This is a genomic window from Streptomyces sp. NPDC005811 (genome assembly GCF_040630405.1).
Lineage (GTDB): Bacteria > Actinomycetota > Actinomycetes > Streptomycetales > Streptomycetaceae > Streptomyces.
The window spans coordinates 1-56926 of the sequence record NZ_JBEXXK010000045.1; the positions used below are offsets into that span (position 1 = coordinate 1).

General features: G+C 71.4%; 48 protein-coding genes and 1 riboswitch. Of the genes, 13 read left to right on the forward strand and 35 right to left on the reverse strand.

The window, feature by feature from the left end:
- Window positions 1-113: 113 nt before the first annotated feature.
- The gene (locus ABZ490_RS37005; protein WP_359000569.1) at window positions 114-1466 is read right to left on the reverse strand and encodes a class II 3-deoxy-7-phosphoheptulonate synthase; all 1353 of its coding nucleotides are present in this window, start codon (window positions 1464-1466) and stop codon (window positions 114-116) included.
- Between the two features lie 97 nt (window positions 1467-1563).
- Between ABZ490_RS37005 and ABZ490_RS37010 the strand changes: the two genes are divergently transcribed.
- Window positions 1564-1620, forward strand: a complete 57-nt coding sequence (locus ABZ490_RS37010) for a trp operon leader peptide (RefSeq protein WP_359000798.1) — start codon at window positions 1564-1566, stop codon at window positions 1618-1620.
- Window positions 1621-1710: 90 nt separating this feature from the next.
- The gene (locus ABZ490_RS37015; protein WP_359000572.1) at window positions 1711-3564 is read left to right on the forward strand and encodes an anthranilate synthase family protein; all 1854 of its coding nucleotides are present in this window, start codon (window positions 1711-1713) and stop codon (window positions 3562-3564) included.
- Here the strand turns inward: ABZ490_RS37015 and ABZ490_RS37020 are convergent.
- The 4 genes from ABZ490_RS37020 to ABZ490_RS37035 form a co-directional block, all read right to left on the reverse strand.
- Complete coding sequence (locus ABZ490_RS37020) at window positions 3561-4589, reverse strand: 6-phosphofructokinase (protein WP_359000575.1); 1029 nt, start codon at window positions 4587-4589, stop codon at window positions 3561-3563. The genes ABZ490_RS37015 and ABZ490_RS37020 overlap by 4 nt on opposite strands.
- Before the next feature lie 62 nt (window positions 4590-4651).
- A complete protein-coding gene (locus tag ABZ490_RS37025; protein WP_359000578.1) occupies window positions 4652-5314 on the reverse strand; it encodes a response regulator transcription factor in 663 nt (220 codons plus the stop codon).
- Window positions 5311-6537 (reverse strand): DUF5931 domain-containing protein, encoded by a 1227-nt coding sequence (locus tag ABZ490_RS37030; protein ID WP_359000580.1) that lies wholly within the window; start codon window positions 6535-6537, stop codon window positions 5311-5313. The genes ABZ490_RS37025 and ABZ490_RS37030 overlap by 4 nt, the downstream gene beginning before the upstream one ends.
- A gap of 48 nt (window positions 6538-6585) precedes the next feature.
- Window positions 6586-7344 (reverse strand): lysophospholipid acyltransferase family protein, encoded by a 759-nt coding sequence (locus tag ABZ490_RS37035; RefSeq protein WP_359000583.1) that lies wholly within the window; start codon window positions 7342-7344, stop codon window positions 6586-6588.
- Window positions 7345-7502: 158 nt separating this feature from the next.
- Between ABZ490_RS37035 and ABZ490_RS37040 the strand changes: the two genes are divergently transcribed.
- Window positions 7503-8282, forward strand: coding sequence for an alpha/beta fold hydrolase (locus tag ABZ490_RS37040; protein ID WP_359000586.1), 780 nt, complete (start codon window positions 7503-7505; stop codon window positions 8280-8282).
- Window positions 8275-8901 (forward strand): hypothetical protein, encoded by a 627-nt coding sequence (locus tag ABZ490_RS37045; protein WP_359000589.1) that lies wholly within the window; start codon window positions 8275-8277, stop codon window positions 8899-8901. Before ABZ490_RS37040 ends, ABZ490_RS37045 begins: the two co-directional genes overlap by 8 nt.
- Here the strand turns inward: ABZ490_RS37045 and ABZ490_RS37050 are convergent.
- The 6 genes from ABZ490_RS37050 to ABZ490_RS37075 form a co-directional block, all read right to left on the reverse strand.
- Window positions 8898-9656 (reverse strand): endonuclease/exonuclease/phosphatase family protein, encoded by a 759-nt coding sequence (locus tag ABZ490_RS37050; RefSeq protein ID WP_359000592.1) that lies wholly within the window; start codon window positions 9654-9656, stop codon window positions 8898-8900. The two genes, ABZ490_RS37045 and ABZ490_RS37050, sit on opposite strands and share 4 nt — an antisense overlap.
- Before the next feature lie 68 nt (window positions 9657-9724).
- On the reverse strand, window positions 9725-10678 hold the full coding sequence (locus ABZ490_RS37055; RefSeq protein WP_359000595.1) for an ROK family glucokinase: 954 nt from the start codon (window positions 10676-10678) through the stop codon (window positions 9725-9727).
- A gap of 119 nt (window positions 10679-10797) precedes the next feature.
- A complete protein-coding gene (locus ABZ490_RS37060; RefSeq protein WP_359000598.1) occupies window positions 10798-11298 on the reverse strand; it encodes a DUF5304 family protein in 501 nt (166 codons plus the stop codon).
- Window positions 11299-11440: 142 nt separating this feature from the next.
- Complete coding sequence (locus ABZ490_RS37065; protein ID WP_359000601.1) at window positions 11441-12607, reverse strand: ArsA-related P-loop ATPase; 1167 nt, start codon at window positions 12605-12607, stop codon at window positions 11441-11443.
- A 44-nt stretch (window positions 12608-12651) separates the two neighbouring features.
- Entirely contained in the window at window positions 12652-13092 is a 441-nt protein-coding gene (locus ABZ490_RS37070) for an SRPBCC family protein (protein ID WP_055631456.1), read from the reverse strand.
- Window positions 13093-13206: 114 nt separating this feature from the next.
- The gene (locus ABZ490_RS37075; protein ID WP_359000801.1) at window positions 13207-13962 is read right to left on the reverse strand and encodes a metallophosphoesterase; all 756 of its coding nucleotides are present in this window, start codon (window positions 13960-13962) and stop codon (window positions 13207-13209) included.
- A gap of 336 nt (window positions 13963-14298) precedes the next feature.
- Here ABZ490_RS37075 and ABZ490_RS37080 point away from each other — a divergent pair, with 336 nt between their 5' ends.
- Entirely contained in the window at window positions 14299-16095 is a 1797-nt protein-coding gene (locus ABZ490_RS37080) for an AMP-dependent synthetase/ligase (protein WP_359000604.1), read from the forward strand.
- 17 nt (window positions 16096-16112) lie between these two features.
- Here the strand turns inward: ABZ490_RS37080 and ABZ490_RS37085 are convergent, their stop codons facing one another.
- On the reverse strand, window positions 16113-17693 hold the full coding sequence (locus ABZ490_RS37085) for a GMC oxidoreductase (protein WP_359000607.1): 1581 nt from the start codon (window positions 17691-17693) through the stop codon (window positions 16113-16115).
- Window positions 17694-17797: 104 nt separating this feature from the next.
- On the reverse strand, window positions 17798-18940 hold the full coding sequence (locus ABZ490_RS37090; protein ID WP_359000610.1) for a glycosyltransferase family 4 protein: 1143 nt from the start codon (window positions 18938-18940) through the stop codon (window positions 17798-17800).
- 131 nt (window positions 18941-19071) lie between these two features.
- Here ABZ490_RS37090 and ABZ490_RS37095 point away from each other — a divergent pair, with 131 nt between their 5' ends.
- Window positions 19072-20343 carry a glycosyltransferase family 87 protein gene (locus tag ABZ490_RS37095; protein WP_359000613.1) on the forward strand — a complete coding sequence of 424 codons (1272 nt, stop codon included), beginning with the start codon at window positions 19072-19074 and terminating at the stop codon, window positions 20341-20343.
- 21 nt (window positions 20344-20364) lie between these two features.
- Here ABZ490_RS37095 and ABZ490_RS37100 read toward each other — a convergent pair whose 3' ends face one another.
- The 5 genes from ABZ490_RS37100 to ABZ490_RS37120 all read right to left on the reverse strand — a co-directional run bounded on the left by ABZ490_RS37100 (window position 20365) and on the right by ABZ490_RS37120 (window position 25750).
- Window positions 20365-21579: a hypothetical protein gene (locus tag ABZ490_RS37100; RefSeq protein WP_359000616.1), complete on the reverse strand. Its 1215-nt coding sequence runs from the start codon at window positions 21577-21579 to the stop codon at window positions 20365-20367.
- Window positions 21580-21618: 39 nt separating this feature from the next.
- On the reverse strand, window positions 21619-22641 hold the full coding sequence (locus ABZ490_RS37105; RefSeq protein ID WP_359000619.1) for an NlpC/P60 family protein: 1023 nt from the start codon (window positions 22639-22641) through the stop codon (window positions 21619-21621).
- A 235-nt stretch (window positions 22642-22876) separates the two neighbouring features.
- Window positions 22877-23917, reverse strand: coding sequence for an NlpC/P60 family protein (locus ABZ490_RS37110; RefSeq protein ID WP_359000622.1), 1041 nt, complete (start codon window positions 23915-23917; stop codon window positions 22877-22879).
- A 212-nt stretch (window positions 23918-24129) separates the two neighbouring features.
- A complete protein-coding gene (locus tag ABZ490_RS37115) occupies window positions 24130-25473 on the reverse strand; it encodes an NYN domain-containing protein (RefSeq protein WP_359000625.1) in 1344 nt (447 codons plus the stop codon).
- A 37-nt stretch (window positions 25474-25510) separates the two neighbouring features.
- Window positions 25511-25750 (reverse strand): hypothetical protein, encoded by a 240-nt coding sequence (locus tag ABZ490_RS37120; RefSeq protein WP_055541554.1) that lies wholly within the window; start codon window positions 25748-25750, stop codon window positions 25511-25513.
- A gap of 174 nt (window positions 25751-25924) precedes the next feature.
- Between ABZ490_RS37120 and ABZ490_RS37125 the strand changes: the two genes are divergently transcribed.
- Window positions 25925-26659 carry a rhomboid family intramembrane serine protease gene (locus tag ABZ490_RS37125; RefSeq protein WP_359000630.1) on the forward strand — a complete coding sequence of 245 codons (735 nt, stop codon included), beginning with the start codon at window positions 25925-25927 and terminating at the stop codon, window positions 26657-26659.
- A complete protein-coding gene (locus ABZ490_RS37130) occupies window positions 26656-26937 on the forward strand; it encodes an Lrp/AsnC ligand binding domain-containing protein (RefSeq protein ID WP_067245114.1) in 282 nt (93 codons plus the stop codon). The genes ABZ490_RS37125 and ABZ490_RS37130 overlap by 4 nt, the downstream gene beginning before the upstream one ends.
- A gap of 33 nt (window positions 26938-26970) precedes the next feature.
- Here ABZ490_RS37130 and ABZ490_RS37135 read toward each other — a convergent pair whose 3' ends face one another.
- The 6 genes from ABZ490_RS37135 to ABZ490_RS37160 all read right to left on the reverse strand — a co-directional run bounded on the left by ABZ490_RS37135 (window position 26971) and on the right by ABZ490_RS37160 (window position 34066).
- Entirely contained in the window at window positions 26971-28341 is a 1371-nt protein-coding gene (locus ABZ490_RS37135; protein WP_359000634.1) for an aminotransferase class V-fold PLP-dependent enzyme, read from the reverse strand.
- A gap of 165 nt (window positions 28342-28506) precedes the next feature.
- A riboswitch (SAM riboswitch) is annotated at window positions 28507-28623 on the reverse strand.
- Window positions 28624-28700: 77 nt separating this feature from the next.
- On the reverse strand, window positions 28701-29765 hold the full coding sequence (gene trpD, locus ABZ490_RS37140; RefSeq protein WP_359000637.1) for an anthranilate phosphoribosyltransferase: 1065 nt from the start codon (window positions 29763-29765) through the stop codon (window positions 28701-28703).
- A gap of 120 nt (window positions 29766-29885) precedes the next feature.
- A complete protein-coding gene (locus ABZ490_RS37145; protein ID WP_359000640.1) occupies window positions 29886-31523 on the reverse strand; it encodes a cytochrome bc complex cytochrome b subunit in 1638 nt (545 codons plus the stop codon).
- Complete coding sequence (locus tag ABZ490_RS37150) at window positions 31520-32575, reverse strand: Rieske 2Fe-2S domain-containing protein (RefSeq protein WP_359000643.1); 1056 nt, start codon at window positions 32573-32575, stop codon at window positions 31520-31522. The genes ABZ490_RS37145 and ABZ490_RS37150 overlap by 4 nt, the downstream gene beginning before the upstream one ends.
- Entirely contained in the window at window positions 32572-33384 is an 813-nt protein-coding gene (locus ABZ490_RS37155; protein WP_359000646.1) for a c-type cytochrome, read from the reverse strand. The genes ABZ490_RS37150 and ABZ490_RS37155 overlap by 4 nt, the downstream gene beginning before the upstream one ends.
- Window positions 33385-33445: 61 nt before the next feature.
- Entirely contained in the window at window positions 33446-34066 is a 621-nt protein-coding gene (locus ABZ490_RS37160; protein WP_359000649.1) for a heme-copper oxidase subunit III, read from the reverse strand.
- A 178-nt stretch (window positions 34067-34244) separates the two neighbouring features.
- On the opposite strand from ABZ490_RS37160, the gene ABZ490_RS37165 reads away from it, so the two are divergent.
- A complete protein-coding gene (locus ABZ490_RS37165; protein WP_359000652.1) occupies window positions 34245-34646 on the forward strand; it encodes a hypothetical protein in 402 nt (133 codons plus the stop codon).
- Window positions 34647-34752: 106 nt separating this feature from the next.
- On the opposite strand, the gene ABZ490_RS37170 is transcribed toward ABZ490_RS37165, so the two are convergent.
- The 4 genes from ABZ490_RS37170 to coxB form a co-directional block, all read right to left on the reverse strand.
- On the reverse strand, window positions 34753-36015 hold the full coding sequence (locus tag ABZ490_RS37170; protein ID WP_359000655.1) for an Ig-like domain-containing protein: 1263 nt from the start codon (window positions 36013-36015) through the stop codon (window positions 34753-34755).
- A gap of 131 nt (window positions 36016-36146) precedes the next feature.
- Window positions 36147-36545, reverse strand: a complete 399-nt coding sequence (locus tag ABZ490_RS37175; protein ID WP_055631436.1) for a cytochrome c oxidase subunit 4 — start codon at window positions 36543-36545, stop codon at window positions 36147-36149.
- Window positions 36542-38272 (reverse strand): cytochrome c oxidase subunit I, encoded by a 1731-nt coding sequence (gene ctaD / locus ABZ490_RS37180; protein ID WP_359000659.1) that lies wholly within the window; start codon window positions 38270-38272, stop codon window positions 36542-36544. The genes ABZ490_RS37175 and ctaD overlap by 4 nt, the downstream gene beginning before the upstream one ends.
- Complete coding sequence (gene coxB, locus ABZ490_RS37185) at window positions 38269-39228, reverse strand: cytochrome c oxidase subunit II (RefSeq protein ID WP_340380580.1); 960 nt, start codon at window positions 39226-39228, stop codon at window positions 38269-38271. Before coxB ends, ctaD begins: the two co-directional genes overlap by 4 nt.
- A 282-nt stretch (window positions 39229-39510) precedes the next feature.
- On the opposite strand from coxB, the gene ABZ490_RS37190 reads away from it, so the two are divergent.
- On the forward strand, window positions 39511-40869 hold the full coding sequence (locus tag ABZ490_RS37190) for an aminotransferase class V-fold PLP-dependent enzyme (protein ID WP_359000664.1): 1359 nt from the start codon (window positions 39511-39513) through the stop codon (window positions 40867-40869).
- A gap of 89 nt (window positions 40870-40958) precedes the next feature.
- On the opposite strand, the gene ABZ490_RS37195 is transcribed toward ABZ490_RS37190, so the two are convergent.
- Window positions 40959-41933: a carbohydrate kinase family protein gene (locus ABZ490_RS37195; protein WP_359000667.1), complete on the reverse strand. Its 975-nt coding sequence runs from the start codon at window positions 41931-41933 to the stop codon at window positions 40959-40961.
- A 130-nt stretch (window positions 41934-42063) separates the two neighbouring features.
- Here ABZ490_RS37195 and ABZ490_RS37200 point away from each other — a divergent pair, with 130 nt between their 5' ends.
- Both ABZ490_RS37200 and ABZ490_RS37205 read left to right on the forward strand, forming a co-directional pair.
- On the forward strand, window positions 42064-42276 hold the full coding sequence (locus ABZ490_RS37200) for a hypothetical protein (RefSeq protein WP_359000670.1): 213 nt from the start codon (window positions 42064-42066) through the stop codon (window positions 42274-42276).
- A 749-nt stretch (window positions 42277-43025) separates the two neighbouring features.
- The gene (locus tag ABZ490_RS37205) at window positions 43026-44453 is read left to right on the forward strand and encodes a hypothetical protein (RefSeq protein ID WP_359000804.1); all 1428 of its coding nucleotides are present in this window, start codon (window positions 43026-43028) and stop codon (window positions 44451-44453) included.
- A 79-nt stretch (window positions 44454-44532) separates the two neighbouring features.
- Here ABZ490_RS37205 and ABZ490_RS37210 read toward each other — a convergent pair whose 3' ends face one another.
- Window positions 44533-44889 carry an iron-sulfur cluster assembly accessory protein gene (locus ABZ490_RS37210; protein WP_046727393.1) on the reverse strand — a complete coding sequence of 119 codons (357 nt, stop codon included), beginning with the start codon at window positions 44887-44889 and terminating at the stop codon, window positions 44533-44535.
- A gap of 297 nt (window positions 44890-45186) precedes the next feature.
- Here ABZ490_RS37210 and nadA point away from each other — a divergent pair, with 297 nt between their 5' ends.
- Entirely contained in the window at window positions 45187-46371 is a 1185-nt protein-coding gene (gene nadA, locus ABZ490_RS37215; RefSeq protein WP_359000673.1) for a quinolinate synthase NadA, read from the forward strand.
- A gap of 22 nt (window positions 46372-46393) precedes the next feature.
- On the opposite strand, the gene ABZ490_RS37220 is transcribed toward nadA, so the two are convergent.
- From ABZ490_RS37220 to ABZ490_RS37240, 5 genes are all read right to left on the reverse strand, one after another.
- Window positions 46394-49258: a protein kinase gene (locus ABZ490_RS37220; RefSeq protein ID WP_359000676.1), complete on the reverse strand. Its 2865-nt coding sequence runs from the start codon at window positions 49256-49258 to the stop codon at window positions 46394-46396.
- Window positions 49259-49309: 51 nt separating this feature from the next.
- On the reverse strand, window positions 49310-51586 hold the full coding sequence (locus ABZ490_RS37225) for a PQQ-binding-like beta-propeller repeat protein (protein WP_359000679.1): 2277 nt from the start codon (window positions 51584-51586) through the stop codon (window positions 49310-49312).
- 110 nt (window positions 51587-51696) lie between these two features.
- Window positions 51697-54801: an efflux RND transporter permease subunit gene (locus ABZ490_RS37230; protein ID WP_359000682.1), complete on the reverse strand. Its 3105-nt coding sequence runs from the start codon at window positions 54799-54801 to the stop codon at window positions 51697-51699.
- 146 nt (window positions 54802-54947) lie between these two features.
- On the reverse strand, window positions 54948-55628 hold the full coding sequence (locus tag ABZ490_RS37235) for a response regulator transcription factor (protein ID WP_359000685.1): 681 nt from the start codon (window positions 55626-55628) through the stop codon (window positions 54948-54950).
- Window positions 55625-56848 carry a sensor histidine kinase gene (locus ABZ490_RS37240; RefSeq protein ID WP_359000688.1) on the reverse strand — a complete coding sequence of 408 codons (1224 nt, stop codon included), beginning with the start codon at window positions 56846-56848 and terminating at the stop codon, window positions 55625-55627. The genes ABZ490_RS37235 and ABZ490_RS37240 overlap by 4 nt, the downstream gene beginning before the upstream one ends.
- Window positions 56849-56926 lie beyond the last annotated feature (78 nt).

Genomic DNA, 56926 nt, shown 5'->3' on the forward strand with positions numbered 1-56926 from the left:
GCCGCCATGATCCGGCGCTTCGGCGCACTGACCAGGTCCACGCCCTCACTGAGGGCCTACCACCGGGACATGACCGACCGACTGGTCACCGCCCCACTCTCCTGACCGGAGGGTCACTGGTCGCGGTACATCTCCGCGACGAGGAACGCCAGGTCGAGGGACTGGCTGCGGTTCAGCCGCGGGTCGCAGGCCGTCTCGTAGCGCTGGTGCAGGTCGTCGACGAAGATCTCGTCGCCGCCGCCCACGCACTCGGTGACATCGTCACCGGTGAGCTCGACGTGGATGCCGCCCGGGTGGGTGCCGAGGCCCTTGTGGACCTCGAAGAAGCCCTTGACCTCGTCGAGCACGTCGTCGAAGCGGCGGGTCTTGTGGCCGGAGGCCGCCTCGAAGGTGTTGCCGTGCATCGGGTCGGTCACCCAGGCCACCACCGCGCCGGACGCGGTGACCTTCTCGACCAGCTCGGGCAGCTTGTCGCGGACCTTGTCGGCGCCCATGCGGACGATGAAGGTCAGCCGGCCGGGCTCACGGTCGGGGTCGAGGCGCTCGATGTACTGGAGCGCCTCCTCGGCCGTGGTCGTCGGGCCGAGCTTGATGCCGATCGGGTTGCGGATCCGGGAGGCGAACTCGATGTGCGCGTGGTCCAGCTGCCGGGTGCGCTCACCGATCCACACCATGTGCCCGGAGACGTCGTACAGGTGCCCGGTGCGGGAGTCGACCCTGGTCAGGGCCGCCTCGTAGTCCAGCAGCAGGGCCTCGTGCGAGGAGTAGAACTCGACGGTCTTGAACTCCTCCGGGTCGGTCCCGCAGGCCCGCATGAAGTTCAGCGCGCTGTCGATCTCGCGCGCCAGCTGCTCGTAGCGCTGGCCGGAGGGAGAGGACTTCACGAAGTCCTGGTTCCAGGCGTGCACCTGGCGCAGGTCGGCGTAACCGCCGGTGGTGAAGGCGCGCACCAGGTTCAGCGTGGAGGCCGAGGCGTGGTACATGCGCTTCAGCCGCTCGGGGTCCGGGATCCGGGCGGCCTCGTTGAAGTCGAAGCCGTTGACCGAGTCGCCGCGGTACGTCGGCAGGGTCACGCCGTCGCGGGTCTCGGTGCCCTTGGAGCGCGGCTTGGAGTACTGGCCGGCGATCCGGCCCACCTTCACCACGGGGACGGACGCGGCGTACGTCAGCACGGCGCCCATCTGGAGCAGGGTCTTCAGCTTGTTGCGGATGTGGTCGGCCGACACCGCGTCGAAGGCCTCGGCGCAGTCGCCGCCCTGGAGGAGGAACGCCTCTCCCTTGGCGACGGCCGCCATCCGGGCGCGCAGCTGGTCGCACTCGCCCGCGAAGACGAGCGGCGGATACGACTCCAGCTCCGCAACGACTGCGCGCAGAGCCTCGGTGTCGGGGTACTCGGGCTGCTGCGCCGCGGGCAGGTCTCGCCAGGTGTTGCCAGCGCTCGCGCTGGTCTTAGCGTTCACGGTCACGCCCTCAACATTACGGGGTCGTGTCGAGTCCTTTTCGCCCCGGCTCGACAGGTGAGACGCCCCCGCGCTCAGGTGGGCGTGGGGTAGGGTGCGGCTCATGTTCGCGCACTCGACCCGTAACTGGTGGTGGACCGTCCTCCCGGCGGCCCACTGACTGCGCGTACGCACGACGTCGCGAAGGCCGCCCGAGGGGCGGCCTTCGGCGTTTCCGGGGTCCGTTCCTCACCTACCTTGCAGAGGAACCATGGACCTGACACAGCTGTCCCACGACGACCGCCCCTTCGCCCTGCTGCGCCGCCGCACCCCCGGCCACGACGAGCAGACCGTGGAGCTGTTGCTCGGCCCGGTCGCCGCGTACGACCGGCTGGCCGACCTCCCCGACGAGGGCCTCGCGCTGGTCCCCTTCCGCCAGATCCGCGAGCGCGGCTTCGACGTCCGCGACGACGGCACCCCGCTCGCCGTCCTCACCCCCGAGGAGCGGTACGACATCCCGCTCGCCGAGGCGCTCGCCCAGCTCCCCGCGCACGAGGTGCGGGTCGAGGGCGGCGGCTTCGACGTCACCGACGAGGAGTACCGGGGGATCGTCGGGCGGGTGCTGAGGGACGAGATCGGGCGCGGTGAGGGCGCGAACTTCGTGATCCGGCGGACGTACGAGGGGGAGATCCCGGGGTTCTCACGCCGGGACGCCCTCGCGCTGTTCCGGCGGCTGCTGGAGGGCGAGCGGGGCGCGTACTGGACGTTCGTCGTGCACACCGGGGAGCGCACGCTGGTCGGGGCGAGCCCGGAGGTGCATGTGCGGATGTCCGGCGGGACGGTCGTGATGAACCCGATCAGCGGGACGTACCGCTATCCGGCCGAAGGGCCCACCCCGGAGCATCTGCTCGGCTTCCTCGCGGACGGCAAGGAGATCGAGGAGCTGTCGATGGTGGTCGACGAGGAGCTCAAGATGATGTGCACGGTCGGCGACATGGGCGGGGTGGTCGTGGGGCCCCGGCTGAAGGAGATGGCACACCTGGCGCACACCGAGTACGAGCTGCGCGGGAAGTCCTCGCTGGACGTGCGGGACGTGCTGAGGGAGACCATGTTCGCGGCGACGGTCACCGGGTCGCCGGTGCAGAACGCCTGCCGGGTCATCGAGCGGCACGAGGTCGGCGGCCGTGGTTATTACGCGGGGGCGCTGGCGCTGCTGGGCCGGGACTCCGGCGGGGCGCAGACCCTCGACTCCCCCATCCTCATCCGGACCGCCGACATCGACGCGGCCGGGCGGCTGCGGGTGCCGGTCGGCGCCACGCTCGTCCGCGGGTCGGACCCGGCGGGTGAGGTCGCCGAGACGCATGCCAAGGCGGCGGGGGTGCTGGCGGCGCTCGGTGTACGGCCGGGCCGGCCCGCGGAGGAGGGGACGCGTCCCCGGCTCGCGGACGATCCCCGGGTGCGGGCGGCGCTGGACGGGCGGCGCGCGTCGCTGGCGCCGTTCTGGCTGCGGATGCAGGAGCGGACGCCGGACCTCACCGGTCATGCGCTGGTCGTCGACGGGGAGGACACGTTCACGGCGATGCTCGCGCACGTGCTGCGCTCCGGCGGTCTGGAGGTGTCCGTCCGGCGCTACGACGAGCCCGGGCTGCGGGAGACGGTTCTCGCGCACGAGGGCCCGGTGGTGCTGGGCCCCGGTCCCGGTGACCCCGCCGATCTCGGCGACCCGAAGATGCGGTTCCTGCGGGAGCTGACCGCGCGGGTGCTGCGGGAGCACCGGCACGGGGTGCTCGGGGTCTGCCTCGGGCACGAGCTGATCGCGGCGGAGCTGGGGCTGGACATCGTCCGCAAGGAGGTGCCGTACCAGGGGGCGCAGACCGTGGTGGACCTGTTCGGGCGGGAGGAGACCGTCGGGTTCTACAACAGCTTCGTGGCGCGGTGCGACGACGGGACCGCGCAGGAGCTGGCCGGGCACGGCGTCGAGGTGAGCCGGGCCCCGAACGCGGAGGTGCACGCCCTGCGGGGGCCCGGGTTCGCGGGGGTGCAGTTCCACCCGGAGTCGGTGCTGACGGTGAACGGGGCGGTGATCGTGCGGGAGTTGATGAGCGCGTTGCGGCCGGTCGGCTAGCCGAAGAACACGCCCACCTCCGCGTACAGCGCCGGGTCGACGGTCTTCAGCCGGGCCGTCGCCTCCGCGAGCGGTACGCGGACGATGTCCGTGCCGCGCAGGGCGACCATCGTGCCGAAGTCGCCCTCGTGGACGGCGTCGACGGCGTGCAGGCCGAAGCGGGTGGCGAGCCAGCGGTCGAAGGCGCTGGGGGTGCCGCCGCGCTGGACGTGCCCGAGGACGGTGGTGCGGGCCTCCTTGCCGGTGCGCCGCTCGATCTCCTTGGCGAGCCACTCGCCGACACCGGACAGCCGGACGTGCCCGAAGGAGTCCAGCGAGCCGTCCTTGAGGACCAGGTCGCCGTCCCTGGGCAGGGCGCCCTCGGCGACGACCACGATCGGCGCGTACGAGGCCCGGAACCGGGAGGTCACCCAGGCGCACACCTGCTCGACGTCGAAGGGCTGCTCGGGGATGAGGATCACGTTGGCGCCGCCGGCCAGGCCCGAGTGGAGGGCGATCCAGCCCGCGTGACGGCCCATCACCTCGACCACCAGGACCCGCATATGGGACTCGGCGGTGGTGTGCAGCCGGTCGATGGCCTCGGTGGCGATGCCGACGGCGGTGTCGAAGCCGAAGGTGTAGTCGGTGGCGGAGAGGTCGTTGTCGATGGTCTTGGGGACGCCGACGCAGGGGACGCCGTACTCGCCGGAGAGTTTGGCGGCGACACCGAGGGTGTCCTCGCCGCCGATGGTGATCAGGGCCCCGATCCGCTGCCGGGCCAGGGTGTCCTTGATCCGGCGGATGCCGTCCTCCTCCTTCAGCGGGTTGGTGCGGGAGGAGCCGAGGACGGTGCCGCCGCGGGGGAGGATCCCGCGCACGGCCGGGATGTCGAGGCGGACCGACCGCCCTTCCAGGGGGCCGCGCCAGCCGTCCCGGAAGCCGATGAACTCGTGCCCGTACTCCTGGACGCCCTTGCGGACGACGGCCCGGATGACGGCGTTGAGCCCCGGGCAGTCACCGCCTCCGGTCAGTACTCCGACGCGCATGGAAGAAGTCCCTTCGCCGAGAGCCAGTGGCTGTCTGACGAAGAGTCAGTGTCCTGCGGGGCTCACTCGTCGTCGAGACCCCGCTCGATCGCGTAGCGGACCAGCTCCACCCGGTTGTGCAGCTGGAGCTTGCCGAGGGTGTTCTGGACGTGGTTCTGGACCGTGCGGTGGGAGATGACGAGGCGTTCGGCGATCTGCTTGTAGCTGAGCCCCTTGGCGACCAGCCGCAGCACCTCGGTCTCCCGGTCCGTCAGCCGCGGCGCGTCCGGCTCGTTCGGGCCGGACGCGGGGCCGGGGTCGGAGGCCAGCCGCCGGTACTCGCCGAGGACCAGTCCGGCGAGGCCGGGCGTGAACACCGGGTCGCCGACGGCGGTACGGCGCACCGCGTCCAGGAGTTCCTCGGTGGACGCCGACTTCAGGAGATAGCCGGTCGCACCGGACTTGACCGCCTCCAGGACATCGGCGTGCTCACCGCTCGCGGAGAGCACCAGGACGCGCAGCGCGGGGTTCGCGGCGACGACCTCCTTGCACACCTGGACGCCGGGCTTGGCCGGCAGGTTGAGGTCCAGGACGAGGACGTCCGGGACGGCCGCGCGGGCGCGGCGCACCGCCTGCTCGCCGTCGCCCGCGGTGGCGACCACCTCGAAGCCGGACTCGGCGAGGTCCCGGGCGACCGCGTCGCGCCACATCGGATGGTCGTCGACCACCATGACCTTGATGCTCATCGCCTGCTGTCCTTCCCCGCCACGGCCTTCGGCACGGTCAACTCCACTTCGGTGCCCTGTCCGGGCGTCGAGATCAGCTCGGCGCGCCCGCCGAGGTCGCGCAGCCGGCCGCGGATCGACTGGGCGACCCCGAGCCGCCCCTCGCCCTCGGCCTGGGCGAGCCGCCCCTCCGGGATGCCCGGCCCGTCGTCCCGGACGGTGACGATCACCTCGCCGGGTTCGTCCTCCACCAGGATCCAGGCGCGGGCCTCCTCGCCCGCGTGCCGGCGGACGTTGTCCAGGGCGGCGCCCACCGCGGCGGCCAGCTCCCGGGCGGCGGCCGGCTCCAGCAGCACCGGGGCGCCCGGCTCCGCGAGGGCGACCTTCGCGGCGGCGTACGGCGCGAGCAGCGTGCGCAGATCGACCGGGCCGTCGCTCCCCGCCGGCTTCTCGGGCACCTCCACCAGGCGTACGACGGCCCCCTCGGCCAGGTCCTCCGACACCCGGGAGACGGGGACGAGCCCGCCGGAGACCAGGGTGCGCAGCGCGACCTCCTGCTCCCCGGCGAGGCGGCCCAGCTCGGCCGCCTCGCCGCCGAGGACCGCGCCGCGCCGCTGCACCATGGCCAGTACCTGGAGCACACCGTCGTGGATGTCCCGGGCGAGCCGCTCCCGCTCCCGCGTCGTGGCCTCGATCTCCAGGGCGCGGGCGAGGGTGCGCTCGGAGGCGCGGGCGACCTCGACGACGTACCCGATGGCGATGGAGGCGACCCAGACGAGGATCACGTTGTGGACGGTGTCGCGGGCCGGGTGGCCGCGCTCGATCAGGTTGGCGACGGCCACGGGCGTGGAGGCGAACGCGGCCCAGCGCCAGCCGCCCTTGATGGCGAAGGCGAGCACCGAACCCGCCGTCCATATCGAGGGCAGGGTGGGGCCGCCGTCCTGGATGTGCTGGTCGCTGACCACGAACGGGGTGAGGACGATGCCGGTGAGCGCGACGGCGAGGTCGACGGCGAGGAAGCGTTTGGTGCAGGCCGCCGCGTTCTGCACCCGGGGCAGGGTCGCGAGCGTCCAGACGAACAGGACGGCGAAGTAGGCGATGGCGACGCCGGGACGGTCGTAGTCGTCGTAGGCGGTGGCGAACAGGCCGACCGCGTACAGCATCGTCAGGACCCGGTAGCCGGAGAGCGCGCGCCACAGCGGCAGCTCCACCGACATCCTCATGACTCTCTCGCGCCTGGCCATCCGTCCAGTCCCCCCGCCCCCGGAGCGTCCCCTGCTGCTCTTGTTCCGCTACTGCCGCTGTTCCTTCTTGGCCTGGTCCTTCTCGGCCTGCGCGAGCGCCGCCCGCGCGGCCTTCTCCGCTTCCCGGTCGGCCTTGGCCTCCTCCGCGATCTGCCGTTTGGCGGCGGTCGCGTAGATGTCGACGTACTCCTGGCCGGAGAGCTTCATGATCTCGTACATCACCTCGTCCGTCAGTGCCCGCAGCACGAAACGGTCGTGGTCCATGCCCTCGTAGCGGCTGAAGTCCAGCGGCTTGCCGATCCGGATGCCGGGGCGCATCACCTTGGGCATCACCTTGCCCGGCGGCTGGATCTTCTCCGTGTCGATCATGGCGACCGGGATGACGGGCGCGCCGGTGGCGAGCGCCACGCGCGCGAGGCCGCCCGGCTTGCCGCGGTAGAGGCGGCCGTCGGGCGAGCGGGTGCCCTCGGGGTAGATCCCGAACAGCTCACCGCTCTCCAGCACGTCTATGCCGCTCTTGATCGCCGCCTCCCCCGCGCCGCGCGCGCCGGAGCGGTCCACCGGGAGCTGGCCGACCCCCTTGAAGAAGGCGGCCGTGAGCCTGCCCTTGAGGCCGGGCGTGGTGAAGTACTCGGCCTTCGCGATGAACGTGACCTTGCGGTCCAGGACCGCGGGCAGGAAGAACGAGTCCGAGAAGGACAGGTGGTTGCTCGCCAGGATCGCGGGGCCCTCGGCGGGAATGTTCTCGAGGCCTTCCACCCAGGGCCTGAAGGTGACCTTCAGCGGTCCCCCGATAGCGACCTTCATCGCGCCGTACAACAACCCAGTGCCTCCTGTATGTGTCCTCAGACCTTAACCCGGGGCGGCGGCAAAGGCTCCGACGGCCCTGGTCGGTGTCAGTGGGGTCGCGTACCGTGAACCTCACGTCCCTCCCATGCTGAACAGACGAAGACAGGAGACCGAAGGTGCCGGTCCTTCCTGGAGCCGAGCCGTACCGCCACGAGGGCGGGGAGGTCGGGGTCCTCCTCTGCCACGGCTTCACGGGTTCCCCGCAGTCTTTGCGCCCCTGGGCCCGGTATCTGGCCGGCCGGGGTCTCACCGTGTCGGTGCCCCTGCTGCCGGGGCACGGCACCCGCTGGGAGGACATGGCCCTCACCGGCGGCCCCGACTGGTACGCGGAGGTGGACCGCGAGCTGCGCGCCCTGCGCGAGCGGTGCTCCCGGGTGTTCGTGGCCGGGCTGTCCATGGGCGGCGCGCTGGCGCTGCGGCTGGCCGCCAAGCACGGCGCGGGCGTCGAGGGCCTGGTCGTGGTCAACCCGGCGAACAAGGTGCACGGGCTGTCGGCGTACGCCCTCCCGGTGGCCCACCACTTCGTGCGGTCGGCGAAGGGGATCGCGAGCGACATCGCGAAGGAGGGGATCGTCGAGACCGGGTACGACCGGGTGCCGCTGCGCGCGGCGCACGCGCTGCGGAACCTGCTGCGGCAGATCGACGGGGAGCTTCCGCAGGTCACACAGCCGCTGCTGCTCCTGCGCAGCGTCCAGGACCATGTCGTCCCGGCGGCCGACTCGGCCCGGGTCCTGAGCCGGGTCTCGTCCACGGACGTGACCGAGATCCTCCTGGAACAGAGCTACCACGTGGCAACGTTGGACCACGATGCGGACCGGATCTTCGAGGAGAGCTACGCGTTCATCGCCCGGATCGCGCCCAGTGTCGGCAAGGAAGGGACGGCCGTAGGTGGCTGAGCACGACTCCGACCGCGAGGACCGGGAGGACCGGGACGGGCGGGAGGGCCTGGACGGCCAGGACGCCCGTCGGGGCCGGGAGCCGGAGGAGCAGAACGTGCCCTTCGACGAGGATGCCGCGTGGGCGGCGATCGTCGCGGGGTACGGGGACGAACCGCCGGACCCGCCGGGGGCCAAGCCGTTCAAGTCGATCGAGGACCTGGCCCTGCTGGAGACCCGGACGAACGAGGACGAACCCCGTGACTCCGGGGAGGAACAGGAGCCGAAACCGGCCAAGCCGCTCGGCAGCTCCGTCTCGTTCGCGCCCGGTGTGGGCCCGCGCGACCACAGCGCGCCGGAGCCGGCCGAGGAGGACTTCGACGACGAGGACGAGGGGCACTTCGTGCCGCCGGAGCCGCCGCCGCTGCCGGCCGCCGACACCACGGCCAAGTTCGCGTGGCTCGGGGTGGTCGGCGGGCCGCTGCTGCTGTTGCTGGCGGTGCTGCTCGGCTGGGACATGACGTGGTGGCTGACGACGGTCTGTGTCGGCGGCTTCCTCGGCGGCTTCGCCACGCTGGTGGTGCGGATGCGGTCGGACGACGAGGACGACGGGGATCCCGGCCGGGGGGCGGTCGTCTAGCCGACGGCGGGGATACGGAGGGCGGCCAGTACGGGCAGGTGGTCCGTGGCCGCCCTCAGGTCGTTCCCGGTGACGCCGGGGAGGCCGACGGGGACTCCGCAGCCCAGGACTTCGACGCCCTTGGTCGCGAAGACGCCGTCGATACGGCGGTCGGGGGCGGCGGAGGGGAAGGTGTGCTCGGCGCCCCAGGGGGCGGTGGTGCGGCAGTCGCTCAGCGCCTCGGAAAGGCGGGCGAAGGCGGGGCCGTCGGGGCGCTCGTTGAAGTCGCCGCCCGCGATCGCGTGCTCCACGCCCAGGCCTGCGAGGCGGTCGAGGAGCAGGCCTGCCTGCTCGTGGCGCTCGTCCCGGTGGAGGCTGAGGTGGCAGCTGATCACGCCGAGGCGGGCGCCTGCGAAGCGGACGACGGCGGTGGCGAGGCCTCGGCGGTGGTGGCCGGGGGTGAGGGGGAGCAGGACGTCCTCCGTGCGTTCCACGGTGGCGCGGAGGGAGCAGAGGACGGCCGGGCCGGCGGCCGTGCCGCCGCCGGTGAGGATCACCAGGTCGGTGGCCGCGGCCAGGCGGGCGAGTTTCTTGCGCCAGCGGAAGAAGAGGGGGGCTTCCTGGAGGAGGACCAGGTCGGGGGCACAGGCCGTGATGACGCGGGCGAGGGCGTCGGTGTCGTCGCGGAGAGAGCGGATGTTGTAGGAGAGAACCCGGATGACGGCTGAACCGTCCGGTTCGGTAACCGAGTTGGGAAGCACCAGGGTGGTCGCCATACCGGTCAACATACGACGATGCCCGCCGCCCCGACACCGGACACGGCGGGCACTGCCCCACTGCACCGCTACATGATCGGGTCGGGTTCTCTCGCCAGGTCCGCCGCGCCGACCAGGCCCGCCTTGTTGCCCAGCTGGGCGGCGATCACATCGGCGACCGGACGCCAGTTGCCGCCCACCAGCCAGCGCTTGTACGACTTGCGGATCGGGTCGAGGACCAGTTCGCCCTCGTCGGAGAGGCCGCCGCCGACGATGAAGGCGGAGGGGTCGAAGAGGGAGGCGAGGTCGGCGAGGCCGGCGCCGGCCCAGCGGGCCAGTTCGCGGTAGGAGTCGACGGCGACCGGGTCGCCCTGACGGGCGGCCACGGAGATGTGCTTGCCCTCGATGCCCTCGGGGGAGCCGTCGCCGAGGGCGAGCAGGATCTCGGCGTTCTCCGGGGTGGCGTTGGCGCGCTGCTTGGCGTACCGCACGAGGGCGCGGCCGGAGGCGTACTGCTCCCAGCAGCCCTGCGAACCGCAGCCGCACAGCAGGCCGTCCGGGACCATCCGGATGTGGCCGAACTCGGCGGCGACGCCGAAGTGGCCGCGGCGCAGCTTGTTGCCGATGATGATGCCGCCGCCGAGGCCGGTGCCGAGCGTGATGCAGATGACGTTGCGGTGGCCCTTGCCCGCGCCGAACTTGTACTCGCCCCAGGCGGCCGCGTTGGCGTCGTTCTCGACGACGACCGGGAGGCCCACGCGGGCCTCGACGTCGTCCTTGAGCGGTTCCTGGCGCCAGTCGATGTTGGGCGCGAAGTAGACGGTGGAACGCTGCCGGTTGACGTAACCGGCGGCTCCGATGCCCACACCGACGATCTCGTGGCCCGCGCGGGCGCCCTCCACGGCCGAGGCGATGGCGTCCACGATGGCCTCGGGCGTGGTGGGGGTCGGCACCTTGAAGGTCGAGAGGATGTTGCCTTCCTCGTCGACCACGCCGGCCGCGATCTTCGTGCCGCCGATGTCGACGCCGATGGTGAGTCCCATGAATCCCTCAGTTTCGGTCGAGCCCCGCTACGGCCAACGGTACCCGAGCCGGTGTTCCCGGATTCCCGTCGTCCGCCGGGCGGACAGGCGCCCCGGGGCCTCCTGGAGGGTCCGCGCGGTCAGTCGAGGTCGATGCGCTGTCCCGGGCCGGTGCCCTCGCCGTCGTCGCGGGGGTCGTCGCGCGGGTCGTCCTTCAGGTCGCGGTCGGGGCTCGTCCAGCGCTGTTCCTGGTGCTGGACGGCGGAGCGGTAGGCCGCGAGGAGTTCGCCGCCGGCCGCCGCGAGGTGGTCGAAGACATCGGGGTTGCGCTCGATGACGGGTTCGACGGCGGCCTTGGCCTGCTGGACGACCTGGCGGACCACCTGCTGGGCGGCGCCGCCCGCCACCGCGCCGAACAGCGGGGACTGGATGCCGGAGAGCTTGTCGGCGACGGTCTCGACGAGCTTGCGCAGTTCCTCGGCGGCCGAGCCCTCCGGCCGGCCCTGTCCGGCCCGGCGGCGGGCCTTCTCACGGGCCAGGTCCTCGGCGCAGGCGGTGGCCCAGGCGTCCGCGTCGGTCGCGCGGGGCTCCTCGGCGGCCTCGTCCCGGGCGGCGTCGGGCGTGGGGCGCTCTTCGCTCATGACGGACTCCTGATGGCTTCTGCGGTCCTGCTTCTGCTGTCCTGCTGCTGCGGTCCGGCTGCAGCGGTCCTGCTGCTGTCCCGACGGGACGACGCCGATGACGGTCGTCCCTCTCGACGTTACCCGAACGGGGGTACGCCGTTCACCGTCCCTGCGGCCACAGGCCGGGATCCGGGGCGAACCGGATGCGCAGCTCACCGTCGCGCAGGGCGGCGCCGTCCACGGTGCAGCGGCGCAGGGCCGAGGGCAGCGGGACGATCCGGCGGAAGGGCCCGGCGGCGAGGACGAGTTCGTCGCCGCGCCGGACGAGGTCCAGCTCGTCGCGCAGGGCGCCGGGCAGCGGGATGTGCCAGACGAGGACGCCGTCCTCGGTGAGGCGGTCGGCGACGGCCCACTCGACCGGGGAGACGGCCGTGTTGACGGGGGGCACGGCGAGCGCCGTGAGGTCGTCGGCGCCGCGCGGGTCGTGGCCCAGGTGGGCGACGGTCCGCGCCGCGCCCTCCCACTCCCCGAGGGCCTTGCGCTGCTGGCCGACCAGCCGGCCGAGCCAGCCGTCGTCGGCCGCGGCCTCCGGCAGGACCCGGTTGGCGACGAGCGACTCGACGGGCAGGGCGCGCAGGGCGAGGCCGAGGCGGGCGTCCCGGACGGCGTCGGCCCCGGCCGGGCCGGGTTCGGCGACGAGCCGTACGGCGGTGCGGCGGTCGGCGAGGACCGCCTCCACGGCCGCCAGCTCCGTGTCCCAGCGGCCGGTGGTCTCGTACAGCCACTCTGCGGGCATCGGCACCCCGGCGAGCCGTCCGAGGACGGGCCGCAGCGCCCGGGCGGCCTGGCGCTCCGGCGGCAGCAGCCGGCGCAGATAGCGGCGCAGTTCCTCGGGGAGCGCGAGCAGCGCGAGGGCCTGGGCGGTGGGCGGCAGGTCGACGACGAGCAGGTCGTGCGCCTCGGCGAGGGCGGCGTCCCGCAGGGCCCGCAGCAGGGTCAGCTCCTCGGCCCCGGGGAGGGGGGTGACCTCCTCGGTGTCGAGGCGGGCGGCCCCGAGCAGATCGAGCACGGTGGAGGCGCGGTCCTGGAAGGCGGCGAGGTCGTCGCGGAACCCGGTGGTGGCGTCGGGCCGCCAGGCGGTGAGGTGCGACAGGACCCGGACCGGCTCGCCCCCGGTCGCGACACCGAGGGCGGCGCCGAGGCTGTCGCCCCGGTCGGCGCTGAGGACGAGGGTCCGCACGCCCGCGCGGGCGGCGTCGAGCGCGGTGGCCGCCGCGACGGTCGTACGCCCGCTGCCGCCGGGCCCGATGATCAAGATGGTGCGCATGAGGAGGAACGCTAGAGGAACGCCGACCGGGACGCTTCCCCAGCCTACTTGCCGGACTCGACCCGCTTCTTCAGACCGGCCAGCGCCCGGTCGATGATGACCTTCTCGGCCTTGCGCTTGATCATCCCCAGCATCGGGATCTTGACGTCGACGGTCAGCTGGTAGGTGACCTCGGTGGCGCCCGCGCCGGCCGGCTTGAGGAGGTACGACCCGTCGAGCTGCCGGAGCATCTGGGACTTCACCAGCGTCCAGGACACCTCGTGCTCCCCGGTCCAGGTGTAGCCCAGCACCTGGTCGTCCTTGATCGCGCCGGCGTCCATGACGAGCCGCACCTGCTCGGCGCGCCCCTGGCCGTCCTCCTTGAGGACCTCCGCCTGCTTCACCTCGCCGGTCCAGTCCGGGTAGCGGGCGAAGTCCGCGATCACGGCCATGACGTCGGCCGGTGCCGCCTCGATCGTGATGCTCGAACTGGTGTGTTCCGCCATCGCCGTGACTCCTCCGGATACGGGCCCGTAAAGGTACGTGTGTGCAGCGTGAAGGCTACCGCGCGCCCGACCTGCCGCCTTCACCCCACCTCGTGATCGGGTCACGGTCCCCCGTCACCACTCCAGCGCCCAGGGCTTCCCGCTCCCCGCGAAGTGTCCGACGTTGACGCATTCGGTGGCGCCGATCCGCATCCGGCGGGCCAGCGGCTGGTGGACGTGTCCGAAGAGGGAGTACCGGGGACGGGTGCGGTGGATCGCGTCCAGCAGGGCGCGGCTGCCGCGTTCGAAGCGGCGCGCGACGGTGTCGTAGACGAGTTCGGGCACCTCGGGCGGGATGTGGGTGCAGAGCACGTCGACCTCGCCGACGGCCTCGATCTTGGCGGCGTACTCCTCGTCGCTGATCTCGTACGGGGTGCGCATGGCCGTGCGCAGGCCGCCGCCGACGAAGCCGAAGACCCGGCCGCCGATCTCCACCCGTTCGCCGTCCAGGACGGTGATGCCGGGGCCGGCGAACTCGGGCCAGAGCTGGGGCATGTCGACGTTGCCGTAGGTGGCGTACGTCGGGGTCGGGAAGGCGGTGAACATCTCGGCGTACTGCCTGCGCACGGCCTTCTCGATGACGGCGGCGCGGTCGCCGTCGACGCCGCCCCACAGCCGGCGGCCGAGTTCGCGGGCCTCCTCGAAACGGCGGGCGGTGCGCAGCTCGACGAGCCGGTCGGCGTTCTCGACGCCGAAGAGGTCGGGGAAGATCCCGCGGGAGTGGTCGGCGTAGTCGAGGAAGAGGACGAGGTCGCCCAGACAGATCAGCGCGTCCGCGCCCTCTCCGGCCCGGGCCAGGTCACGGGCGTTGCCGTGCACGTCACTGACCACGTGGATGCGTGTCCTGCGGTTACCGGCGGGTGTGGAGGCCATGACGATCAAGAGTAGGCGTGTGCGGCATAAGTGAACAGTGCCGACGGAAATAGCGGTTACTGGCCAGTCAGTAAAGGGGTGGACTACTGTGCGCGAGGAAACACCAATCTGTGTGACGCAGCGAACATCTCGTCGGACCCCCCTGTCGAAGACGCCATACCGGCGGGTAACGTCCGGGCAGTCCAGTCGTGCTCAGGATTTCAACCATCGATGTCCGAGCACTGCCCGAGCCGTGGACCGCACCGTCGCATCACACAACGTCGTGGCGCCGGCGCCCTATGAGGAGCAGCAGTCTTGCGCGAGTTCAGCCTTCCGGCTTTGTACGAGGTCCCCGCGGACGGCAATCTGACCGACATCGTCCGCAGAAACGCCGCGCAGCACCCCGGGGTGGCCGTCATCGCCCGCAAGGTGGGCGGCGCCTGGCAGGACGTGACCGCGACGGCCTTCCTGGCCGAGGTGAACGCCGCCGCCAAGGGCCTGATCGCCTCCGGTGTGCAGCCGGGCGACCGGGTCGCCCTGATGTCGCGCACCCGCTACGAGTGGACGCTGCTGGACTTCGCGATCTGGTGCGCGGGCGGGGTCACCGTGCCGGTGTACGAGACCAGCTCGCCGGAGCAGGTGCAGTGGATCCTCTCCGACTCGGGCGCCACCGCGATGATCGTCGAGCTGGACGCGCACACGGCCGCCGTGGAGTCGGTGCGCGACACCCTGCCGGCGCTGAAGCACCTCTGGCAGATCGAGGGCGGGGGTGTGGAGGAGCTCGGGCGGCTCGGCCAGGGCGTCTCCGACGCCACCGTCGAGGAGCGCGGCTCGCTCGCCAAGGCGGACGACCCGGCGACCATCGTCTACACCTCGGGCACGACCGGCCGGCCCAAGGGCTGTGTGCTCACCCACCGCAGCTTCTTCGCCGAGTGCGGGAACGTGGTGGAGCGGCTGCGGCCGCTGTTCCGCACGGGCGAGTGCAGTGTGCTGCTCTTCCTGCCGCTCGCGCACGTGTTCGGCCGGCTGGTGCAGATCGCCCCGATGATGGCGCCGATCAAGCTGGGCACGGTCCCGGACATCAAGAACCTCACCGACGAGCTGGCCGCCTTCCGGCCGACGCTGATCCTCGGGGTCCCGCGCGTCTTCGAGAAGGTCTACAACTCGGCCCGGGCCAAGGCGCAGGCGGACGGCAAGGGCGCGATCTTCGACAAGGCGGCGGACACCGCGATCGCCTACAGCCGGGCGCTGGACCTGCCCTCGGGGCCGTCCCTCGGGCTGAAGATCAAGCACAAGGTGTTCGACCGGCTGGTCTACAGCAAGCTGCGGGCGGTGCTGGGCGGCAAGGGCGAGTACGCGATCTCGGGCGGCGCGCCGCTCGGCGAGCGGCTCGGTCACTTCTTCCGCGGCATCGGCTTCACGGTCCTGGAGGGCTACGGTCTGACGGAGTCCTGCGCGGCGACCGCGTTCAACCCCTGGGACCGGCAGAAGATCGGCACGGTCGGACAGCCGCTGCCGGGCTCGGTGGTGCGGATCGCCGACGACGGCGAGGTGCTGCTGCACGGCGAGCATCTGTTCAAGGAGTACTGGAACAACCCCGCGGCGACCGCCGAGGCGCTGGCGGACGGCTGGTTCCACACCGGTGACGTGGGCACCCTCGACGAGGACGGCTACCTCAGGATCACCGGCCGCAAGAAGGAGATCATCGTCACCGCGGGCGGCAAGAACGTGGCCCCGGCCGTGATCGAGGACCGGATCCGGGCGCACGCGCTGGTCGCGGAGTGCATGGTGGTGGGCGACGGGCGGCCGTTCGTGGGCGCGCTGGTCACCCTCGACGAGGAGTTCCTGGGCCGCTGGGCCGCCGAGCACGGCAAGCCGGCCGGGTCGACCGCGGCGTCGCTGCGCGGGGACGCCGATCTGCAGGCTGCCATCCAGTCGGCGATCGACGACGGCAACGCCGCGGTCTCGAAGGCGGAATCGGTGCGGAAGTTCCGCATTCTCTCCTCCCAGTTCACGGAGGACTCGGGCCATCTCACGCCGTCGCTGAAGCTCAAGCGCAACGTCGTGGCGAAGGACTACGCGGCGGAGATCGAGGCGATCTACGCCAAGTAGTCACACGAGCAGCACGATCATGGCGCGGTGTCCTCGGCGAGGACCCGCGCCATCGTGCGTTCGGCGAGCGCGGTGATGGTGACGAACGGGTTGACGCCGATGTTGCCCGGCACCAGCGAGCCGTCGGTGACGTAGAGCTTGGAATACCCCTTCACGCGCCCGTAGTTGTCGGTGGACCTGCCCAGCACACAGCCGCCGAGCGGGTGGTAGGTGAAGTCGTCGGCGAAGATCTTGCTGGACGAGCCGAAGAGGTCGTACCGGTAGATCGTCGCGTTGGCGGAGTTGATCCGGTCGAAGAGCTTCTTCGCCATGCTCACGGAGACCGCGCTCTGGGCGGCGCTCCAGTTCAGCTTGAGCGCGCCGTTGGTCCAGGAGAAGGCCGCCCGTTCGGGGTTCTTGGTGATCGCGAGATAGAGGCTGACCCAGTGCTCCAGACCGGTCGGCAGCGGGGCGATCTCGGCGAAGACGGGGTTGTCGGCGTTGGCCCAGTCGTCGATGCCCATGACCGGCATGGTCGACTGGTTGGCGCCGACGGTGTCCCACAGGTGGTTGGCCCGGCCGAGCATCACGTTGCCGTTGGTGCCCCAGCCGGTGCCGACGCTGGCGTCCAGCGCCGGGAGCGCGCCGGTCTGCCGTGCCCGGACGAGGAGTTCGCTGGTGCCGAGGCTGCCCGCGCCGAGGAACAGATAGGTGCAGCCGTACTGCTTGGTCTCGACGACGGCGCCGGTGTCGTCGATGCGCTGGACGGTCAGCAGCCAGGTGCCGTCGCTCGCCCGGCTGATCGCGGTGACCTTCTCCATGGTGTGGATGGTGACGTTGCCGGTGCCGAGCGCGGAGGCCAGATAGGTCTTGTCGAGGCTCTTCTTGCCGTAGTTGTTGCCGTAGATGACCTCCTGTCCGAGGGCGGACTTCGTGGCGGTGCCGGCGGCCTCGCGCTGCATGTAGCCGAAGTCGTAGACGCTGGGCACGAAGGTGGTCTTCAGACCGGTGTTGGCGGCGGCCTTCCGGGAGGTGCGGCTGAACTGGTACCACTCGGTCGACTCGAACCAGGCGGGGTCGATCGTGTTGACGCCGAGCATGGCGCGGGCGCGCGGGTAGTAGGTGCTGTACATCTCGGTGACGTCGACGGTCGGGAACTGCTCGGCGAAGTAGGACTGGAGCGGGGTGACCGCCATCGAGCCGTTGACCAGGGAGCCGCCGCCGACCCCGCGGCCCACGAAGACGGACATGTTGTCGAAGTGCACCCGGTCCAGGACGCCCGGGTAGGCGCTGATGTCCTTGTTGACGACGTCCAGCCAGAGGAAGGTGGCCAGCGGCGCCTCGGTGCGGGTCTTGAACCACATGGAGCGCTGGTCGGGGCTGGCCGTGTTGCAGAAGATCTTGCCGTCGGCGCCGGCGGTGTTCCAGAGCCGGCCCATCTCGAGGACGAGTGTGCGGATGCCGGCCTGGCCGAGGCGCAGGGCGGCGACGGCGGCTCCGTATCCGGAGCCGACGACGATCGCGGGCGCGGACTCGACCGCGGCGGGCTCGTCCGCACGGGCCGACTGCAGGCCGATGCGGGTGAAACCGAGGGTGGCCGCCGTCTGGAGGGCGGCCATACCAAGGATTTGACGTCTCGTCAGCTGACGCTGCATCAGTTTGGCTGTCATGTGCGCAGCATCAGCGGATTTCCGCCGTCCGGCTAGACCAAAAGGGGAAAAGTCTAGAGCAAGGTTTTCAGCCGCTCCGCGAGCAGGTCCCAGCGCCACTTCTCCTCCACCCAGCGCCGCCCCCGCTCCCCCATGCGACGGCGCAGCTCGGCGTCCCCGAGGAGGGCGACGATCCGCTCGGCGGCCTCGGCCGGGGAGCCGCCCCGCACGACCCAGCCCGTCTCCCCGTCGAGCACGGCGTCGGGCGCCCCGCCGGAGTCCCCGGCGACGACGGGCAGCCCGGTGGCGGACGCCTCCAGGTAGACGATCCCGAGGCCCTCGACGTCCAGTCCGCCCCGCCGGGTCCGGCAGGGCATCGCGAAGACGTCCCCGGCGCCGTAGTGTGCGGGCAGCTCGCTCCAGGGCACCGCCCCGGTGAACCGCACGGAGGCGTCGACCCCGGTCTCCCGGGCCAGCCGGCGCAGATCCTTCTCGTACGGCCCGCCGCCGACGATCAGCAGCACGGCGTCCGGCTCGGCGGCCAGGATCCGGGGCATCGCGAGGATCAGCGTGTCCTGGCCCTTGCGCGGCACCAGCCGCGAGACGCACACCACCACCGGCCGGTCGGTCAGCCCGAGCCGGGCCCGCACCTCGTCGCCGCCCGAGCCCGGGTGGAAGGTCTTCTCGTCGACGCCCGGCGGCAGCTGCACCATCCGCCCGGCCGCCGCCGGGCTCAGCGCGGTCGCTATCCGCGAGCGGGTGTACTCGCCCAGGTAGGTGATCGTGTCGGTGGCGTCCCCGATCCGGCCCAGCAGCTGCCGGGCCGCGGGCAGCTGCGCCCAGCCGGCCTCGTGCCCGTGCGTGGTGGCGATCAGCCGCTCGGCACCGGCCCTGCGGAGCGCGGGCGCCATCAGCCCGAGGGGTGCGGCGGCCCCGAACCACACCGAGGTGCACCCGTGCTCCCGCAGCAGCCCGACGGCCCGCCGGGTCGCCCCGGGCGTGGGCAGCAGCATCGTCGTGGAGTCGCGTACGACGGTGAAGGGCTGCTCGGCGTCGAAGGCGGCGGTCGCCTCGGCGCCCTCCCGGCCCCGCTTCCAGGTGGAGGCGTACACGACGAGCCGGTCGGGGTCGAGCCGGAGCGCCATGTTGTGCAGGAACGCCTGGATACCACCGGGACGGGGCGGAAAGTCGTTCGTGACGATCAGGGTCTTGTGCATCGGGGCCGACCCTATCCAAACCCCGCTCACAGCCGTGCCCGGCCGCGCCTCACAGCCGGCGGGGGGATCATGGGCGCACGGGACGGACAGTGCCGTACAGATCATCTCGGACGGCGACAGGACGGACACCGGTGGAGATCACGGAGGCGAGACGGCCGCTCAGCTGGCTGCTGGCGACCTGGGGCGTGACCCGGCTCGTGCTGCTCCTGTTCGTCTTCCGGGTGTTCCTCTTCCCCGGCCCGGACGTGACGACCGATGTGTCGTCCATCTACCAGGGCTGGTACGAGGTGCTGCGCACCGGCGGCTTCCCGTCGGCGGACGTCACCTGGCAGTACCCGCCCGCCGCCGCCCTCGCGATCCTCTCCCCCGCCCTGCTGCCGTTCCTGGACTACGCGCAGGCGTTCTTCGTCCTGGCCTTCCTGGCCGACCTGGCCGTCCTCGTGCTGCTGCTGAACGCGGGCCTGCGTCCCCGCCGCTCGCTGCGCGGCGCCTGGCTGTGGGTGGCGGGCCTCCCGCTGCTCGGTCCGACGGTCTACGCCCGGTACGACGTGATGGTGACCGCGGTCGCCGTGGCCGCCCTCCTCGCGGGCGTCCGCCACCCCCGGGTGATGGGCGCGCTCACCGGCTTCGCCGCGCTGCTGAAGGTGTGGCCGGTGCTGCTGCTGGCGGGCGCGGTACGGCGCCGGGCGTGGGGCGCGGCGGCGGTGACGGTCGCCGCGCTGTCGGGCCTGTTCGCCCTGCTGATGCCGGGCGCCTTCGCCTTCCTCACCTTCCAGCGCGACCGGGGTACCGAGGTGGAGTCGCTCGGCGCCCTCGTCCTCCATGTGGCCCGGCAGTTCGGCTGGCGGGGGCGGGTGCTGCTGAACTACGGCTCGGTGGAGTTCCTCGGCCCGTACGTGTCCGTGGTGAGCGACGCGGCGCTGTTCCTGACGGCGGTCGCGTTCGGCTGGCTGCTGCTGTGGCGGCTCACGGCCCGCAGGTTCGCACCGCACACCCTGGCCGACGCGGCGTTCACGGCCGTCCTGCTCTTCACGGTGACCAGCCGGGTGATCAGCCCGCAGTACCTGGTGTGGCTGGTGGGCCTGGCCGCGGTCTGCCTGTGCTCCCGCGCGACCCGGATGACCGGTCCCGCCGTGCTGGTCCTGGCCGCGTCCGCGGTGACGGTGCTGGAGTTCCCGGTGTACTTCGCGGACGTCGTGAACAGCACCCCGCTCGGGATGGCCCTGCTGTTCGCCCGCAACGGCCTGCTGCTGGCCGCCGCGCTGACCGCCGCCGCCCGCCTGTGGCGCTCGACCGTACGCGAGCCCGTAAGCGAGCCCGTAAGCGAGCCCACCGAGGCCCCGGAGCCCGGCACCGGCCGGCCCACCCGCACCGGGGAGACCGCCGCCGCCACCCCCTCCTGACACCACGAGCCCCGTGTCGGCTCAGGCGAGCTGAGCGCGCAGGTACGTCTGCCAGTCCGCGGTCAGCTGGGGCAGGGACACGCCCAGCACGCTGCGCAGGGCCCCCTCGACCGCGCCGGCGCGCTCCTGGTGGGCCCCGACGGCCCGGTAGAACGCGTCCAGCTTCACCTCGCCCCACCGCCCGGCGATCATCCGGCAGGCCAGCCAGCCGCCCTCGTACGCGCGCGCCAGCCGGTCCGGGTCGCCGGAGAAGCCGAAGTCGGCGTCGGTGGGCAGCGCGGCCGGGACCCGGCCCCCGGTGACCGCGCTCCGGAGCTCGGGCGCGACCTGGCGCGGGGTGCGCCCGGAGTCGCGGTAGCCGACCCAGTCGGCGTATCCCTCGGACAGCCACAGCGGGGTGGCCGCGTCGGTGTGGGCGCGGGTGGCCACATGGGTGGTCTCGTGGGTGAGGACGACCTGCCGGCCGAGCGCGCCGAGCAGGGAGTACGCGTCGGGGTTGACCACCACCCGGTCGGCCGGGAACCGGGTGCGGCCGTCGGCCCCGCCCCCGGTCTCCCCGGTCGTCACCGCGGCGATGCCCCGGTAGGAGGAGGCGGGCGAGCCGAGCAGGGACGCCATGCCGTCCAGCGACTTCGGTACGAGGACCACCACGTGCCCCGCCCAGTCCGTGCCCCAGGCCGCCGACACCGACGGGACGGCGTCGTCGGCGAGACCGGCGAAGGCCCGCAGCCGCTCCGCGGTCTGTCCGGTGCCCAGCACCAGGCTGTGCTCACCGCGCACCACGGTCACCGTGCCCTGGTCCCAGAGCTGCTCGGCCGCCTTCTGCGCGGGCCGCTCGGAGGTCACGCCCCAGCGCCCGCCGGCGTCCCGGGCCAGCCGCAGGGTGCGGGCGACGGTGACCGGGGCGCTGTCGTAGTCCCGGAGGCGGTAGCTCAGCTCGGCGCCGGCCGTCAGCGTGTCGCCGGCCCGGCGCACCGAGGTCACCCGGTACGACCAGGCCGCGAGCGGCACGGTCCGCAGCCGGGCGTAGTCCGCGCGGGCGCCGGTGGCGGCGTAGGCGCCGGCGTCGTGGTGCAGGACGGCCGCCGCCCGCCGGTCCAGCAGCCGCTGCACCTCGGTCCGGGAGGTGTCGGTGGGGGGCCTGCCGCCGCAGCCGACGAGAACGACAAGGAGGCCGACGAGCAGCAGACGGAGACCCGGGACCCCGGATCCACGCACCCGCCCACGACCAGCCATCCTCCCGATCGTACGGCCGTCCCCGTGCGGGAGCCCCGGTCAGGGCCGTGTCACCGAGGACACCGGCATCATCCCGACCGGGTCGTAGCGCACCGGCGCGCCCGGGTAGGGCGCGTGGATGACCTGGCCGTTGCCGGCGTACATGCCGACGTGGCTGGCGTCGGAGCGGTAGGTGACGATGTCGCCCGGCCGGGCCTCGGAGAGCGGGACGCGGCGCCCGGTGTGCGCCTGGGCCTGCGAGGTGCGCGGCAGGGCCACCCCTGCCTGCGCGTACGACCACTGCATCAGGCCCGAGCAGTCGAAGCCGGTGGGCCCGTTGGCGCCCCAGACGTACGGCCTGCCGAGGGCGGAGCGGGCGGCGGCGAGGGCGGCGGCCGCCCGGCCGGAGGCGGGGACGGCGCCCGTGAGGCCGGGCAGGTCGGTGCGGCCGGAGCGGGAGGCCCGGTCGTAGGCGGCGCGCTCGGCGGCCGGCAGGGCGTCGAGGAGCTGCCGGGCCCGGGCGAGCTTGCGCTCGACGGTCCGCTTGTGGCCGGCGACGGCCTTGCGGCTCCTCTCCAGCTCGGCGAGCTGCCCGGCGGCCTCGGTGCGCTCCTGGGCGAGGTCGCGCAGCGCGAGCTGGAGCTCCCTGAGCTCGCCCGCCTGATGGGCGGAGATCCGGTTCAGGACCGACGCCTTGTCGAGGTAGTCGGCCGGGTCGTCGGAGAACAGCAGCGCCAGGGACGGGTCGAGGCCGCCGGAGCGGTACTGGGCGCCGGCCAGCGAGCCGAGCTCCTCGCGCAGCTCGTTGATGTGCCCCTGCTGGCGGGCGATCCGGTCCTGGGCGTGGCGCAGCTGCCCGCGCAGGACCTCGGCGCGCTCACCGGCCTGGTTGAAGGCTTCGGTGGCCTGCTCCGCCTCCTCGTAGAGGCGGTCCACCTCGGATCGGGTGTCGTCGTGCGGCGCGGCCGAGGCCGGTACGGCGGTCAGGGCGCCGAGGGCGGCGGCAGCGGCGGACAGCACACCGAGGGCTCCGGTGGCGCCCCGGTCGAACCCGGACGGTGCAAGGCGGCGATGGGACCCCACGGGAAGCCGCGCTCCTTCCACTGGTGGACGAAACGCGGCAGACAGTAGCCCCGTGTCAGGGGGGCGGCCAAAGACCTTCGCGGGCACACAACGTGACGCCCCGCCGCTGACGCAGGTCACCGGCGGGGCAGGGGGTCACTTCGGGTTGCCGTAATTCGCCCGTTCGGGCGGTGCCGTGTCCTGATCTTGGAAGGATCGGGACGCCGGGATCCCGACGGCTCGGGGTCACGGCGGATCAGACGCGGACGCCCCACATGAAGGGGCCGCCGATGGTGCTCATCGACTCGTAGCGGACCACCGTGCCGGTGCGCGGCGCGTGCAGGATCTGGCCGTTGCCCGCGTACAGGCCCACGTGGTGCAGGTCGTTGAAGAAGAACACCAGGTCGCCGACCTGGAGGTCGCTGGCGGAGTAGATCTTCGTGCCGTAGCTGGACTGCGCCTCGGAGGTGCGCGGGATGGAGACACCGGCCTGGGCGTAGGCCCAGGAGGTCAGACCCGAGCAGTCGAACGAGGAGGGTCCCGAGGCACCGTAGACGTACGGCGAGCCGATCTTGGACTGGGCGGCCGAGAAGGCGGCGGCGGCGCGGCCGGAGGCGCTGCCGGTGTCGCCGAGGTCGACGCGGTCGGCGGAGGAGCGGCTGGCGCGGTCGTCCTCGGCGGCCAGCGCGGCCTTCTCCTTGGCGGTGAGGGTGTTGAGCAGCTTCTGCGCCTGGGCCAGCTTGCTCTGCACCGCCTTCTTCTGCTTGGCCAGCTCGGCGCGGGTGGCCGAGAGGTCCTTGAGCTTGTCGGCGGCCTCGGAGCGCTCCTGCGCGAGCTCGCGCTGCTTCTCCTGGATCTTCTTCAGCGCCTCGACCTGCTGGGCGCTGAGCTGGTCGGCGGTGGACGCCTTGTCCAGGTAGTCGTCCGGGTTCGAGGACAGGAAGAGCTGGAGGGAGGAGTCGATGCTGCCCGTGCGGTACTGGGCGGCGGCCGCCAGGCCTATGGAGTCGCGCAGCTCGTTGAGCTCCTCCTGGCCGCGGGCGACGTTGTCCTGGATGGTGGAGATCTCCTTCTGGAGCTTCTCCTGCTTCTCCTCGGCCCCGTTGAGCTTCTCGGTGGCCTGCTCCGTCTCCTCGTAGAGCTTGTCGACCTTGGTCTTCACCTCGTCCTTGCTGAGCTTCTCGCTGGGGGCCGCGTTGGCGGCCTGGGAGCTCAGCACGACGGCAGCGGCGGCTGCGGTGGTCAGCACGGTCACGCGTGCGCGGGACGGCTGCTTCGGTCGACGATGGGACGCCACGGAGACGGGCTCCTTCTTTTGAGTGATCACCCGTGTGGAGGTTCGAGCACCAGACCTTAGTGACCTCGCTGTGATCAGTTCAAATCCCCAGCCACAAAAATCACGTCACGCAACGCAGTTTTTTCCTGTAACTCACGTGCTGTGATGCGCGCTTGACCCTACGTTGCGTGACGATCCCGCCAATTCGGGCATTAAACCTGCAACTTCGACCTTCAGGACAGTCGCTTGAGAAGCATCGCGGAAGCCACGGGTCGGGCACCCGCCTTCGCGACCCCGTCGGCGACCTCGCGGTCGGTCGAGGCGACGATGACCGGTCTCCCCGGGGGCTCGGCCCGCACGAGCTGGCGGATGAGTTCGTCGGCGGTGACCCCCGCCTTGGAGAACAGCACCCGCACCCCGCGCGGAGGCGCCAGCAGCACCGGAGCGGCCAGTTCGGCCCCGTCGAAGACACAGGTGACCTCGGCGCCGGTCTGGGCGGCGAGCGCCGAGAGCTGGCCGAGCAGCCGCAGCCGCTGCTTCTCCAGCGGCATCTGCGGATAGCCGGTCTTGGTCACGTTGTAGCCGTCGACGACCAGATGCGCCTGCGGCAGGGCCAGCAACTGGTCCAGGATGGCCGGATCGTGCTCCGACAGGGCGCGTGCGGCGATGTCCTTCGGGGTCATTCGTCCCGGTTCGACCGCATCGACCGTCTCCGCCGGGCGGACCGACACCGGGGGCAACGCCAGTTCCCTGCGCAGCCCTTGGGCGGCGTCGAGCACGGTGTCCAGCAGCAGCCGTACCCGCATGTCCTCGACGCTGCGCCCCTCGCGGGCCGCCCGCCGGGTGGCCTCCAGGGCCGCCTCGGCCTCCCCGAGGCGCGCCTTGAGCCGCCGGGTCTCGCTCTCGGCGGCGGACACCTGGGCCTGCCCCTCGGCGCGTACGGCCTCGATCTCGCCCTGCACCTTGCGCAGGGCCGCCTCGCCGCGCTTGACGTCACTGAGGGCCGAACGCAGCTTGCGGTGGACCGACTCCGCGTCCTTGCGGGCGGCGTCCAGCTCGGTGCGCAGCCGTTCGGTGTCCGCGCGGGTCTGCTCGCGGGCCTGCGCCAGTTCCTCGCGCAGCCGCTCCAGTTCGGCCCGGCTCTCCTCGTCGGCCCGCTCGGCGTCCGCCCGCTGGGCCTCCTCGCCGGCCGCCGTCACCAGCTTCACCCAGCCGGGGGGCCGCAGCACATAGGCCGCGGCCGCCACATCGAGCGGGTCCGCGGCCGGGGTCGGCGAGCCGGAGTCCAGGGCGCCGGACAGCTCCGGCTGGGCGTCTCTGAACTTCTCGCCGATGCGCTGCCGGAACAGCGGATCCGTCTCCAGCGCGGCCGCCATCGCGTTGCCCGCGAACTTCGCCCGGCGATTCGGGGCGAACCGGGCGTACTGCCGCAACTGGGCGGGCAGTTCGGCGACGGTCAGGCCGCCGAAGCCGTCGGAGACGATCTGCACGACCCGGCGGCGCACGCCGTCGGGCAGCGGACGGTCGAGCATCTCAGCGGCGCCGTCGCCCGGCCCCCCGCCTGCGCTCTCCGCCATCCGTCACACCCCAATACCTGTACGGGGCCAGCTCCGCTCAGGAGCCGGCGCCCGGCCGATCCACGAGTTCCACCTGATCCACGGCGTTGCACCAGCGGCACCGCACCGACTCGATGGTCTCACTGACCACCTCGCGCTCCTCGACCTTCGGCTCTCCGGCGAGGTCGAGGTGCACGTACTCCACGACCTTCGACGAGCGCGTCACGTCGAACCTGGTCAGGTTGCCGCAGAGGGTGCAGCGCCACCGCGTGGTCGCGGTCGGCAGGGGAACCGTCATCGTGACTGTCCTTCTAGTGTCGGTCTTCCATCAGGGTCGCGCCGGAGGCTCCCCGCTGTGCATGGCTCGTAACCCTACGGCCTGGCGGGTACTCGCCGCCCCTCCGTCCCACCGCCCTGCCGAGCGGCGAGGCGATATCGACCGATCTGCCGGGGTGCGTCATGCTCTGTGGTCATGATCGGCAACTGGAGCGGGACCGTCCGCAAGGCTCTGCGCGGCCCCTCGGCGCCGGTGACGTACGGGCTGATCGCCGTGTGCTGTCTGGTCTTCGTGATCGGCCCGGCCTCGGGGCTCGATCCGGCGTACGGCACCGGGGACGGGCTGATGGCCGCCCAGCGGGCCTATTTCCGCCGCTGGGGCGTGGTCCCGGTGGAACTCTTCACGGGCTCCGCGCGCGCCGTCCTGACCCCCGCCACGGCCCTCTTCGTCCACGGCAGCTGGGTGCACCTGCTGGGCAACATGCTCTTCCTCTACGTCTTCGGGGCGATGACCGAGGAACGGATGGGCCGCGTCGAGTTCACCTTCTTCTACGTGTGCTGCGGCTACCTCGCCCTGCTCGGGTACGCGGCCGCGCACTCCGGGTCGCCGCAGTCGCTGGTGGGGGCCTCCGGGGCGATCTCGGCGGTCCTCGGCGCGTTCCTGTACCTGTTCCCGCGGGCCCGGGTGACCAGCCTGCTGCCGTTCCTGTTCTTCCTGCCGCTGCGGTTCCCGGCGTGGGTGGTGCTGCCGTTCTGGGCGGCGCTCCAGTGGATCGCGGTGGGACGGGCGGCCCAGGGGCCCGGGGTGGCCTATCTGGCGCACCTGGTGGGCTTCGGCCTGGGGTTCGGCTACGCGTGGGCGCGTTTCGGCCGTACGACTAGAGTGAGGCCCGCCCCAGCTCCGGCCCCCGAGGGAGAGAACCAGCCGTGATCACCGCGATCGTCCTCATCAAGACCAGCGTGGACCGGATCCCCGAGATCGCCGAGCGGATCGCGGCGCTGGACTCCGTGAGCGAGGTGTTCTCCGTGACCGGGACGTACGACCTGATCGCCATGGTCCGGGTGCAGCAGCACGAGGACCTCGCGGAGGTCATCCCGGGCAGCATCAGCAAGATCCCCGGCGTCGAGGCCACGGACACGCACGTGGCGTTCCGTACGTACTCCCAGCACGACCTGGAGGCGGCGTTCGCGATCGGCCTGGACTCCTGACCGGCTGAACCCCGCCTCCGGCGCGACGGCGCCTCACACCGCCGGGACGCAGCGGCCGTCCTCCGTGCGGTACGTCCACTGCGGGCCCTCGGTCACCAGCTCGCGGACCGCCGTCACGAAACGGTCCACGTGCTCGTCCGGGGTCCCCGCGCCGAAGCTCACCCGGATGGCGTTCAGGGACTTCTCGCCCGGGGCCGCCTCGGGGGCACCGCACTCGCCCTGGGTCTGGGGGTCGCTGCCCAGCAGGGTGCGGACCAGGGGGTGGGCGCAGAAGAGGCCGTCGCGGACGCCGATGCCGTACTCGGCGGAGAGGGCCGCGGCGAAGTGGGAGCTGTTCCAGCCCTCGACGACGAAGGAGATCACACCGACCCGCGGGGCGTCGTCGCCGAACAGGGACAGGATCCTGACCTGCGGAACCTCGGCGAGGCCCGCGCGGACCCGGCCGATCAGGTGCTGCTCACGGGCGACGAGGTTGTCGAAGCCGGCCTCCGTGAGGGCCTTACAGGCCGAGGCGATGGAGTAGGCGCCGATGACGTTCGGGGAGCCGGCCTCGTGGCGGGCGGCCGTCTCGTGCCATTCCACGTCCACTCCCCCGTCCTCGCGCCGGGTGACCTTGCGGCTGGCGCCGCCGCCCGCGAGGTAGGGGTCGGCGGCCCGGAGCCAGTCGGCGCGTCCGGCGAGAACGCCGGAGCCGAAGGGGGCGTACAGCTTGTGGCCGGAGAAGGCGACCCAGTCGACGTCCAGGTCACGGACCGACACGGGGTGGTGCGGGGCCAGCTGCGCCGCGTCCAGGACGATCCGGGCGCCGTGCGCGTGCGCGGCCGCCGCGAGCTCCCGTACGGGCCACAGCTCGCCGGTGACGTTGGACGCGCCGGTGACACAGACCAGGGCCGGACCGTGGGGGTCGCGGTCGGCGAGGGCGCGCTCCAGGGTCTCGACGGCCTGCCGCGGGGTGCGCGGGGCGTCCAGGTAGGTGACCCGGGCGTCCTTCCAGGGCAGCAGGCTCGCGTGGTGCTCGGTCTCGAAGACGAAGACCTGGCAGCCGGCCGGGAGCGCGGCGGCCAGCAGGTTCAGGGAGTCGGTGGTGGAGCGGGTGAAGACGAGCTGGTCGTCCTCGCGGCAGTCCAGGAACGCGGTGACCGTGCGGCGGGCGTTCTCGAACAGGTCCGTGGAGAGCTGGGAGAGGTAGCCGGCGCCGCGGTGGACGCTGCCGTAGTACGGGGCGTAGGCCGCCACGTCGTCCCAGACGCGCTGGAGGGCGGGGGCGCTGGCGGCGTAGTCGAGCGCCGCGTAGGTGACCTCGCCGCCGGTGACGAGCGGGACGGTGACATCGCGGCCCAGAACGGGCAGCTCCGCCGAAAGGTCGCAAACGGGGCGGGTGGTGGCAGCGCTGGAGACAGACATGGCGAACTCCTGTGAAGGGCAAGCGGAATCACCGTGCGAGCGGGTACGGCTCGAGCACGGAGAAAAGTGAAAAGGGGTGTGCGGAGGCGGGGCTCGGCGCCCTATCGCATTCGCTTGCTCACAGAAGGCTCCCTCGACGACCAGGACCCCTGGTGTTTCGCGAGGGGTCCGCGCTTGCCGTGGACCTCGCTGCCCACGGCCTGGTCTTCACCCGGGGCACCCCGCCACGGACGGAGGGTTGCCGGACAGTCGGCCGGGGCCTCATGACTGTCACTCATGACCTGTACAGGAACGTACGGGAAGTGATCGCGGTCCCGCAACCCGTGTCCGAATGACGGGACCGCGCTCCTTCGCCGTCGTCAGGAGTTGGTCGCCGCGACCCAGCGGTCCAGGGCCTGCTTGGCGGCGCCCGAGTCGATGGACTCGGCCGCGCGGTCCATGCCGGCCCGGATCTGCTCCGCCAGGGTGCCCGTGCCCGGCTCCAGGGCGACCAGGGCGGCCGCCGAGTTCAGCAGCACGGCGTCCCGCACGGGGCCCTGCTCGCCGTCCAGCAGGCGGCGGGCGACCTCCGCGTTGTACGACGGGTCGCCGCCCCGCAGGGCCTCCACCGGGACCAGCTCGATGCCGACGTCCCGCGGGTCGAAGACCTCCTCGGTGACCTTGCCCTCGCGCACCACCCACACCCGGGAGGTGGCCGTGGTGGTCAGCTCGTCGAGGCCGTCGTCGCCCCGGAACACCAGGGAGGAGTGGCCGCGCTCGGCGAAGACGCCCGCGACGACCGGCGCCATGCGCGGGTCCGCGACCCCGACCGCCTGGGCCCGCACCCGGGCCGGATTGGTCAGCGGGCCGAGGATGTTGAAGACCGTGCGGATGCCCAACTGGCCGCGCGCGGCGCCCGCGTGACGCAGCGCCGGATGGAACTTGACCGCGAAGCAGAAGGTGATCCCGGCCTCCCGGGCCACCTCGGCCACCCGCGCCGGGGTCAGCTCCAGATTGACGCCCAGCTTCTCCAGCACGTCCGAGGCACCGGAGGCGGAGGACGCGGCCCGGTTGCCGTGCTTGACGACGGTGGCGCCGCTGCCGGCCACGACGATCGCCGACATGGTGGAGATGTTGACGGTCTTGGCGCCGTCGCCGCCCGTCCCGACGATGTCGACGGTCCGGCCCGGCACCTCGATCGTGTTGGCGTGCGCGTACATCGTCCGCACGAGCCCGTTGATCTCCTCGACGGTCTCGCCCTTGGCCCGCAGCGCCACCACGAACCCGGCGATCTGCGCGTCCGTCGCCTCCCCGCGCATGATCCGGTCCATCGCCCACGCGGTGGCGTCGGCGCTCTGGTCACGGCCGTACAGCAGGGCGTTCAGCACGTCGGGCCAGGAACGGCCCGCCGCGGTGTCGCCTCCAGCGGGGGTCACAGCGCTCATAGCCGCTCCTGGGTGTCGTAGAACCACGTGGAGCCACCTTATCCAGCTCAGGACACGGCGAAGGGCCCCGTCCGAACACCGGACGGGGCCCTTCGATCACGGCGTGGCGACGCCGGACGATCAGTGGTGGCCGTGGCCGCTCGTGATCTCCTTGTACTCCTCGACGGTCGGCTTCGGGATCTGCTGGTCCTCGCCGAAGTACGCGCCGCTGATCTTGGCGCGCAGCTTCTCGGACCGCTTGATCTTGCGCTCGACACCGTTCTCGTCGACCGCCGGGCCGACCGCGGCCGGCTGGTACTGCTCGTGCGCCGTGATGGTGTGGAGCTGCTCCTGGCTGAGCGGCTCGTGGACCTCGATGAACTCACCGTGCGGCAGGCGCTTGATGGTGCCGGTCTCGCGACCGTGCAGCACCTTGTCCCGGTCCCGGCGCTGGAGGCCGAGGCAGATGCGCTTGGTGAGGAGGTACGCGATGACCGGTCCGACGAAGAAGAAGATCCGGACGAACCAGGTGATCGAGTTGATCGACAGGTGGAAGTGGGTGGCCCACAGGTCGTTGCCACCGCCGACCAGCGTGATCATGTACATCGTGACCCAGGCGACGCCCAGCGCGGTGCGCGTGGGGGCGTTGCGCGGACGGTCCAGGATGTGGTGCTCGCGCTTGTCGCCGGTGATCCACGACTCGATGAACGGGTACACCGCCATCGCCACGAGGACGACACCGAACAGCGTCAGCGGGATGAAGACGCCCAGGACCAGCGTGTGGCCCCAGATGTTGACCTCCCAGCCCGGCATGAAGCGGATCAGACCCTCGGCGAAGCCCATGTACCAGTCGGGCTGGGCGCCGGTGGACACCTGGTCCGGACGGTAGGGGCCGAAGACCCACACCGGGTTGATCTGGGCGAGCGCCGCGATGGCCGCGATCGTGCCGAAGACCAGGAAGAAGAACCCGCCCGCCTTCGCCATGTACACGGGCAGCAGGGGCATGCCGACGACGTTCTTGTTGCTCTTGCCGGGGCCCGCGAACTGCGTGTGCTTGTGGTAGAAGACCAGGATCAGGTGGCCCACCACCAGGCCGAGCATGATGCCCGGCAGCAGCAGGATGTGGATCGAGTAGAACCGCGCCACGAAGTCGTGGCCCGGGAACTCGCCGCCGAAGAGGAACATCGAGATGTACGTGCCGACGATCGGGGTCGCCAGGATGGCGCCCTGGGTGAAGCGGACACCGGTGCCGGAGAGCAGGTCGTCCGGGAGCGAGTAACCGGTGAAGCCGGTGAACATGCCCAGGACGAACAGCAGGAAGCCGAACAGCCAGTTGATCTCACGCGGCTTGCGGAACGCGCCGGTGAAGAACACACGCATCATGTGCACGAACATGCCGGCGAGGAAGATCAGCGCCGACCAGTGGTGGATCTGCCGGATGAGCAGACCACCGCGCACGTCGAAGGAGATGTGCATGGTCGAGTTGAACGCCTCGGACATCAGCTGTCCCTGGAGCGGGACGTAGCTGCCGTGGTACTCCACCTCGTTCATCGACGGGTGGAAGAACAGCGTCAGATACACACCCGTGAGGATGATGATGATGAAGCTGTACAGGCAGATCTCGCCCAGCATGAACGACCAGTGGTCGGGGAAGATCTTGCGCATGTTGGCCTTGGCGAGGGAGTAGATCCCCAGCCGGCCGTCGGCCCAGTCGGCGATCCGCTCGCCGGCCGGCGCCTTCCCGCGGTCGCGGGACTGTGCGTTCTCGTTGGTGCTCATCCGCGCTCCCAGAAGGCAGGACCGACGGGCTCTTCGAAGTCGCCGAGCGCCTCGAGGTAGCCCTCGTCGTTCACGCCGATGCGCAGCTGCGGCAGGGCGTGACCGGCCGGGCCGAAGATGACCTTGGCGCCGTCGGAGAGGTCGAAGGTGGACTGGTGGCAGGGGCACAGCACGTGGTGCGTCTGCTGCTCGTACAGCGAGATCGGGCAGCCGACGTGGGTGCAGATCTTCGAGTAGGCCACGATGCCCTGGTGGGACCACTCGAGTTCCTGCTTGTCCTTGATGTCCTGCGGCTGGAGCCGGACGATCATCAGGGCAGCCTTGGCGATCTCGTTCTGGAAGTCCTCGTCGTGCTCCTCCAGGCCCCCGGGCTTGGCGAAGGTCAGCGAACCGACGGCCACGTCCGAGGGACGCAGCGGCTCGTTCGTGTTCATGTTGACGAGGAGCTTGCCCTTGGCCCACAGCGTGTGGCGCAGCTTGTCCTCGGGCAGCGGACCGAGGTCGCGCAGCAGCATGACGCCGGAGAGCGGCACCAGGGCCAGCGCGCCGAACATCGTGTTGCGGATCAGCTTGCGACGGCCGATCACCGATTCCTTGGCGCCCTGCTTGAAGTCCGCGTGGACCTTGGCCCGGACCTCGGGCTCGGCCGCGATCGGGTGCCGCTCGTCGGCGACCTCGACGTCGGACATCAGGGTGCGGGCCCAGTGGACCGCGCCGGCACCGATGGTGAACAGCGCCGTGCCGAGAGTCAGACCCAGCGCGAAGTTCAGCGCGCTGATGTGGCCGATCGGGAAGACGAAGATCGACTTGTCGATCGGGATCGCCACGTACGAGACGATGAAGCCGACGGTGGCGAGCATCGACACCGTGAACAGCAGGGCGACCGCGCGCTCGGACCGCTTGGCGGCCCGCTCGTCGATGTCCTGGATGCGGTGCTCGTGGGGCGGCAGTCCCGGGTCGGCGAACGGGTTCTTCTCGTCCGCGACGGCTACCGCGCCGTGGCTGTCCTGCGCAGCAGGCAGGTTCTCTTCTGGAATGTCTTGGCTACTCATGACTTCTTGGCCTTTGCGGTCCGAGCGGCGACCCAGACGGCGACCGCGATCAGCGCACCGAGGCCGAAGATCCACGCGAAGAGACCCTCGCTGACCGGGCCGATGCCGCCCAGCTCCAGACCGCCCGGGTTCACCGTCTCGTCGCTGTCGATCGCGTCCAGGTACGCGATGATGTCCTTCTTGTTCTGCTCGGTGAGCGTGGTGTCCGGGAAGGACGGCATGTTCTGCGGGCCGGTCTGCATGGCCTCGTAGATGTGCTTCGGGTCGACACCCTCGAGCGTGGGGGCGAACTTGCCGTGGGTCAGGGCACCGCCCTTGGCGCTGGCGGTGTGGCACTGCGCGCAGTTGGTGCGGAACAGCTCGCCGCCCTTGCCGATGTCGGCGCCCTCCGTGCCGTACTCGGCATCGGTGGGGACGTTCGGGCCGGCGCCGAGCGAGGCGATGTACGCGGCCAGCTGGTCGATCTCGGCCTGGGTGTAGATGACCTTCTTCCGCGGCACCTGGGCGCCCTGGGAGGTCGCGGCCGGCATGCGCCCGGTGCCGACCTGGAAGTCGACGGCGGCAGCGCCCACGCCGACCAGGCTCGGGCCGTCGGAGCTGCCCTGACCCTTGGTGCCGTGGCAGCTGGCGCAGCCTACGGCGAAGAGCTTCTTGCCCTCGTCGATGGCCAGGGACTGGGCGGTTTCATCTGCCTGCGCCTTGCTCGCGGGCGCGAACGCGGCGTACAGCCCCCCCGTGCACGCCAGCGCGAGGAGTAGGACGACGAGCGCCGCCAGCGGATGGCGTCGTCGTGCGGAGAGCTTTTTCACGGATTACCCCGGTGTCAGGATCTTCTGCGTCGATGCTTGCGTTGGCGGGAACGGGCCCGTGCTACTTGATCATGTAGATCGTGGCGAAGAGGCCGATCCAGACGACATCGACGAAGTGCCAGTAGTAGGACACGACGATCGCGGCGGTCGCCTGTTCGTGGGTGAACCTCTTGGCCGCGTAGGTGCGCCCCAGGACCAGCAGGAAGGCGATGAGGCCGCCCGTCACGTGCAGTCCGTGGAAGCCGGTGGTCAGGTAGAAGACCGAGCCGTACGGGCCGGAGGAGAGCGAGAGCCCGTCCTTCTTCACCAGCTCGGTGTACTCGAAGATCTGACCGCCGACGAAGATCGCACCCATGATGAACGTAACGATGAACCAGCCCCGGAGCTTCTTCACGTCACCGCGCTCGGCGGCGAAGACGCCGAGCTGGCAGGTGAGGGAGGAGAGCACCAGGATCGTGGTGTTCGTCGCCGAGAACGGGAAGTTCAGGAACTCGGCCTGACTCTTCCAGTACTCGGTCCCCGTCACCGATCGCAGGGTGAAGTACATCGCGAAGAGGGCCGCGAAGAACATCAGCTCGGAACTCAGCCAGATGATGGTTCCGACGCTGGTGAGGTTCGGCCGATTGACCGACGGGTGCGCGTGCCCGGTTTCTACTGTCGTTGCTGTCGCCACGACCGACATTATGTCGGTCGCTTATCCCGCCCTCACTCCGGGGGGTGCCGTTCGGAGTGTTCGCAGGCCGTGTAGGGCCCGTATGGCCCATCGAAGTGGTGTTCCAAGCGCTGTTGACGAGGTGTTCAAGGGAGTAGCATCCGCCGCATCGGTTCTGTCCGTACGACGCTGAAGTCACGGAGGAAGCATGCAGGCGACCGCGACGGTGCTGGTCTACAGCGACGACTCCAACACCCGCGAGCAGGTGCGGTTGGCCACCGGCCGGCGACCGGCTCCCGATGTACCGGTGGTCGAGTTCGTGGAGTGCGCCACTCCGGACGCGGTGCTTCGGGAGCTGGACAAGGGCGGGATCGATGTGTGCGTGCTGGACGGCGAGGCCGTGCCCATGGGGGGGATGGGGATGTGCCGGCAGATCAAGGACGAGGTGTTCCAGTGTCCGCCGGTGCTGTTGCTGATCGCCCGGCCGCAGGATGCGTGGCTGGCGACGTGGAGCCGGGCCGATGCGGCTGTGACGCTGCCTGTGGAGCCTGTGGAGTTCGCGGGGGCGCTGGCTTCCCTGTTGCGGGAGAAGAGGCTTCAGAGCGCCTAGAGGGGCGCCTGGGGGCGTTGCGGAGCGGGTGCGGCACCGTGGTGGCTTGGCGCGCCCACGCGGCGGAGCCGCACATCGATACAGCCCCGCGCCCCTGAAAGGCTCCTTACACCGCCGTAGGCCTCAGGGTTGACGTGTCCGGCTGGGTCTTGTGCTTGCCCGTGGTCAGGGCGCTGCCGGTCTTCCACTTCGGCCAGTCGACGTTCCAGTCGCCGAAGCCGTTGCCGAAGGGCTCCATCGTGTCGCCGTAGCTGTTGACGACCTTGACGACGTCGCCCTGGCGGACGTGGTCGAAGAACCACTCGGCGTTGGCGGTGCTCATACCGGTGCAGCCATGGCTGACGTTCGCGTAGCCCTGGGAGCCCACGGACCAGGGCGCGGCGTGGACGTACTCGCCGCTCCAGGTGAGCCGGGTGGCGTAGTAGACGGGCAGGTCGTACGACTCCGAGGAGCCCTCGGCGATGCCGACCGTGGCGCTGCGCATCCGGACGAACTGTTCCTTGCCGAGGACGACCTTGACGCCGTTGCGGGTCTCGAATCCGGGCTTGCCGGTGGTGACCGGGATGGTGTTGATCACCTCGTCGTTCTTGTAGAACGTCAGCGAGTGGGACGAGGCGTCGGTGACGGCTATGACGCGGTCCCCGATGGTGAGGCTGACGTCCTTGGACGTGGTGCCCCAGAGGCGGTCGCTGATCCGGATGCCGTCGAGGTTGCTGTGGGCGCGGACCGTGGCGTGGGCGGGCCAGTACTCCTGGGGGCGGTAGTGGAGTTCCTTGTCGTCCACCCAGTACCAGGCGCCCGGCACGGAGGGCGTGGAGTCGACCTTGAGACCGCGCTCGACTATCGCGCGCTGGGCCGGGTCCTTGACCGGCTCGCTGAGCTTGGCGGTGACGGGCTGGCCGACGCCGTACGTGCCCTGGTCCGGGCCCAGCTCGACCGTCAGGCGCTTCTTGCCGCTGGGCCTGCCGGTGTCGAAGGTGAGGACCCGGCGGCCGGGGGCGCCGTCGGCGTCCTCGGTGCTCACCCGGACCGTGTAGTGGGCGTCGGCGGCCAGCGGCTCGGTGCTGTGCCAGCGGCTGCCGTCGGCGGCGAGTTCGCCCGCCACGTAGCGCCCTGAGGCGTCCACGGCGGTGACGTCGGTGAGGGGCTCGTCGTCGTCCCGGGCGACGACCTCCAGCGGCTTGTCCGGGTCGGCCTTCTTCCTGCCGTCGCCGTCGGGGCCGTTGAAGGAGATCCGGTCGCTCGCGTCGTAGGGGCGCTCGGCGAGGGGGTTGCCGTCGGATCCGCAGGCGGTGACGACGCCCGCTCCGAGGGCGATCACCAGCACCGTGCAGCTGACGACTGTGCGGGGGCGGGGTGTGTGGCTCATGGCTTCACGCTAGGGAGCCGCGTCAACCACGGCGCGCTGGACGCCACGTATGGAGGACAGGGATTGCGGCGAACGAAGGAGCCCGGACTCTCCTTGACGGAGTGTCCGGGCTCCCGTGGGTTCGGCGCGTGCTACTGGGTGCGGTTCTCACCGCGGTAGTACTCGAAGACCCAGCCCCAGATGCCGATGAGGATGATCGGGGCGGAGAAGTACAGCAGCCACCAGCCGATCGCGACACCGAGGAAGGCGATGGCGCCACCGACGCCGAGCGCGAGCGGCTGCCAGCTGTGCGGGCTGAAGAAGCCCAGCTCGCCGGCGTCGTCCGCGACGTCCGCCTCCTTGTTGTCCTGGGCGCCCGCGTCCACCCGGCGGGCCGTGAAGCCCAGGTAGAAGCCGATCATGATGGACAGACCGAAGGCCAGGAAGAGGGCCGTGGTGCCCGCCGGCTCCTTCGACCAGACGCCGTAGACGATCGCCATGATGAGGATGAACACGCTCAGCCACGTGAACATCCTGCCTTGGACCTTCACTTGCCGGCCTCCTTGCTGCCCGCGATGGCACCGTGGCCGGCGTGCTCCAGCTGCTCGAGCGCGGCGATCTCCGGGTGGTGCAGGTCGAACGCCGGGGATTCACTGCGGATCCGCGGCAGGGTGAGGAAGTTGTGCCGCGGCGGCGGGCAGGAGGTCGCCCACTCGAGGGAGCGGCCGTAGCCCCACGGGTCGTCGACCTCGATCTTCTTGCCGTACTTGGCCGTCTTCCACACGTTGTAGAGGAACGGCAGGATCGACAGACCGAGGACGAACGAGCTGATCGTCGAGATCGTGTTCAGGGCGGTGAAGCCGTCCTGCGCCAGGTAGTCGGCGTAACGACGCGGCATGCCCTCGGCGCCCAGCCAGTGCTGCACCAGGAAGGTGCCGTGGAAGCCGAAGAACAGCGTCCAGAAGGTGATCTTGCCGAGGCGCTCGTCGAGCATCTTGCCGGTGAACTTCGGCCACCAGAAGTGGAAGCCGGCGAACATCGCGAAGACGACGGTGCCGAAGACGACGTAGTGGAAGTGCGCCACCACGAAGTACGAGTCGGACACGTGGAAGTCCATCGGCGGCGAGGCCAGGATGACGCCGGTCAGACCACCGAAGGTGAAGGTGATGAGGAAGCCCGCCGCCCAGAGCATCGGGGTCTCGAAACTCAATGACCCCTTCCACATCGTTCCGATCCAGTTGAAGAACTTCACGCCCGTCGGGACGGCGATGAGGAACGTCATGAAGGAGAAGAACGGGAGCAGGACACCACCGGTGACGTACATGTGGTGCGCCCACACCGTCACGGAGAGGCCGGCGATGGCGATCGTCGCGGCGATCAGGCCCATGTAGCCGAACATCGGCTTGCGGGAGAAGACCGGGATGATCTCACTGATGATGCCGAAGAACGGTAGCGCGATGATGTACACCTCTGGATGGCCGAAGAACCAGAAGAGGTGTTGCCATAGCAAGGCTCCGCCGTTGGCGGCGTCGAAGACATGGGCGCCGAACTTGCGGTCCGCCTCCAGGGCGAACAGCGCGGCCGCGAGGACCGGGAAGGCCAGCAGGACCAGGACACCGGTCAGCAGGACGTTCCACACGAAGATCGGCATGCGGAACATGGTCATGCCCGGCGCGCGCATGCAGATGATCGTGGTGATGAAGTTGACCGAGCCGAGGATGGTGCCGAAGCCGGAGAAGGCCAGACCCATGATCCACATGTCGGCGCCGATGCCCGGGCTGCGGACCGCGTCCGACAGCGGGGAGTAGGCGAACCAGCCGAAGTCGGCCGCACCCTGCGGGGTGAGGAAGCCGCCGACGGCGATGAGCGAGCCGAACAGGTACAGCCAGTAGGCGAACATGTTCAGCCGCGGGAACGCCACGTCGGGCGCGCCGATCTGGAGCGGCATGATCCAGTTCGTGAAACCGGCGAACAGCGGCGTCGCGAACATCAGCAGCATGATCGTGCCGTGCATCGTGAACGCCTGGTTGAACTGCTCGTTCGACATCAGCTGCAGGCCCGGACGGGCCAGTTCGGCGCGCATGAAGAGCGCCATCACGCCGCCGATCAAGAAGAACGCGAACGACGTCACCAGGTACAACGTACCGATGGTCTTGTGGTCGGTGGTGGTGAGCCACTTGACCACGACGTTGCCGGGCTGCTTGCGCCGGACCGGCAGCTCGTTCTCGTATGAGTCTTCAGCTGCCGCGGCACCCTGGGGTTCGTTGAGGATGCTCACAGGTTGTTCGTCTCCCGGTTCTTCTCATGGGCGGTCTGCTCGATGCCCGCGGGAACGTAACCGGTCTGCCCCTTCTTGGCGAGGTCCTTGAGGTGCTGCGCGTAGCGCTCGGGGGAGACGACCTTCACGTTGAACAGCATCCGGGAGTGGTCGACGCCGCAGAGCTCGGCGCACTTGCCCAGGAAGGTGCCCTCATGGTTGGGGACCACCTGGAAGGCATTCGTGTGACCCGGGATGACGTCCTGCTTCATGAGGAACGGCACCACCCAGAAGGAGTGGATGACGTCACGCGAGGTCAGGACGAAGCGGACCGTCTTGCCCTCAGGAAGCCAGAGGGTCGGGCCCGGGTTGTTGGTCTGCGGGTTCCGCTCACCGGGGACACCGCAGGTGTAGACGCCGCCCGCGTCGGCCGGGAAGTCCTTCTTGAACCGGTCCGGGATCGCGGCCAGGTTCTCGTCGGTCTTCGCGTCGCCGGTAGAGCCTTCGACGTTCTCGACGTAGTTGAAGCACCAGCTCCACTGGAAGCCGACCACGTTGACCGTGACATCGGGCTTCTTCTCGAGGCTGAGGAGCTTCGACTCGTCGCGGGCCGTGAAGTAGAACAGCACCGAGACGATGATGATCGGGACCACCGTGTACAGCGCCTCGATCGGCATGTTGTACCGGGTCTGCGGAGGAACTTCGACCTTCGTACGGCTGCGCCGGTGGAAGAAAGCACTCCACAGGATCAGGCCCCACACCAGCACGCCGGTGGCCAGCGCGGCCGCCCAGGAGCCCTGCCACAGGGAGAGGATCCGCGGAGCCTCTTCTGTGACGGGGGTGGGCATGCCAAGGCGGGGGAAGTCCTTGTATGTGCAACCGGTGGCGGTCGCCAGGACCAGGCCCGCGGTCATTGCCTGCAGCAGCTTCCGCCGCATCGGGCGCCGCGGCGAGCGGTCGGAGCCGTTGGGACTCACGTAGCGCCTTCCCGAGAGTCTCGCCCGCGCGGATCGGCTGCGGCCTTCTCGCTGGTCGGTCGCCGCCCTGCGTCGGGCAGGGGTTTGGATGTTTATGCGGACCAAACCCTAGCCGACGCCCTCCGGGGGTTCTCGGGGAGGGGTGCCATACGCGCCGCGGGTCAGCCGAAAGCGCCTAGTAGTTCGTCGAGTGCGGCTGTTCGGCGCGTGCGGGTGCTTTCGTGGCCGGTCGCGCAGTTCCCCGCGCCCCTGATCCACTTCCCCTCGTTCTAACGTTGCCGTATGGCCTACTTCGACGCCGCTTCCGTCGCTCCGCTTCATCCCGTCGCCCGTCAGGCTCTGTTGGCCTCGCTGGACGAGGGGTGGGCCGATCCGGGGCGGCTGTACCGGGAGGGGCGCAGGGCGCGGATCCTGCTCGACGCCGCCCGCGAGGCCGCCGCCGAGGCCGTGGGGTGTCGCGCGGACGAGTTGGTGTTCACCTCGTCCGGAACCCGGGCCGTCCAGACGGGTGTCGCAGGGGTGTTGGCCGGCCGTCGGCGGATCGGGCGTCACCTGATCGTGTCAGCCGTCGAACACTCCTCGGTGCTCCATTCGGCCGAAGCGCTGGAGGCGGACGGCGGGACGGTGACGCGGGTGCCGGTGACGCGGAGCGGGGCGGTGGCGGTGGCGGCGTACGAGGAGGCGCTCCGCTCCGACACCGCGCTGGCGTGTCTCCAGTCGGCCAATCACGAGGTGGGCACCGAGCAGCCGGTGGCGGCCGTCGCCGAGGTGTGCCGGGCGGCCGGGGTGCCGTTGCTGGTGGACGCGGCGCAGTCGCTCGGGTGGGGGCGGGTGGACGGCGACTGGTCGGTCCTGACCGCCAGTGCGCACAAATGGGGCGGACCGTCGGGGGTCGGGCTGCTCGTGGTGCGCAAGGGGGTGCGGTACGCGGCCCGCGAGACGGAGGAGTTCGGGAACCTGCCGGCGATCGTGGCGGCCGCCGCGTCCCTGCGGGCCGTACGGGCCGAGGCCGGCCGGGAGGCGGTACGGCTGCGGGAGCTGACGGAGCGGATCCGGGTACGGGTGCCCGAACTGGTCCCGGACGTCGAGGTGGTGGGCGATCCGGAGCGACGACTGCCGGGGATCGTCACCTTCTCCTGTCTGTACGTCGACGGGGAGGCGCTGCTGCACGAGCTGGACCTGGAGGGGTTCTCGGTGTCCTCGGGCTCGTCCTGCACCAGCAGCACCCTGACGCCGAGCCATGTGCTCAAGGCGATGGGGGTGCTGAGCGAGGGGAACGTACGGGTGTCGCTGCCGGCCGGGGCGGCCGAGGAGGACGTGGAGCGGTTCCTGGCGGTGCTGCCGGGGGCGGTCGCCGGGGTCCGGGAGAAGCTCGGGGCGCTCGATGCGCCGGCACCCGCCACGGCCGTGGAGGAGGACGTCCTGGTCGTGGACGCCCTCGGCAAGCGCTGCCCGATCCCGGTCATCGAACTGGCGAAGGTCATCGGGGACGTGCCGGTGGGCGGCCTGGTCCGGGTCCTGTCCGACGACGAGGCGGCCCGCCTGGACATCCCGGCGTGGTGCGAGATGAGGGGCCAGGGGTACGAGGGCGAGGAACCGGCGGAGAGGGGAACCGCTTATCTCGTACGTCGGGTGAGCTGAGGGGGCCGGGGGCGCGGGGCCGTGTCGACATGCGGCTACCGCCGCGTGTACGCGACCAGCCCCCACGCACCCGCACCTGTACGAAGGCGTCAGCCCACGTGCGCGCGCACCTCGTCGGCCGCTTCCTCGCCGTACGCCTTGGTGAACCGCTCCATGAAATGCGCCCGCCGCAGCCGGTACTCCTGCGTCCCCACGGTCTCGATGACGAGCGTGGCCAGCATGCAGCCGACCTGCGCGGCACGCTCCAGGGAGACACCCCACGCGAGCCCGGAGAGGAACCCGGCGCGGAAGGCGTCGCCGACGCCGGTGGGGTCTGCCTTGCGCTCCTCGTCGGGGCAGCCGACCTCGATCGGGTCCTCGCCGTCGCGCTCGATACGGACGCCGCGCGCGCCGAGGGTGGTGACGCGGTGGCCGACCTTGGCGAGGATCTCGGCGTCGGACCAGCCGGTCTTGGACTCGATGAGGCCCTTCTCGTACTCGTTGGAGAACAGGTACGTGGCGCCCTCCAGCAGTATCCGGATCTCCTCGCCCCCCATCCGGGCGATCTGCTGGGAGAAGTCGGCGGCGAAGGGGATGGCACGGGAGCGGCACTCCTCCGTGTGGCGGAGCATCCCCTCCGGGTCGTCGGCGCCGATCAGGACCAGGTCGAGGCCGCCGACGCGGTCCGCGACGGTCTTCAGCTCGATCAGCCGGGCCTCGCTCATCGCGCCCGTGTAGAAGGAGCCGATCTGGTTGTGGTCGGCGTCGGTGGTGCACACGAAACGGGCGGTGTGCAGGGTCTCGGAGATACGGACGGACTCGGTGTCCACGCCGTGCCGGTCCAGCCAGGCGCGGTATTCGTCGAAGTCCGCGCCCGCGGCGCCGACCAGGATCGGCCGGGTGCCGAGCTGTCCCATCCCGAAGGCGATGTTCGCGCCCACCCCGCCCCGGCGGACGTCCAGGTTGTCGACCAGGAAGGAGAGCGAGACCGTGTGGAGCTGGTCGGCGACCAGCTGGTCGGAGAAACGTCCGGGGAACGTCATGAGGTGGTCGGTCGCGATGGAGCCGGTGACTGCGATGCGCACGGCGTGGACTCTCCTGTGGGGAGGGGGATTGACAGTTCACGCTACCCGGTGGAGCGGCGCCACTGAAGCAGCCGAAACTACCCGATAGTAGATCTTTCTTCGCGGGCGTCTCCGTGCTTACGGTTCCGCTATGACGAACCTCGAGTTCCGCATCGCCCCCGCACCGGCCGACCTCGAAGGCGGCCTCGCCTCCCTGCGGGGCGACTGCGCCCGGATGGCTCCGCACTGGGCGGCTCCGGAGAAGATCACTTCCCACCCGGTCTCCCCGTCACGCATCCACGGTGTCTCCGTCCCGGCGCGGTCGGCGCGGCTCCTGGAGGCCATGCCGGACTACGGCAACTAGGGGGTTTCCCCGCATTTCCTTTCGCTCTTTCCTTACGGCTTTTCCGGCCGGGGCGCTCACAGGGAACCGTGCGCTCCCCCGCCGCGTCCCATCGCTGTCCCTCGTCGAGGGGATGTGAGGTACGACAGCAGGGCAGCCGAAGGAGCGATGCGGTGAACACCGAGCGACCCGAGAACGACGACGCCGCGCGCGAGCCGGAGAAGACGGGCTCCGCGGAGCAGACCGAGAAGGTCGCACAGCGGAAGGCGGCGGAGAGCACGCCGGAGGAGGCCGCCGACGCGGTCACGGAGTCTCCTGAGCCCGAGGCACCCGAAGCGGCGGTGGCCATCCCGAAGCCCACGCCGACCGGGGAGGCCCCCGTGGCCCCCGGGACCGGGGAAGCCGATGGGGTCCCCGAGACCGGGGAAGCCGCTGAGGCCCGCGAAGCCGCTGAACCCCGGGGTGCCAGTGAGGCCCGGGAAGCCCGGGAGGCCCCGGAGGCCGAGGAGGCTTCACACGTCCGGGAGGCCGGTGAAGGTCCGGATGACGCCTCCCGGCGGGAGGCCGCGGAGGGCCCGGAGGGCCGGGACCAGGAAGCTCAGGAGGTTCTGGAGGCCCGGGGGATCAGTGAGGCCCCGGATGTCGAGAAAGCTTCCCAGGTCCGGGAGGTCCTGGAAGGCCAGGAGGCCGAGGGGATCCGGGGCAGTCAGGAAGTTCTGGTCGCCCAGGAGGTTCCGGGGCCCCTCGCGGTCGGTGGTGGGGACGAGACCCTGCCTGTTCGGCGTCGGCGGTCCCCCTTCCTCGTTCTGTCCGTCGCCGCCGCCGTGCTGCTGGTCGGTGGGGGCGGGGCGTATCTCAGCGCGCAGGCCGGCGGGGGCGGCGGCGCCGGTGCCGGGGCGCCCTCCGGTGGCGGCACCCCCGTACCGCTGGCGCTGGACGACTACCTCGGGACCGCCTCCGGTGGGGGGCCGAACGGCATCGCGCCCGGTGAGCCGAACCCGTACGGGGTGACGTACCAGGCGGCCGGCGCCCTCCCCGACGGTCCCGGTTCCGCGCCCGTGTACTGGGCGAAGGGCGAGGTCGGCAAGGACGAGGTGGCGCGGCTGGCGAAGGCGCTCGGGGTGGACGGGACGCCCGTGGCCGACGGCGAGGCCTGGAAGGTGGGCGCCGGTAACGACGGCTCGGGGCCGGTGCTGCGGGTGAACCGGCAGGCGCCGGGCATGTGGACGTTCAGCCGGTACGCGCCGGGCACGGACGCCTGCAAGGGCGGTATCGCCAAGTGCGCCAAGGATCCCGCGGCCCCGGCGGCCGATCCGGTGAGCGAGGCGGCCGCGAAGAAGGCGGCGGCGCCGATCCTGAAGGCGGTCGGGCAGGACGACGCCAAGGTGGACGCGAGCCAGGTCATGGGCGCCCAGCGGGTGGTGAACGCGGACCCGGAGGTCGGCGGTCTGCCCACCTACGGGTGGACGACCGGGATCAGCGTCGGCGCCGACGGGGTCGTCATCGGCGGGAACGGGCAGCTCAAGGCGCCGGTCGAGGGTGCCGCGTACCCCCTGGTGACCGCCACGGAGGCGCTGAAGGCGCTGAACGCGGCGCCGGGGAGCGACCACCGAATGGGCATCGGCGGATGCGCCAGCCCGGTGCCGCTGAAGGACCGGCTGGAGAGCCCGTGCGGCTCGTCCACGAGCTCCGGCTCAGGTTCCACGGAGACCGTGACCGTCGAGGACGCGGTGCTCGGGCTCGCCCCGCACACCTCGGACGGGCGGCAGGTGCTCGTGCCGTCCTGGCTGTTCGACGTGCAGGGCACGGGAGCCGCGGACGCGTACCGGGTGACGCAGCCGGCGGTCGACCCGGCCTATCTGCTGGCCGCCACGCCGCTCACCCCGGAACCGAGTGCCTCCTCGGGTACCCGGAACGTGCAGGTGGACGGCTATACGGCCGAGGGCGACGAGCTGGTCGTGAGCTTCACGGGCGGGGTGTGCGCCGACTACGCGGCGAGCGCGAAGGAGTCCGACGGCCAGGTGACGGTCACCGTGACCGAGACGCCTTGGCCGGACAAGGTCTGCATCCTGATCGCCAAGCAGTACCACGAGACCGTACGGCTGGACGCGCCGCTCGGCAGCCGGAAGGTGGTCGGCTCGGACGGGGCGGCCGTACCGCTGGAGAAGGCGGGGGCGCGCCTGCCCGAGGTCCAGTAGGCACAGACACCGCGCACATACGGCGAAGGCGGCGGCCCCGGGGAGGGGTCGCCGCCTTCGTCGTACGTCTCGGCGAGGCTCAGCTGAAGGAGTCGCCGCAGGCGCAGGAGCCGGTGGCGTTCGGGTTGTCGATCGTGAAGCCCTGCTTCTCGATGGTGTCGACGAAGTCGATGGAGGCGCCACCCAGGTACGGGGCGCTCATCCGGTCGGTGACGACCTTGACGCCGTCGAAGTCCTTGACGACGTCGCCGTCGAGGGAGCGCTCGTCGAAGAAGAGCTGGTACCGCAGGCCGGAGCAGCCGCCGGGCTGCACGGCGACGCGCAGCGCCAGGTCGTCGCGGCCTTCCTGGTCGAGCAGGGCCTTGACCTTCGCCGCGGCGGCGTCGGACAGGATGATGCCGTCGGTGGCGGTGCTGGTCTCGTCCGATACGGACATCTACATCTCTCCCGGGTTGTACGGAGGCTGCTTGCCGACGGTTGCAACCGACGGGGCCGCGGATTCATTCCGGGCCGGGCACTACGTTCATGCTCGCACACCGGCGGCGAAGCGAACAGCGACCGCCCGGCCCGCCCGGCGGCCTGTCCTCGCCGTCTCCGGGCCGTCCACGTGCCGTCTCCGGGATTCATGTCACATCGACGCGATGACCATCGTCAACGTGACACGAAGCAGGCTATCATAGATAGCGTCAGTTCGACGAAAAGCAGTTCGACGAAAGTAGAAAGGGTGCGTGACGTGACCACCGCCCAGACCACGGAGCTCGACGTACAGCCGACTCCGCTCGCCCTGTTGCTGCTCGGCCGCGAGGCCGACCCGAAGAGTGAGCGGGGTGTCGAGTGCCCCGGCGACCTGCCCTCGCCCTCCGACCCGGACCTGGTCGAGCGCGCCCGCGCGGCCAAGGAGAAGCTCGGTGACAAGGTCTTCGTGCTCGGCCATCACTACCAGCGCGACGAGGTGATCCAGTTCGCCGACGTCACGGGCGACTCCTTCAAGCTGGCCCGGGACGCGGCCGCCCGCCCGGAGGCCGAGTACATCGTGTTCTGCGGTGTGCACTTCATGGCCGAGTCGGCGGACATCCTGACGTCGGACGACCAGAAGGTGGTCCTGCCCGACCTCGCCGCCGGCTGCTCGATGGCCGACATGGCGACGGCCGAGCAGGTCGCCGAGTGCTGGGACGTGCTGACCGAGGCCGGGATAGCCGAGCAGGTCGTGCCCGTCTCGTACATGAACTCGTCCGCGGACATCAAGGCGTTCACGGGCCGGCACGGCGGCACGATCTGCACCTCGTCCAACGCCCAGCGGGCGCTGGAGTGGGCGTTCGAGCAGGGCGAGAAGGTCCTCTTCCTGCCCGACCAGCACCTCGGCCGCAACACCGCGGTCCGCGACATGGGCATGTCCCTGGAGGACTGTGTCCTCTACAACCCGCACAAGCCGAACGGCGGGCTGACCGCCGAGCAGCTGCGCGCGGCGAAGATGATCCTGTGGCGCGGCCACTGCTCGGTGCACGGCCGCTTCAGCCTGGAGTCGGTCGAGGACGTCCGCGCCCGGATCCCCGGTGTGAACGTGCTCGTGCACCCCGAGTGCCGGCACGAGGTGGTCGCCGCGGCGGACTACGTCGGCTCGACCGAGTACATCATCAAGGCGCTGGAGGCGGCCCCGGCCGGCTCGAAGTGGGCCATCGGCACCGAGCTGAACCTGGTCCGCCGGCTGGCGAACCGTTTCGCGCCCGAGGGCAAGGAGATCGTCTTCCTCGACAAGACGGTCTGCTTCTGCTCGACGATGAACCGCATCGACCTCCCCCACCTGGTCTGGACCCTGGAGTCGCTGGCCGAGGGCAAGCTGGTCAACCGCATCGAGGTCGACCAGGAGACCGAGGCGTTCGCCAAGCTGGCGCTGGAGCGGATGCTGGCGCTGCCGTAGCCGGACCCGCGCGGGCCCCGGATCACCCCGACACCGGCTCCAGGTCGGGGTGGGCCGGGTCCAGCGTGACGACGGTCCCGTCCGGGCACAGCACCACCAGGGCACCCTCGTCGAGGAACACGCGCGCCGCCGCGTAGCCCGGCTCGGCGACATGGTCGGCGCGCGCGGGGGACTCCCACAGCAGGGTGCCCTTGCCCGTGTCCAGGGCGGCGACCCGCCCGGAGGCACTGGCCGCGAACACCGTGCGGCCCTGCCCGTCGGCGACGGGCACGCCGGGCTGCTGGAGGGTGGTCGAGGTCGCCCACAGGCGCTTGCCGGTCCCGGGCGCGTAGGCGGTCAGCAGGCCGCTGGAGGAGGCGAAGCAGAGCACGCCGCCGACCAGGGAGACCGTGCCGCGCGGACCGCCCGTCAGCTTCTTCTTCCGTACGGCCGCGGTGTCCGGGTCGATCAGCAGGACCTCGGTGTACGTCGTCTCCGCGGAGGTCCGGCCCTCCCGCCGGGACATCACGAAGACCAGGTCGCCGTCGACGGTGCCGACGTGCACGGCGTCGCCGTCCGGCACGCTCACCTTCCGGGGTGTGCCGTCGGCGGGGTCGACGGCGTAGAAGACGGTGCGTGACGGTGTGCCCGCGTTGGTGCAGCCCGCGTACGGAAGGCCGTCGACGTCGTGGACCTGGCAGGAGTAGCCGGCCCCGGCGTCCAGCGTCGTGGTCCAGCGCGTACCGCCGTCGCGCGGGTCGCGGGCCGTCACGCGCGGGCCGTCCGGGATCAGCAGCAGATCCCCGACGACGGCGGGCGCCTCGTAGCTGTCCGCCGCCGGGCGCGACCAGAGCCGCTCGCCGGTGCCCGCGTCGAGGGCGACGAGGGTGGCCGCCGTGTCGTTGCCCGCGCTGTTCAGGACCGACTGTCTGACCAGCACCACGTCGTCGTGCACCCCGACGAGCGTGCTGGCGTACCTCACCCGTGTCACGCCCGAGGGCAGGGGCTCCGCGCGCCAGTCGAGCCGGCCCGTCGTCCCGTCGACCCGGATCGGCAGGGTGCCGTCGCCCCCGCAGTACAGGGCGCCGCTGCCCGTCGTGCAGGACAGGGAGCCGCCGTCGGCCACCCCTCCGGCGCCGCCCAACGGCTCGCGCACCCCGCTCGCGGCCGTCGCGAAGACGGACGTCCGCCAGGGCTGCCAGCCGTCGGGAAGGGGGTCCCAGCGGGAGGACCCGGCGCCCGCGGAGCCGGGCTCCGCCGTCGAGTCGTCCCCCTGGAACGGGTCGAACAGGAAGGAGCCGGTGACCGCCACCGCGAGGACACCCGCCACCGCGGCCAGCACCGGCCACCGCAACAGCCAGGACCGACGGCCCGCCCGAACCCCCCGGACCGACTCTCCGGGCACGACCCCACCGGGCGCGAAGCCGCCGGACACGGACCCGCCGGACACGGGCCCGCCGGGCGCGGACCCGCCGGGCGCGAAGCTGCCGGGCGCGGATCCACCGGGCGCGGACCCGCGAGGCGCGGAGTCGCCGGACGCAGACCCGCCAGGCGCGGAACCGCCGGACGCAGACCCGCCAGGCGCGGAACTGCCGGGTGCGAAGCCGCCGGACGCGGACCCGTCAGGCGCGGAACCCCGGGGCGCGGAGTCGCCGGACGCAGACCCACCAGGCACAGAGCCGCCGGACACGGACCCACCAGGCGCAGACCCGCCAGGCACGGACCCGCCGGACGCAGACCCACCAGGCGCAGACCCGCCAGGCACGGACCCGCCGGACGCAGACCCACCAGGCGCAGACCCGCCAGGCACGGACCCGCCGGACGCAGACCCACCCGGTACGGAGCCGCCCGGTACGGAGCCGGGCGGCGCCGGATGGCTGGGCGCCGAACGGCTGGGCGCCGAACGGCCGGAGGCGGCCCGCCCGAACATGGCCAGCCCGAGTACGGCACGGCCGAGTGCGCCACGGCCGAGTCCGGCACGGGCGAGTGCGCCACGGCCGGGTGCGGCACGACCGGGTGTGGCGCCGCCGGGTGTGGTGCAGGCCAGTGCGGGAGGGGTCGGTGTGCGCAGGGGCACCGTCGGCTCGTCGCCCGGGTCCGGCTCGGGCAGCGCGCCCGCCAGCTGCCGGCCCAGTTCGTCGAGTCCGGGCCGCTCGCCGGCCTCCTTGGCCAGACAGCGAACCAGCACCGCGCGCAGCGGTTCGGCGACCGGGTCCACCGACGGTTCCTCGTGCATGACGCGGTACGCCGTCATGTAGGGGCTGTCGGCGTCGAAGGGGCCGCGGCCCGTGGCGGCGAACACCAGCAGCGCGCCGAGCGAGAAGACGTCCGAGGCGGGGCCCACCGAGCGGGCGTCCTTGAACTGCTCCGGCGACATGAACGGCGGGGTGCCGATCGCGTGCCCCGTCTCGGTGAGGGTCTGGTTCTCGGTGGCGCGGGAGATGCCGAAGTCGATGACGCGGGGGCCGTCCTCGGCCATCAGGACGTTCGCCGGCTTCAGATCGCGGTGCACCACACCCGCCCGGTGGATGTCCCGCAGCGCCTCCACCAGCCCGAGAGCCAGCCGGCGCAGCTCCGTACCCTTCAGCGGGCCGGCGTCGCGGATACGGGCGGAGAGCGCGGCACCCGGCACGTACTGGGTGGCCATCCAGGGCCGTACGGCCTCCGGGTCGGCGTCCACGACCGGAGCGGTGAAGGCACCGCTGACCTTGCGGACCGCCTCGATCTCCTGCCGGAACCGGGCCCGGAAGACAGCGTCCTCCGCGTACTGCGCGTGCACCAGTTTCACGGCGACATCACGTCCCGAACGGGACCGGCCGAGGTAGACGACGCCCATCCCGCCCGACCCGAGGCGGTCGACGATCCGATATCCGCCGAGCGCCTTCGGGTCGCCCTTGTGCAGCGGCACGTGCCGGTTCCCTTCCCCCGCCGGACAGTTCGATCCACAGGATAGGCAACGTCAGCCCGCCGAGACCGGTGTCCGGTCGGGGTGGGCCGGGTCGACGGTGAAGACCGTGCCGTCGGCGGTCACCACCACCACCGACCCCTTGTTGATCAGAACGCTCGGCTCGATCCCGCCGGCCAGGACCTCGGCACGGGCGTCCGACTCCCACAGCAGGGTGCCCTTCGCCGCGTCCAGGGCCGCCATCCGGCCGCTGGTGGTGGCCAGGTACACGGTGTTGCCCTCGTCGTCCAGGGTGACGGCACCGGGTGACTCCATGTTGGTGTGGCTCTCCCACTTCCGGTTGCCGGTGAGCGGGTCGACGGCGGTCACCAGGCCGCCGGAGGTGGAGAACCAGAGCGTGTCGTGCCGCAGCACCGCCTGCCCCCGGAACGTGCCGGTCAGTTCGGTCTCCTCGCGCTCGCCGCTGTCGGGATCGATGCGCACGATGCGGTGGTACGTGACGTCGCCGCTGAGGAAGGGGTCCTCGTCGTCCGACTCCACGAAGACGAGCCGCCCGTCGAGGGAGCCGACGAGGAACGCCTTGCCCTCCACCGAGGTCACCCGGCGGGTGGTGCCGTCGGCGGAGTCGATGACGAGGTACTGGGTGGCGTCGGAGTTCTCCTCCTGCGTCACGCACTCCACGTAGAAGCGGTCCTCCAGGGAGGTCGGTGTGCAGTAGTGGCCGGCGGGCAGGGACACCTGCCAGCGGGCCGTGCCGTCGCTCGCCGAGCGGGCGGTCAGCGTGCGGCCGTCGCCCTCCTCCATCAGGGCGAGACCGTCCGCGGAGACCGATCCGAGGCCGTCCTTGTAGGTGTCGCGGGTCCAGAGGGTCTTGCCGGTCTCGCTGTCGAGGCCGAGGACGGCCTGCACCTTCGTCCCGCCGGACTCCTCGTCGACGACCAGTTCCACGAGCACCACGCCGTCCTGCACGCCGAAGACCGACGTGGTGTACAGGTCGGCCGAGGTCCCGCCGGGCGCGATGTCGGCCCGCCACCGGATCTTCCCGGTGGCGCCGTCGATCCGTACCGGCAGGAGGGCGCTGCCCCCGCAGTAGACGGCGCCCCCGCCCCGCGCGCAGAACGGCGCGGTGGCGGTCCCCCTGGTGTCCGGGGCCTTGCGCAGTCCGCTCGCGGCGTCCGCGGTCACGGTCGTCTGCCAGGGCTTCCAGCCGGAGGGGAGCGCCGCCCAGCGGGAGGCGGCGGACGCGCCGGACGACGGGGCCGGGCCGCTGCTCGCCGCCGGGCTGTCGTCGGCGAATCCCGGACCGTAGGTGATGTAGCCGAGCAGGCCCAGGGAGAGCGCGCAGGCCGTGCCGGCCGCGGCCCACACCGGGCGCATACGCCGTCGTCGGCGGCCGGAGCCGGTGGTGGTGCCGGTCGCCGCGGTGCGGTCGGCGGCGTTGCCCGGGTCGGTCTCCGGGGCCGCGGCCCGCAGCGGGCCCAGCCGCAGGGTCATCGTGGGCGGATCGTCGTCGCCCACGGGCTCGGGCAGGACGGAGGCGAAGTCCTGCGCGAGTTCCTCTAGTCCGGGCCGGTCCTTGGCCTCCTTGGCCAGGCAGCGCTCCAGGACGGTGCGCAGGGGGCGCGCCACCCCCTCCAGCACGGGCTCGTGGTGGACCACCCGGTAGGCGGTCAGATAGGGGCTGTCGGCGTCGAAGGGGCCGCGGCCGGTGAGGGAGTACGCGAGCAGCGCGCCGAGCGAGAAGACGTCGGAGGCGGGGCCGACCGAGCGGGCGTCGGTGAACTGCTCCGGCGACATGAAGGGCGGGGTGCCGATCATCTGGCCGGTCTCGGTGAGGGTGTTGTGGTTCTCGGCCGCCCGGGAGATGCCGAAGTCGATGACGCGGGGGCCGTCCTCGGCCATCAGGACGTTCGCCGGCTTCAGATCGCGGTGCACCACACCCGCCCGGTGGATGTCCCGCAGCGCCTCCACCAGCCCGAGGGCCACCAGCCGTATCTCGGGGCCCCGGATCGGGCCGCCCTCGCGGATCCGGTCGGCGAGCGAGCGTCCGGGCACGTACTGGGTCGCCATCCAGGGGCGTGGCGCCTCCGGGTCGACGTCCACGACCGGTGCCGTGAAGGCGCCGCTCACCCGGCGGACGGCCGCGATCTCCTGCCGGAACCGGGCCCGGAAGACGGCGTCCGCGGCGTACTGGGCGTGCACCACCTTCAGCGCGACCTCGCGCCCCGACCGTGACCGGGCGCGGTAGACGACCCCCATGCCTCCGGCGCCCAGCCGGTCGACGATCCGGTATCCGCCGAGCGTCCTCGGGTCGTCCTTGTGCAGCGGCACGTCCCGATTCCCTTTCGCCGCCGAGCAGTTCGAGCGCACAGCATAAGGAACCGATCCACCGGAAAAACCGTCGGCGCGACGGACGGGGTGTCCGCCGCGCCGACGTGCCGTCAGACGCCGGCCGGTTCGGGCGTCTTCTCGGGCTGTGCGGCCTGCCGCTTCAGGGCCCGCTTCCTGGCCCGGCGTTCCTTGCGCAGTTCGAGCATCGCGTAGAGCGTCGGGACGAGGAGCAGGGTGAGCAGCGTCGAGGTGATCAGACCGCCGATCACGACCACCGCGAGCGGCTGGGCGATGAAGCCGCCCTGGCCGGTGACGCCGAGGGCCATCGGCAGCAGGGCGAAGATGGTCGCCAGCGCGGTCATGAGGATGGGGCGCAGCCGGTGCCGGCCGCCTTCCACCACGGCCTCGACGACGCCGTACCCCTGCTTGCGGTACTGGTTGATGAGGTCGATCAGCACGATCGCGTTGGTCACCACGATGCCGATGAGCATCAGCATGCCGATCATCGCCGGGACGCCCATCGGGGTGCCGGTGACGAGCAGCAGACCGATCGCGCCGGTCGCCGCGAACGGGATGGAGACCAGCAGGATCAGCGGCTGGACGAGCGAACGGAACGTCGCCACCAGCAGCATGAACACGATCGCGATCGCCGCGAGCATCGCCAGGCCCAGGTTCTTGAACGCGCTGTCCTGGTCGGAGGAGACCCCGCCGATCTGGGCCGAGGCGCCCGCCGGGAGCTTCAGCGCGTCGATCCTCGACTGGAGCTGGGTGCTGACCGCGCCCGTGTTGTCGCCGGTCGGCCGGGCGGTGACGGTGGCCGCGCGCTGCCCGTCGATCCGGGTCATCGACACCGGGCCGTCGACCAGTTGGACGGTGGCGATGTCACCGAGCCGCACGGAGCCGAGCCGGAGGGCCTTCAGCTCGGCCAGGGTCCGCGTGGGCGTCGCCGAGCGGATGACGACATCGCGTTCGGTGTCGTCGAGGACCGCCTTCGCCGTCGTCGTCCCGCGCACGGCCTGGGTGACCGCCGCGCCCAGCGTCTGGTCGTCGAAACCGGCCGCCGCCGCAGCGGAGTTCGCCCGGACGGAGATGCGCGGCACGCTCTGCGAGAGGTCGCTGGTGACGTCGGTGACGTGGTCGAGCCCGGCGACCGCCTTGCGGACCTGCTCGGACGCCGTGCGCAGCACGTCCGCGTCGGCCGCCTTCACCACGACGCTCAGGTCCTGGCTGCCGAAGCCGTCACCGGCGGCGACCGTGGTCGTGCCGATGCCGTCGAGCTTCTTCAGCCCGTCCTCGATCCGGCTCTGGACGTCGTCGTAGGACGCCGAGTCCTCCAGCATCACCTGGTACGAGGCCTGGTTGGTGTCGGTGCCGCCGCCGAAGGCCGCCAGGAAGCCGGAGGAGCCGACGGTGACCTGGTAGTCCTTCACCCCGTCGACGCCGGCGAGCAGGTGCTCGACCTTCTTCGCCTGGACGTCGGTCGCGGCGAGGCTGGTGCCGGGCTTCAGCTCCTGCTTCACCGTCAGGACCTGCTGCTCGCCCTGGTCGAAGAAGTTGGTCTTCAGCAGGGGTGCCATGCCGAAGGTGCCGAGGAGGACGACGACGGCGAGGGCCACGCTGGTGAGCCGGCGCCGGGTCGCGAACCTGAGGACGGGGACGTAGATCCGCTGGAGCCGGCTCCGGTTCTCCTTCTCCTCCGCCGCGCGGCGGGCTTCCTCGGCGTCCTCGGGGGTGCCCTTGGGAGCGCGCAGGAACCAGTACGACAGCACCGGTACGACGGTCAGCGAGACCAGGAGGGAGGCCAGCAGGGCGGCCGTGACGGTCAGGCTGAACGCGCCGAACAGGGCGCCCACCATGCCGCCGACCAGACCGATCGGCAGGAACACGGCGACCGTGGTGAGGGTGGAGGAGGTGACCGCGCCGGCCACCTCGCGGACCGCGGTGAGGATCGCGGAATGCCGCTCCTCGCCGTAGCCGAGGTGGCGCTTGATGTTCTCCAGGACGACGATCGAGTCGTCGACGACCCGGCCGATCGCGATGGTCAGCGCGCCCAGGGTCAGCATGTTGAGCGACAGGTCGCGGGTCCACAGCACGATCAGGGCGAGGACCACCGACAGCGGGATGGAGACCGCGGTGACCAGCGTCGAGCGGACCGACGCCAGGAACACCAGGATGACGAGGACCGCGAAGAGCAGACCGAGCGCGCCCTCCGTGGTGAGGCCCTCGATGGCCTTCGAGACGGCCGGGCCCTGGTCGCTGACGACGGTGATCGTCGCTCCGGAGCCGAGGTCCTGGCGCAGGCCGGGCAGCTTGTCCTCGACGGCGTCGGAGATGGCGACCGCGCTGCCGTCGTGGTCCATGGTGACCATCACGGCGAGGCTGGGCTTTCCGTCGGTGCGGGTGAGGGAGTCGACGGGCGCCTCCTCCTGCTTCACCGTGGCCACGTCACCGAGACGCACCGGCTTCCGGCCGGCCGCGCCGGGGATCCGCAGGTCCTCGATCTGCTGGACGGAGGTGTAGCCGCCGCCGACCCGGACGGTGCGGTTGCTGCCCGCCTCGTCGAAGGAACCGGCCGGGACGGTCGCGCCGCCCGCCTGGAGGGCCAGCGCGAGGGACTGCGTGGTCAGGCCCGCCTTGGCGAGCTTCGCGTCGGCCGGCGTGACGGTGACCTGGAGGTCGCGGACGCCGGCGACGGAGACCTGGCCGACGCCGTCGATGTCCTTCAGGGCAGACACCACGGTGGAGTCGAGCTGGTCGGCGAGGGCCTGCTGGTCCTTGCCGGAGGTGACCGCGAGGACGACGGTCGGCATGTCGTCCGTGGAACCGGCGACGACCTGCGGGTCCACCGAGTCCGGGAGCTGGGCGCGAGCCCGGTTGACGGCCAGCTGGACGTCGGCGACCAGCTGCTTGGTGTCGTTGCCGTAGTCGAAGGACGCCACGACGAGGGCGTTGCCCTCGCTCGCGGTGGAGGTGACACCGGTGATGCCGTCGACGCCTTCGAGGCTGTTCTCGATGGGTTCGACGACCTGCTTCTCGACGACGTCCGGGGCGGCGCCCTGGTAGGGGGCGAGCACGGACACCATCGGCAGTTCGATGGTGGGCAGCAGCTGCTGTTTGAGCTGCGGGACGGCGATCGCGCCGAAGACGAGCGCGATCAGGGACATCAGGCCTATCAGGGCCCGTTGCGCGAGGCTGAATCGGGACAGCCAGGACATGGGATACGGGTCTCTCTTCTGTGAGCGGCAGAAGTCGTGCCGAATACGGCCCCTCAACCCTGTGCCCTCACGACCCGGTGATCCGTAAGCCCCAGGTCCAATTCCTTATGTCCCTCATACTCCGGCCGCAGTACGCGCGGTCGGGGTCACTCCACCCTCGGGCGGACCAGCCCCGACTCGTACGCGATCACCACGAGCTGGGCCCTGTCACGGGCGCCGAGCTTGCCCATGGCCCGGTTGACGTGCGTCTTCACCGTCAGCGGGCTGACCTCCAGCCGCTCGGCTATCTCGTCGTTGGAGTGCCCGCCGGCCACCTGGACGAGGACCTCGCGCTCCCGCACCGTGAGGGCGCCGAGGCGCTGCGCCCGGGCGGGGTCGAGGTCGTCGGGGGCGTCGCCCTGCGCGAGGAAGCGGGCGATCAGGCCCTTGGTGGCGGCCGGGGAGAGCAGGGCCTCGCCGCCGGCGGCGATCCGGATCGCGCTGAGCAGCTCCTCCGGCTCGCTGCCCTTGCCGAGGAAGCCGGAGGCGCCCGCGCGCAGCGACTGCACCACGTAGTCGTCGACCTCGAAGGTGGTCAGGATGACCACCCGGACCTGGGCGAGGTCGGGGTCGGCGCTGATCTGGCGGGTCGCGGCGAGGCCGTCCGTGCCGGGCATGCGGATGTCCATCAGGACCACGTCCGGACGCTCCTCGCGGGCCAGCCGGACGGCCTGCGCCCCGTCGGACGCCTCCCCCACCACCTCCATGTCGGACTCGGAGTCGACGAGCACCCGGAACGCGCTGCGCAGCAGTGCCTGGTCGTCGGCGAGCAGGACGCGGATGGTCATACGGGGTCCTCGGCTGTCCGGGTACGGGTCTTGACGGGCAGGATCGCATGCACCCGGAACCCGCCTCCGTAGCGGGGACCGGTGGTGAGGGTGCCGCGCAGGGCGGTGACGCGTTCGCGCATGCCGAGCAGACCGTGCCCGCCGCCGGTGACCGGGGCCTCCTCGGGCCCGGGGGCTCCGTCGTCGAGGACCGTGATCTCGATGTGCGGTCCCACGCGTACGACGCTGACCTCGGCCTTCGCGTCCGCTCCCGCGTGTTTCTGGACGTTGGTGAGGGCCTCCTGGATGACCCGGTAGGCGGCCAGGTCCACGGCGGCGGGGAGGGTCGTGCCGTGGTCGGCCCGGGCCACCTCGACCAGCAGGCCGGCGTTGCGGAAGGTGCCGGCCAGCTCGTCGAGGCGGTCCAGGCCGGGGGCCGGTTCGGTGGGGGCCTCCGGGTCGCCGGACTGGCGCAGCAGGCCGACGGTGGCGCGCAGCTCGTTGAGCGCGGAGCGGCTGGCCTCGCGGACGTGGGCGAGGGCCTCCTTGGCCTGGTCGGGGCGCTTGTCCATGACGTGCGCGGCGACCCCGGCCTGGACGTTGACGAGGGCGATGTGGTGGGCGACGACGTCGTGCAGGTCGCGGGCGATGCGCAGGCGTTCTTCGGCGACGCGGCGGCGGGCCTCCTCCTCGCGGGTGCGCTCGGCCCGCTCGGCGCGCTCGCGGATGGCCTGGACGACGGCCCGGCGGCTGCGGACGGCGTCGCCGGCGGTGGCGCCGATGCCGGTCCAGGCGAGGATGCCGAGGTTTTCCTGCGCGTACCAGGGCAGCGGGCCGGCCAGCATGGCGGCGCTGGTGAGCGCGGTCGTCGTGAGCAGACCGGCGCGCAGGGTGGTGGGGCGGTCGGTGGTGGCGGCGACGGTGAAGAGGGCGACGACGGCGGACATCGCGACGGGGGCGCGGGGGTCGCCGGTGACCAGCTCGACGACGGAGAGGGTGCCGGTGACGGCGAGGACCGTCATGGGGGCGCGGCGGCGGAAGACCAGGGCGATGGCGCCGAGGGTCATCAGCAGGAGGCTGAGGGGGTCGGGGGTGCGGATGCTCCAGCTGACGCTGTGGCCGCTGTGGGGGTCGACGAAGGAGCCGGCGAGCATGCAGAGCAGGACGCCTGCGGCGAGGGCCGAGTCGAGGGCGAGGGGGTGGGCCGTCAGCTCACGCCGGGCCCGTGCGAGGGGGGTCACTGTGTGCTTACCGTCGCTCTCCTGGCCGTGGCTGGGGGCTCGCCGCCCCCAGGCCCCCGCTTCGGCCCTGAACGGGCC

Bases quoted from the DNA above. Each gene is read 5' to 3' on its own strand.
- ABZ490_RS37015 (WP_359000572.1), top strand. From the start codon at position 1,711: ATGGACCTGACACAGCTGTCCCACGACGACCGCCCCTTCGCCCTGCTG.
- ABZ490_RS37020 (WP_359000575.1), bottom strand. From the start codon at position 4,589: ATGCGCGTCGGAGTACTGACCGGAGGCGGTGACTGCCCGGGGCTCAAC.
- ABZ490_RS37025 (WP_359000578.1), bottom strand. From the start codon at position 5,314: ATGAGCATCAAGGTCATGGTGGTCGACGACCATCCGATGTGGCGCGAC.
- ABZ490_RS37030 (WP_359000580.1), bottom strand. From the start codon at position 6,537: ATGGCCAGGCGCGAGAGAGTCATGAGGATGTCGGTGGAGCTGCCGCTG.
- ABZ490_RS37035 (WP_359000583.1), bottom strand. From the start codon at position 7,344: ATGAAGGTCGCTATCGGGGGACCGCTGAAGGTCACCTTCAGGCCCTGG.
- ABZ490_RS37050 (WP_359000592.1), bottom strand. From the start codon at position 9,656: ATGGCGACCACCCTGGTGCTTCCCAACTCGGTTACCGAACCGGACGGT.
- ABZ490_RS37055 (WP_359000595.1), bottom strand. From the start codon at position 10,678: ATGGGACTCACCATCGGCGTCGACATCGGCGGCACGAAGATCGCGGCC.
- ABZ490_RS37060 (WP_359000598.1), bottom strand. From the start codon at position 11,298: ATGAGCGAAGAGCGCCCCACGCCCGACGCCGCCCGGGACGAGGCCGCC.
- ABZ490_RS37065 (WP_359000601.1), bottom strand. From the start codon at position 12,607: ATGCGCACCATCTTGATCATCGGGCCCGGCGGCAGCGGGCGTACGACC.
- ABZ490_RS37070 (WP_055631456.1), bottom strand. From the start codon at position 13,092: ATGGCGGAACACACCAGTTCGAGCATCACGATCGAGGCGGCACCGGCC.
- ABZ490_RS37085 (WP_359000607.1), bottom strand. From the start codon at position 17,693: ATGGCCGCCCTCCAGACGGCGGCCACCCTCGGTTTCACCCGCATCGGC.
- ABZ490_RS37090 (WP_359000610.1), bottom strand. From the start codon at position 18,940: ATGCACAAGACCCTGATCGTCACGAACGACTTTCCGCCCCGTCCCGGT.
- ABZ490_RS37100 (WP_359000616.1), bottom strand. From the start codon at position 21,579: ATGGCTGGTCGTGGGCGGGTGCGTGGATCCGGGGTCCCGGGTCTCCGT.
- ABZ490_RS37115 (WP_359000625.1), bottom strand. From the start codon at position 25,473: ATGGCGGAGAGCGCAGGCGGGGGGCCGGGCGACGGCGCCGCTGAGATG.
- ABZ490_RS37120 (WP_055541554.1), bottom strand. From the start codon at position 25,750: ATGACGGTTCCCCTGCCGACCGCGACCACGCGGTGGCGCTGCACCCTC.
- ABZ490_RS37125 (WP_359000630.1), top strand. From the start codon at position 25,925: ATGATCGGCAACTGGAGCGGGACCGTCCGCAAGGCTCTGCGCGGCCCC.
- ABZ490_RS37135 (WP_359000634.1), bottom strand. From the start codon at position 28,341: ATGTCTGTCTCCAGCGCTGCCACCACCCGCCCCGTTTGCGACCTTTCG.
- trpD (WP_359000637.1), bottom strand. From the start codon at position 29,765: ATGAGCGCTGTGACCCCCGCTGGAGGCGACACCGCGGCGGGCCGTTCC.
- ABZ490_RS37145 (WP_359000640.1), bottom strand. From the start codon at position 31,523: ATGAGCACCAACGAGAACGCACAGTCCCGCGACCGCGGGAAGGCGCCG.
- ABZ490_RS37150 (WP_359000643.1), bottom strand. From the start codon at position 32,575: ATGAGTAGCCAAGACATTCCAGAAGAGAACCTGCCTGCTGCGCAGGAC.
- ABZ490_RS37160 (WP_359000649.1), bottom strand. From the start codon at position 34,066: ATGTCGGTCGTGGCGACAGCAACGACAGTAGAAACCGGGCACGCGCAC.
- ABZ490_RS37165 (WP_359000652.1), top strand. From the start codon at position 34,245: ATGCAGGCGACCGCGACGGTGCTGGTCTACAGCGACGACTCCAACACC.
- ABZ490_RS37170 (WP_359000655.1), bottom strand. From the start codon at position 36,015: ATGAGCCACACACCCCGCCCCCGCACAGTCGTCAGCTGCACGGTGCTG.
- ABZ490_RS37190 (WP_359000664.1), top strand. From the start codon at position 39,511: ATGGCCTACTTCGACGCCGCTTCCGTCGCTCCGCTTCATCCCGTCGCC.
- ABZ490_RS37200 (WP_359000670.1), top strand. From the start codon at position 42,064: ATGACGAACCTCGAGTTCCGCATCGCCCCCGCACCGGCCGACCTCGAA.
- ABZ490_RS37210 (WP_046727393.1), bottom strand. From the start codon at position 44,889: ATGTCCGTATCGGACGAGACCAGCACCGCCACCGACGGCATCATCCTG.
- ABZ490_RS37230 (WP_359000682.1), bottom strand. From the start codon at position 54,801: ATGTCCTGGCTGTCCCGATTCAGCCTCGCGCAACGGGCCCTGATAGGC.
- ABZ490_RS37235 (WP_359000685.1), bottom strand. From the start codon at position 55,628: ATGACCATCCGCGTCCTGCTCGCCGACGACCAGGCACTGCTGCGCAGC.